Here is a 57671-nt window from a genome sequence, read left to right as displayed (position 1 = left end):
TAGGGATTAGAATTTTTCCTAAAGTTAACAATGCTTAGTAAGACCTTTTTATGACGCTGATATAGATGTAATTTGTGTAGAGATTATTTAAACTTCTATTATTGAAGGAATTTTGTAATGTTAAGTCTGTTTTTGATTGGTGTTTATAAGGTCAATTAATTTCTCTATTTTTTTATCATCATTAATGTAAGAAACGTAAGAACTGGCAGGTTTTTTGAGGTGAAAGGCTCTATCTTAATACTATGTCTGATAAAATTGATGAGGAACATATTGAGCCGATAGAACTACGTTCTGCTTTGCAAGAACGTTACTTGGCTTATGCATTATCTACCATTACACATCGTGCTTTACCTGATGTACGGGATGGGTTAAAGCCCGTGCATCGGCGTATTATCCATGCCATGCGCTTATTAAAACTTAACCCTGCACAATCTTATGCTAAGTGTGCACGGATTGTAGGTGATGTTATGGGGAAATTTCATCCTCATGGTGATGCCTCTATTTATGATGCATTAGTTCGTTTGGCACAGGACTTTGCTGTCCGTTATCCATTAATTGATGGACAAGGAAATTTCGGTAATATCGACGGTGATAATGCTGCAGCTATGCGTTATACAGAAGCACGCATGACTGAAGTAGCAGAATTGTTACTTGAGGGTATCAACGAAAATGCTATTGATTTTCGTTTAACTTATAATGAAGAAGATGAAGAGCCTATTGTTTTACCAGGAGCTTTTCCTAATCTTTTAGCCAATGGTTCTTCAGGGATTGCTGTTGGTATGGCAACATCTATTCCGCCGCATAATGTTGCTGAATTATGCGATGCAGCGCTGCATTTGATTGCTCATTCTGATGCGAGCCATGAGGACTTAAATCAGTTTGTACTTGGTCCTGATTTTCCAACAGGTGGCATTTTGGTTGAGCCCAAAAAGAGCATTGAAGAAGCTTATCGTACAGGACGTGGTTCATTTCGATTACGTTCACGCTGGCATCAAGAAACAGGTAACCGTAACTCTTATGTGATTGTTATTACTGAGATACCCTATCAAATACAAAAGTCTCGCCTTGTTGAAAAAACAGCGGAATTGTTGCTTGCACGACGTCTGCCAATGCTTGAAGATATTCAGGATGAATCGGCAGAAGATGTCCGAATTGTTCTGACTCCTAAAAATCGCACTGTTGATCCTGAACTTTTAATGGAGTCACTCTTTAAGCTGACTGATTTTGAAGTGAGGTTTCCTCTCAATCTCAATGTGTTAACTTTAGGAAAAACTCCTAATGTTCTCTCTTTGCGTGAAAGTTTGCAGCAATGGCTAGAACATCGTCAAGAAGTTCTCATTCGTCGTTCAAATCATAGACTTGGGCAAATTAACAGCCGGTTAGAAATTCTTCATGGATACCTTATCGCTTACTTAAATCTTGATAAAGTTATTCAGATTATTCGGGAAGAAGATGAACCGAAAAAGGAACTGCTTACGCATTTTCAATTAACAGAAAATCAAGCTGAAGCTATTCTTAATATGCGGTTGCGTTCTTTACGTAAGCTTGAAGAATTTGAAATTCGTAAGGAATTTGAAAATCTTAAAGCTGAAGAAGAAAAATTGCAGGCATTATTGGGATCTAATGTAAAACAATGGCAAATGATTTCGGAAGAAATCAAAAAAGTTCGTAAAAAATTTGCTCCTGAAACTTCATTAGGAAAAAGACGTACAACATTTGAAGATTCACCAAAGCGTGATGTTGATGATATTTACCAGGCAATGATCGAAAAGGAACCGGTAACTATTGTTATTTCTGAAAAAGGTTGGATGCGCGCTTTAAAAGGTCACTTAAATGATTACAAAGCCCTTTCCTTTAAAGAGGGGGATTGCTTAAAATTAGCATTTCCAGCATTCACCACAGATAAAATTGTGGTGGTGAGCACTGGTGGAAAGTTTTTTACTATTGGTGCAAATACCTTGCCTGGAGGACGAGGACATGGTGAGCCAATTCGTATTTTAGTAGATATGGATAATGAGCATGATATTTTGACAGCTTTTGTACATAATGCGCAGGGAAAATTGCTTTTGGTTTCATCTTATGGAAATGGCTTCATTATTTCTGAAACGGAAGTCATTGCTAATACCCGAAAGGGAAAGCAAATTATGAATGTAAAATCTCCTGATAAGGTGAAACTTTGTATTCCGGTTAAGGGAGATCACATTGCAGTGATTGGAGAAAATCGTAAGATGCTCATTTTTCCTATTGAACAAATACCAGAAATAAGCCGTGGTAAAGGTGTTCGTTTACAGCGTTACAAAGATGGTGTTGTTGTTGATGCAAAAACCTTTAATTTGTCAGAAGGGTTAAGTTGGCAAGATACAGCTGAACGCAGCTTTAATCGTCAAGCTGATGAGCTTATTGAATGGATGGGGACGCGCGCTGGAGCAGGCCGCTTGCTTCCAAGAGGATTTCCAAAGTCCGGAAAATTTACTAACTAATATAGTAAGTATACCTATTTTAGCTGATAAAAAAACGCAAAAATGGATGTTTTTTAAAGTAAGGTATTAATACAATTAAAAGGCTATGAATTTTTGTTTATGGTATAGTTATGTTTCCTCAGATATTTCTTTCATACAAAAACGCTCTTTTTCAGTCCATAGAATAAGAAGAATAGCACTGAGACTAAGAAAGAAAAATCCTGCCGAATTGATGATTGTTGTTTCATTAAAACGTTGTGCAATCAAAAAACCAAGACTTGTACCAATGGATGTTTGAAAAAAACCAGTTACAGAAGATGCAGTTCCGGCAATTTCCCCCAAAGGTTCGAGAGCAAGCGTGTTGAAATTAGCTAAAATCCCACCACATGCAAACATCAGTGTGCAGTATAATATCATATAAAAAGGAAAAGGGACAACACCACCTGTTAGGATTGATGCAATAAACCAAATAAATGAAGTAACGCAAAATAGCACGAGCATACTATGGGCAATACGCCGCATTCCAAGATATTGAACAAGTTGAGAATTAAAAAAAGATGATACAGCTTGAAATGCAGCACCGACAGCAAAAGCAACAGGAAACCAAAATCCTAAATTATAGATTCCTTCATATATTTGTTGTGATGTATTTACGGATATAAAGACACAGCCTAAAATAATAGAAGTAGCAAGCGTATAACACAGCGTAGTGCGATTAGTAATGACATACCGTAAGTTATTTTTTACAGAGAAATAAGAAAGAGGGCTCCGTGTATGTAACGTTTCAGGCAAGCGCAGTTGAATCCAAATCATCATTCCAAAGCCGAAGATTCCCATAAATATAAAAATAAATTTCCAGTATCCAAATAACAAAATTATTTGTCCTATTGCAGGTCCAACCATTGCTGCAATAAGAAAAATCATCATGGTTATCGACATCACTTCTGCCATTTTTTTTCCGCTGTAGAGGTCGCGTATAATAGCAGTTGTAAGCACACGTATCATTGCTCCTCCAATACCTTGCAAGATACGCAGAATTAATAACATAGGTAAACTTGATACAAATACACAACCAATCGCTGTAAATGAATAAAAAGCAAGACCAATAAGGACGAGATTACGTCGACCGTAACGATCACTTATTGGTCCAAAGAGTATTTGGGTAGCACTATAGCTAATAAGGTAACACGAAATGATATAATGCTGATCATTTTCATTTGTAGCATGTAAGCTTTGTAAAATATCCGGCATAGCCGGCAGCATAATATCAATGGCTATGGAATTGATTGCCATAAGTGCTGCAATGACAATAATAAATTCTTTATATCCAATTTTTGATTTGATTGCATCTATATGCATGTGTTCGTCGACACAATGTGACATATTTATCCTTGATAAAAAATTGCGACCGAACAACTCTCTCTATAAGAATAAGAGGCTAACAAAATCAGAGAGATTATGACGCACTAAAGGGAATGTTTTTTTCTTTTAGCAAATTTTGTAATTCATTGCACTGAAACATTTCTTTAACAATATCACAGCCACCAATAAATTCACCTTTAATGTAGAGCTGTGGGATTGTTGGCCAATTTGAATAATTTTTTATTTCTTGACGTAATTCACAAGAGGCTAAAACATCAATTCCTTTGTAATCTAATCCCAAATAATCAAGAATCTGAACAACTTGCCCAGAAAATCCACACTGTGGAGAGCTCGGTGTTCCTTTCATGAACAAAATGACATCATTTGTTTTAATTTCATTGTCAATAAAATCGTGAGTAGGAATCATTTTTATTTTCTTAATATCTTGATTTTTGAGAATATAAACTTGTATCAACTATCATTCTAATCGTACTGATGGAATAAATGCAAGGAGAAAGTTTTAGATTACGAAGGAATATGTGTTTGCAGCGCTAAAGCATGTAACATACTGCCCATGTTCCCTTTAAGAGAATCATAGACCATTTTATGTTGTTGAACTCTATTTTTGCCTCGAAAGCTCTCTGAAATAACCTCTGCAGCATAATGTTCACCATCCCCAGCAAGATCATGAATTGTCACTTTGGCATCGGGAATTCCTTCACGAATGAGGGTTTCTATTTCATGGATACTCATTGCCATGGTTATTTTCCTCTATATTATTTATGATTTTTGTAAAAGTTGTATGCAGAAAATGGAAGTTAATCATTATGTACTATTTCCCATAAATTTTGGAAACCAGCTTTCATAAGCTTGTGTAAGTTGAGATACTGAAAGTGATAATGTATCTTTTATGTCAAGCGCGTCGCCTTCAACGGTGCCAAGTTCTGTTAAAGAAATCATGTTTGTTTGTGAAAGTTCTTTAAGGCTATTGAGTGCGTTCGGTTTAATAGCTATAAGGTAGCGTCCTTGATCTTCTCCAAAAAGCTCAGCATGACGCGGTGATATGTTGCTTAATTTAGCTCTAATTCCTTTACCAGATTTAATAACCATTTCTGCAAGAGCAATAGCTAACCCTCCATCAGAAATATCATGAGCAGCGTGAATAAAGCCACGATTAATCACATCTCGAACAAATTGACCATTCTTTTTTTCGAGTTGTAGATCTACATGAGGAGGAGTACCTGTATCAATATTCAAAATGTCACGTACATAGATTGATTGTCCCAAATGTGAACCGCAAGGGCCAACCAAAATAATGATATCCCCGTCTTGCATACCGCCGACTGTTACTACCTTTAACCAGTCATCAATAATGCCAACACCGGCTATTGTGGGTGTAGGAAGAATTGATTCTCCATTAGTCTCATTGTAAAGAGAGACATTTCCTGAAACAATTGGGAAGTCGAGTTCTTTACATGCTTCTCCTATGCCTTTAATGGCAAAAACTAATTGTCCCATGATTTCAGGCTTTTCAGGATTACCAAAATTGAGATTGTCTGTTGCCGCTAACGGTGTTGCACCTGTGGCGCTAATATTACGCCAGCATTCTGCAACGGCCTGTTTTCCTCCTTCATAAGGATCAGCTTCACAATAGCGAGGTGTTACATCAGAAGAAAAAGCAAGGGCATGTTTATCATTATTGTCTACGCGAATGACACCTGCATCGCCTCCTGGACGGACAAGACTGTTTCCTTGGATAAACGTATCATACTGTTCATAAACCCATCGCCGTGAGCTTTGATCAGCAGAGTTAAGTAATGTCAGGAGCGCATCACCAAAATTTTCAATTTCTTTGACTTCTTCCGCTTTAAGAATAGCCTTTGGAGAGGGAGCTATCCAAGGGCGATCATAAACTGGTGCTTCATCACCGAGTTCTTTAATTGGCAGGTTAACGACTTCTTTTCCCTGGTGCAAAACACGAAAACGCAAATCATCTGTTGTTTTGCCAATAATAGAAAAATCAAGTCCCCACTTATGAAAAATTGCAGCAGCTTGTTTTTCCATCTCTGGTTTAAGTACCATGAGCATTCGTTCTTGACTTTCAGAAAGCATAATTTCATAAGCTGTCATGTTTTCTTCACGAACAGGTATCTTATCAAGGTTAAGCTCTATTCCTAGGTTTCCTTTTGCACCCATTTCAACTGAAGAGGATGTTAGTCCTGCAGCACCCATATCTTGAATAGCAATAACAGCCTTTAGTGCCATTAATTCTAAACACGCTTCAAGAAGACATTTTTCAGTGAAGGGATCACCTACTTGAACAGTAGGGCGCTTTTCATCAATTGCATCATCAAATTCAGCAGAAGCCATTGTGGCGCCACCAACACCATCACGTCCTGTTTTAGCTCCAAGATAAACAACAGGAAGTCCTACTCCTTGTGCTTTTGAGTAAAAAATAGAATCTATTTTTGCAATACCAGCTGCAAAAGCATTAACGAGGATGTTGCCATTATAGCGTTTGTCAAAATTAACTTCTCCTCCAACAGTTGGAACACCAAAAGCATTGCTATAACCACCGATTCCAGAAACAACGCCCGAAACAAGATGGCGTGTTCGAGGGTGATCAGGAGATCCAAATCGTAATGCATTTATGGCCGCAACGGGGCGAGCACCCATTGTAAAAATATCTCGTAGAATGCCACCAATACCTGTTGCTGCACCCTGATAAGGCTCAATATAAGAGGGGTGATTATGGCTTTCCATTTTAAAAACCACGCACTGACCATTGCCAATATCAACAACACCAGCATTTTCACCAGGGCCTTGAATGACACATTTTCCTTTTGTTGGTAAAGTTTTGAGCCATTTTTTGGATGATTTATAAGAACAATGTTCATTCCACATTGCAGAAAAAATTCCAAGTTCAGTAAATGTTGGTTCTCTGCCGATTAATTCTAAAATGCGCTGATATTCATCGATTTTGAGACCATGATGTGCAATGAGTTCTGGTGTAATTGCACTATTATTGCGAACGCTCATGAGTATTTTATTCCGTCAAATTAATCAAAATTTTAAGCATTTATTTTGCTTGTCATTAGCAGTTTCTCTCATTGGAGATTTCATTAACAGAGATGATAAAGCCATTAAGGTTCTATAATTAAAACTTTAGTTGGTTACCTTATAGGATGCAAGGGTTAGAATTTTTTGTTATGGTTAAAAATTATTATAGAAAAAATCTACCAAGCTTCTCTTATAATAATCAGCTTACTAATTTTAAAGCACTTTCAAAGAGTAAACGGCCATCAATACAACCATGTGAAGGTTCAATGAAATTTTCAGGATGAGGCATCATACCAAGGACATTACCAGCCTCATTAACAATGCCAGCAATATTGTTAATTGAACCGTTAGGGTTTGTATTTTCTGCATAGCGAAAGACAATTTGTTTATTATCTTCCATTTTTTTTAAGGTATCACTATCAGCAAAATAATTTCCATCGTGATGAGCCACAGGGCAACGAATGATTTTTCCTTTAGAATAACCTCGAGAAAATATTGTATCTGCGTTTACTACTTCGAGTTTTACTTCACGGCAAACAAATTTTAAAGAAGTATTGCGCATTAAAGTGCCGGGTAGTAATTTAGCTTCCAGTAAAATTTGAAAACCATTGCAAATTCCTATAACCGTGACACCTTTTTGTGCTTTTTCACGAACAGCTTGCAAAACTGGCGTACGTGCGCCAATTGCGCCACATCTTAAATAGTCGCCATAGGAAAAACCTCCGGGAATAACAATCATATCTACATCTGGGATTGTTGCTTCCGTTTGCCAAATTTTCAGGGGTTCAACACCTGTTATGTGGTATAATGCAGCAATCATATCCCGATCGCGATTTAATCCAGGTAATTGAATGATAGCAGTTTTCATTTATTAATCCGCTTAAAGAAATTCTATAGCATAATCTTCGACGACAGTATTTGTGAGTAATTGCTCACACATTTCTTCAAGTTTTTGCTTTGCTATTTCAGAAGACATATCATCAAGAATAATATCAAAGACTTTCCCTTGGCGAACAGACTGGACATTCTCAAAATTTAAGCTGTTTAAAGCACTGGCAATCGCTTTTCCTTGAGGATCAAGGACACTGCTTTTTAAAGTAACGATGATACGTGCTTTCATTTTTACTTTCCATTATCAAAAAATATCTTTTAAGGATTTGTATTAAACAATACAAAACAATATTACTTTGTTTTTATTTTACTAAAACTGGACCATTTGGCCGTGGGGGATCATTTTCATTCATGATTCCAAGACGTCTTGCAACATCTTGATAGGCATTAATAAGCCCCCCCAGATCACGACGAAAACGGTCTTTGTCCATTTTTTCTTGTGTTTGCATATCCCATAAACGAGCCGAATCAGGAGAAATCTCATCAGCAAGAACAATACGCATTGTTTCATTTTCCCATAAACGACCAAATTCCATTTTAAAATCAATTAATTGAATACCAACACCTGCAAAAAGCCCAGAGAGAAAATCATTGATACGAATCGAAAGCTGCATAATGTCTTCTACTTCCTGTGGAGCAGCCCATCCAAAAGCAGTGATATGTTCTTCTGTTACCATTGGATCATCAAGAGAATCATTTTTATAATAAAACTCGATAATGGATTGTGGAAGAACAGTTCCTTCCTCTAATCCCAAGCGCTTAGAAAGGGAGCCTGCGGCAACATTACGAATGACAACTTCTAATGGAATAATTTCAACCGCTTTAATAAGCTGTTCACGCATATTTATGCGTTTAATAAAATGTGTTGGAATATTTAAACGACCAAGTTGGGTAAAGATATGTTCTGAGATACGATTATTTAAGACACCTTTACCATCAATGACTTCATGTTTTTTTGCATTAAACGCGGTTGCATCATCTTTAAAAAATTGAATATAGGTACCTGGTTCAGGCCCTTCATATAAAATTTTGGCCTTACCTTCATAAATGCGACGACGACGACTCATCATAATTATCTATTCGTTAGAGGTCTCAGTATTATTTATAAAAAAGATACTACCCTAATTAAGGGTAATTCTCAATGATTGCTGTAATACCTACACAATTTTTATTATTTAGAGAATAGAAAAAAGCTAACTTATGTATGACAACATAATAAATAATGCCTTTTTGAAAAGGATCTATATTTATATCAAAGTTTTGCTAGGAAATGAGCAAGAACCATAAGTCCTTCAGGCCAAGGTCCATGTCCGGATTCCGCATTAATATGGCCAGACTGTCCAGCGTCAACAAATAGTGCACCCCAGTCATTTGCAAGTTTCTGCGCTAATGAAAATTGGCAAAACTCATCATTTTGACTAGCGACGACTACAGAAGGAAAGGGAAGCTTCTTCTGAGGGTATGGGCCAAATGTCATTAAATGTTTTGGGCGTATTTTTTGGTTGGCTACATCTGGTGGAGCAACAAAGAAAGCACCGCAAACTTTTTTTGCATTATGCACAATTGCATGAATGGTTGTTGGAACTCCTAATGAATGTGCAATAATAACAACAGGTTTATTAGCTTGTGTGATAGCTGTTTCAACTCTATTAACCCATTCTCTACATACAGGTTTTGACCAATCCGTTTGTTGAACACGCCGAGCGGTAGATAATTTTTGTTCCCAGCGTGTTTGCCAATGGTTAGAACAAGATCCTTTATAACCAGGAACAATCAAAATATCGAGTTGATTTACTTTCATGAATTTCTTTTTAGTTGAAGTATATTCTGACTTTAGCCAAAAGGAGAAAAACAGTTTGTTTTTTTATATAAAACTTTGTTATGATCCAAAAACACGCTTAAAAATCGTATTAATATGTTTAGTATGGTATGCAAGATCAAATTTTTCGCGAAGTTTTTCTTCACTTAAGGCTTTTGCAACATCTTCATCTTTTAGCAATTCTTCTAAAAAGTCTTTTCCTTGTTCCCAAACCTTCATTGCGTTTCGTTGTACGATTCGATAGGAATCTTCGCGGCTAATACCGGCTTGTGTAAGTGCTAAAAGCACACGCTGTGAATGAACAAGGCCACGGAATTTGTTGAGATTTTTTTGCATATTCTCCGGATAGACAATTAAATTTTCAATCACGGATGTCAGTCGAGCAAGAGCAAAATCAAGTGTGATGGTGGCATCAGGGCCAATATAACGCTCAACAGATGAATGAGAAATATCCCGTTCGTGCCAAAGTGCAACATTTTCCATAGCAGGCATTACAAATGCACGTACTATACGCGCTAACCCGGTTAAATTTTCTGTTAAAACTGGATTCCGTTTGTGAGGCATAGCTGATGAACCTTTTTGCCCAGGTGAAAAATACTCTTCTGCTTCAAGGATTTCTGTTCGTTGCAGGTGGCGTATTTCTATAGCTAGCCTTTCAATGGATGATGCAATAACACCAAGTGTTGCAAAAAACATTGCATGGCGGTCGCGGGGTATAATTTGAGTAGAAACCGCCTCAGTACGCATACCCAATGCCTTTGCTACATGTTCTTCAACGCGTGGATCAATATTAGCAAAAGTACCAACAGCTCCTGAGATAGCACAAGTAGCAATTTCTTCGCGTGCTGCAAGCATACGTTGGCGACAGCGAGAAAATTCAGCATATGCAAGAGCAAATTTGACTCCAAATGTTATAGGCTCTGCATGAATACCGTGACTGCGTCCAATAGTAATTGTTTCTTTATGTTCGAGAGCACGTTTTTTTAATACTGCAAGAAGTTGATCTATATCTTTTAACAAAATGTCACTGGCTCGCATTAATTGAACATTTAATGTTGTATCTAAAACATCTGATGATGTCATACCTTGATGAATAAAACGCGATTCTGGCCCAATAAATTCGGCCAAATGGGTAAGAAATGCGATAACATCATGCTTAGTTGTTGCTTCAATTTCATTAATACGATTCACATCAAATTCAGCAGCTGAACCTTTTTCCCAAATGATTTTAGCGGCTTCTTTTGGAATCACACCAAGTTGAGCCATTGCATCACAAGCATGTGCTTCAATTTCAAACCAAATACGGTACTTCGTTTTTGGCGACCAGATTGCTACCATTTGGGGACGAGAATAGCGTGTAATCATAATTTTTCCTTATTATGGGAGAGGAGGGTTGCAGCTTGACGTAATTCACTAATGCGTGTTTTATAAAGATCTTTATTACCATTTTTATAAATAGCAGACCCTGCAACAAATACATTGGCACCAGCTTTTGCAGCTGTTCCGATTGTATCCACTGAAATACCGCCATCAACTTCAAGGTCAATAGACCGATTGGCAATCATATTTTTTATGCGTTTAATTTTATCTTTCATTTCTGGAATGAAATTTTGTCCACCAAAACCAGGATTAACTGTCATAATCAGGATGAGGTCTAATTGATCAAGTAAATACTCAAGCACATGCTCTGGAGTGCTTGGGTTGATTGCAATCCCTGCTTTTTTCCCCATTATTTTGATTATTTGTAGTGAACGATGAATATGAGGTCCTGCTTCTGCGTGAATGGTTATAATATCTGCGCCAGCTTTTGCAAAAGCTTCAAGATAAGGATCAACAGGCGAAATCATGAGATGAACATCAAATACTGCTTTGCTTAACGGGCGTAGAGCTTTTACAGTATCAGGTCCAAAGGTGATATTAGGAACAAAATGGCCATCCATGATATCAAGATGGAGCCAATCTGCACCTGCATCAACAACATCGGATATTTCTTGACCAAGTTTTGAAAAATCTGCAGATAAGAGTGAAGGTGCAATAATAGGGGAATGAACCATTAAGATCTCCTTAGTTGGCTCTTTTTAGCATGTAATATTGTATGATAAAATATGCATTTTATTGCTCATATATGGTATGACATAAAAAATGAGAATGTATAATTGAAATATCCCTTGAGAATTTAAAAACTGTATAAGTAAAAATATGTCAAATCATACAATAAATTTAATGCCTAAACTTCAACAGAATCTTACTGTTTCTCCGCAGGAATATCGGAATACTATGAGTTATTTTGCAGGAGCTGTACATATTGTAACGACAAATGGCATTAAGGGAAAGCGTGGAGTAACAGTTTCGGCTTGCTGTTCTTTATCAGATAATCCTCCAACACTTCTTGTGTGTTTAATGCGTCATAATCCTGAAAATAAACTATTTGTAGAAAATGGTAATTTCTGTATCAACAGTTTAGCAGGGAAACATCGTAAATTGGCTGATGCTTTTTCTGGACGCTCTAACTTTACACAAACTGAACGCTTTAGCATAGCTCAGTGGAATGTTTTAAAAACTGGTGCGCCTAGTTTATCAGATGCTTTGGCTTCACTTGATTGTAACTTAATTTGTTGGCACGAACATGCAACTCATTATATTTTAATTGGCGAAGTTGTAGCAATAAACAGCAATAAAGAAAAAGATGCTTTAATGTATTTTAATCGCAACTATCATAATTTGCCTTTATAAAATCCTTGTGTCTTTTAAATTAGTAAGATAAGCACTAATTCTTCTGGGTTTTGAGCTTAATTAATTTGTAGACAAGTTAGTATGAGACATCACACTGAAATAATTGTTTGTTGGATAAAAAAATAACCAATAAAGAACAATCACTATTAGATACACGAATGCCAGTAATTTTTTTGAATAGATTTTAAAAAATGAGTTAAACAAGAACTTTTATGTTTCTGTTAAAAAACATTTTATTCTGATCTAGCCAGTATCAGAGATGACATAATTTTTTTCTGATGGCTGTTTTATAAGCTGGTAATAAGAGGAAATAACACTAAAAAATTATTACCAGCGCTAAAAAACAACGAACTTACTCATGTTTTTCTTTAAAATATGCATATAACTCGTTTTTTGATATAAAGATTTTATTTTTTCTGGGTAGGAATGAATAAGGATGGCTCCTGTCGTCCTTCGATTGTAGCAGTAATTGCTGAATCATTTAAATTGTGATCGAATGAGGAGAAAGAGGCATTATTTTTAGCAGATCCCATTGCTTTTAGAGAAAAAGGGGCTTTTTCTGTAAAGGTGTGATGTTGATCGATTTCTGTTATTGTTGATAGTGTATCTTTTGGCGGCTTGTGGTGATTTTTGTGTTCAATGTGTAATGTGTTGATAATGCCAGATTCTATAACAATATCTGTTGTTCCACCAATAAGCATTAAATGCTCTACATCGTCACGGCGTATCAGAACAAGACGGCGCATACGATCAACAGCAACCGTATCACATATAGCTAACCGTTGTGAACGCGTTTTTCTGTCTTTATTTAAATAGCGTAAAAGCCCTATAACAATAGCAATTGCTATGATTATCATTATGAGGAATGCAAGACTCGTAATTATATTCGCTGCGTGTACCCCTATTTTATTTGATAACCAGATACTCATATGGCTTCCCCTATTTGGCAAGAGGCTATTTTATATAAATCCGTAAGCATCTTGCAAGATTGGACTAAACATAAATATGACTTGTCTAATTACTTAAGCCATTTCTATTACGTATATAAAGCATGTATATATTATATGTAATAGAAAATTACACTCAATATAAATTATATACATTACGAAAACAATTTATGGCATAAAAATCAGCCATAATCGAGGCAGATAAAAATGAATAAAAATTCTTATGATAGTACAAAATCATTGCTTTCTTTTATGCAATGGGGTGCTATGATTTGGGGGATTTTTTTTATAATAACTTTTTTAGTAATTATAGGATTTTTAGGTGTTTTTTATCCGCATTTCCATAAAGTTGCATTGGTATCTTTCTTAGTTTTAACTATTATAGCTATTATAGCGTTTTTTTTAATGGGAGCAGGCATTTTAAAATGTCATGCTATGTACTTGCAAAAAGATTTAGATTTTAGTCTTTTTGATGAGGTGAATGATGTAATTATAGTATCTGATTTTTCAGGTTTTATTCACTATGCTAATCAAAATTATCAAAGGCTTTTTACTTATAAACCTAAAGCTTCTTGTTACACTGTTCTTGCTGATCTTCCAGGTGCTGGTGCACTTGTGTATCGCTTGAAGGTAGCAGCGTCTAATAATCTTGCAGCTCAAGAAAATCTAAAAATAGATCGTTCAATTTTTATCCATTCTACACAGCAACAACCTATTTTGTACAATATTTCTATTCATCCGATTATAAAACGGAAACAAAAATTTTTATTGTGGCGTGTTGTTGATATTTCGCATTTTCAAGAACATCATGAATTTTCTTCCTTGAATCTTCAAGAAGCTACCAATCACTTAGATCATACTCCTGTTGGATTTTTATCTGTAAACGCACAAGGAATGGTTATCTATTTAAATTCAGTTTTTGCTAAGTGGTTTTCGATCGATTTAACTAATTTTATTGTTGGTCAATATAGCTTTGATCAATTATTTTATAATACTGGAAACAACAGTAAGTGGAGTGATATTTGTTTGCAAAATAACAAATATCAAAATTCAAATTGTGCTACGAGTTACGTTTTTTCTTTATCTTTAACTTTAGAGGATGGTAGCAAAAAACTGCTGAAATGTTTTATGTATGTTTCTTCTCTTTTAGGAGATGAAACTATCTATCGTATTGTTATGCTGCCACAGCAAATGCAAGAGAGTGAGAGGGATTGTGAAGAAAAATTACCGAGTACATTGATAGAATATTTTGACGCAAGTCCTTTTGCAATAGCAGTGATAGATCAGAAAAGACAATTTGTTCATGTAAATCATGCTTTTTTGTCATTACTAGGATGCACGGACAAGGCTATTAATCTTTATGACGTCATATCTCATAGTTATCATGCACAATTAGAGCACGCATTTCGGCAGGTGACGACGTATAAAAGTTATCTAGATCCGATAGATACGGTATTAGCAAATAATAAGGAACGCCATTTACGTCTTTATCTTACACCTTTGATGCAATATCGTGATGATTTATCACATAATTTTGTGGTTATATCTGCTTTGGAAATGATGAAGCAAAAAACACTTGACGATGACATGGTACAAAGCCAGAAAATGCAAGCTGTTGGGCAGTTGGCGGGTGGTATTGCTCATGATTTTAATAATGTTTTGACAGCAATTTTAATGTCGTGTGATCTTCTTTTAAATACGCACCGCGTTTCTGATCCAGCACATGCTGATCTTACTAATATTAAAAATAATGCTAACCGTGCGGCTGCACTTGTACAGCAATTATTAGCTTTTTCTAGAAAACAAACGCTTAGGCCTGAAAAAGTTGATTTTACAGAATTTTTATCGGACATTCGTAATCTCATTTTGCCTCTTTTAGGTAATCATATTCAGTTAAAAATTATTCATGGAAGAGATTTGTGGAGTGTGGAAGTCGATCAAGCGTCTTTCCAGTGTGTTGTTATGAATTTAGTTATCAATGCGCGTGATGCAATGCCTGATGGAGGTACGGTAACAATTGCAACAAACAATATTACAAAACAACAAAGTGCTGAATTAAATTATGCTGGTCTTGCAGCTGGCGAGTATGTGCAATTGACTGTTGCAGATACTGGATCAGGCATATCTTCTGCTGTGCAAGAAAAAATGTTTGAACCATTTTTTACAACAAAAGAAATTGGAAAAGGTACAGGACTTGGCTTATCAATGGTTTATGGCATTATCAAACAGACAGGTGGCTATATTCACTGTAATAGCCAGGAAGGAGAAGGAACGATATTTCATATCTTTCTACCTCGCTATGTCTCCAATATCAGAGATGAGATTGTTGAACAGATTGAAAAAGCAGAAAAACAGGAACACAATACAGATTTGACAGGCTCTGCAACCGTGTTATTGGTCGAAGATGAAGATGCAGTTAGAATGGGCGGGGTGAGAGCTCTTCAAATGAGGGGGTATACTGTTTTAGAAGCTGCGAGTGGGGTGGAAGCGCTTGCTGTTCTTAAGGAAAATAAAGGCGCTATTGATATTATTGTTTCTGATGTTGTGATGCCAGGGATGGATGGGCCAACTTTACTTAAAGAAGTTCGTAAAAGTTACCCCGATATCAAGTTTATTTTTGTTTCTGGTTATACAAAAGATGCATTTACTAAAAATCTTCCAGAAGGCGCTATTTTTGGATTCTTATCTAAGCCATTTACACTTAAACAGCTGATTTTAGCAGTCAAAGAAAGACTAGAAGAATAAAATAGCGTGATTAGAATTAGAAAAAATAAATAAAGCAAGAGATACTGGATATAGAACAATACCGATGTAGGTAAAAGGTGCGTTGGGGAGATAAGAGAACCATGACAGATGGATTTTATAGAGTTATCTATCGTTTGAGATTTATACAAATTTATTGACCAGCTAGATCATGTTGTATTAGCGTTAATAGCTGCATTAAAAATTTTATATCTTAAATGATTTTTGTTATTTAAAAAGTAAATTAATAACAGAAATAAATATAAAGCGTATTTTGATCTTCTAAAATTAATATGGTGAAAATAGGGAAAGCTCTGGCTGTCTATGTGGATGGAATGCTATTAATGAAATATAGGATAAAATTCTTCTATGACATTTTATAGTTCTCCATCATCGATAAAATTTGCGGTAGCCCCAATGTTGGATTGGACAGATCGGCATTGCCGATTTTTTTACCGTCTTTTAACAAAAAAAGCACTGCTTTATACTGAAATGGTTGTTGCGGATGCTATAATTCACGGTATCCGTGAATCACTCTTAGCTTTTAATGATCAAGAGCATCCTGTTGCGTTACAAATAGGGGGATCGGATCCTAAAAAATTAGCAGAGGCTGCGCAAATTGCAGAAGATTTTGGTTATGATGAGATAAATTTAAATGTAGGTTGTCCATCAAATCGTGTTCAGTCAGGCACATTTGGTGCTTGTTTAATGTTAAACCCTGATATTGTAGCGAATGCTGTAGAAGCGATGAAGAGGGTTGTTACTATACCTGTGACCGTTAAATGTCGAATTGGTGTGGATGAGCAAGATGAAGAATTGGCTTTAGATTTTTTAGCAGATCGAGTATGGAATGCTGGTTGTGATGCACTCTGGGTACATGCACGCAAGGCGTGGTTAAAAGGTTTAAGTCCCAAAGAAAATCGAGATATTCCGCAACTTAATTATAAAAGAGTTTATAAATTAAAAAATAAATTTTATAATAAATTTATAGGGATAAATGGAGGAATTAAATCAATTTATGAAATGAAAGAACATTTGAAATTATGTGATGCTGTTATGGTAGGACGGCAAGTTTATTATAATCCATCTTTATTGCAACTCATTGATTTTGAGATATACAGTGAGTCACAGAGCAATCTTAAGGATTGTGATGTAATTGATATCATGTGCGATTACGCTGCGAAACATATTGCATCAGGCGGGCATCTTTCTCATGTGACACGTCATATGATCAGCTTTTTTCATGGTCGCGATGGTGCACGTCGATGGCGACAAATATTGTCAAATGATGCAAGAGGAAAAGACGCAGATGTGCGTATTTTAAAAGAAGCTTTTTCTGCTCTTATTTAAAGTAAGTTTTGCGAGTATCTCATTTTTATATTTTAGAATAAATAATTCATTTTATATATTGTAATTTATAGATAATTTAAAATTATTGAGATATTAAAAGGAAAAATTTCAATTTTTATCATCTGTTATTTATCTAGACTATCTTTAGAAGACAAATATTATATTATTAGAGACATTTTAGAACTTTAAATCAGTAGCTAGAGAATAGATTGATTTTATAATTAGTCTCACAATGTATAGTCTATTTATTTTTTCCTAAAAACGACAATGAATTATTTATATTCTGTTTGTAGAATAAAATTCTATAAACATACACTCAAAAAGGTATTTTCATGACCGCTAGTCCATTTGATGATTTTCGTACATTGCTAACAAATTTACCCACTCCTGATGAGTTCATTATGACTTTAGCAAAAAAACGGCAAATGCAATTAACAAAGTTGCAAGGAGGATTAGGAAAATTAGGAGATATCGCAGTTTGGTATGCTGGGTGGAGAGCTGAAGAAAAGCCAATAATAAGGCGGCCTTTAGTAGCTATTTTTTCTGGAAATCATGGTGTAACTGACGAAAATATTACACCATTTCCGCGATCTATGACACAACAGATAGTCAATAACTTTGCAGCTGGTGGTGGTGCTATTAATCAAATTTGTGCAGCTTATGATCTTGGATTGAAGATATTTGATTTGGCTTTAGAGTATCCAACAATGAATATTACCAAGGATGCCGCAATGGATGAGCGTAGTGCAGCTGCAACGATGGCATTTGGGATGGAATCAATTGCTGGAGGAATAGATCTTTTGTGTGTAGGAGAAATGGGAATTGGCAATACAACAATAGCTTCAGCTTTATGTTTAGCTCTATTTGGTGGAGATGCTGAGGAGTGGATAGATCCTGGTACAGGAGATGTAGGGGAATTTTATCAACGCAAAGTGATGGCAGTAAAAACAGCAGTTTTTTTACATAAAGATTATTTAAATGATCCTTTTGAGGTTATGCGTTGTTTAGGAGGGCGTGAAATTGCTGCTATGGTAGGAGCTATTTTAGCTGCAAGAATGGAAAAAATTCCAGTTATTTTGGATAGCTTTGTAACAACAGCGGCAGCAGCAATTCTTTATAAAATGCATCCAAGAGCTCTTGATCATATTATTGTTGGGCATATTTCCACTAACTCAGCACATCGCAAACTTTTAGAAAAAATAGGAAAAGAGCCGCTTTTAGATTTAAAGGTGCATCTGGGTGAAGGAATAGGCGCTGCCATGGCAGCTGGTGTGGTTAAGGCTGCTGTTTTAACACATGCACAAATGGCAATATTTGAACAGGATGTCGCTATTTAGGGACTTAAATTGCTATAAATATCAAAAAAAACTCAAAATTTTATTATCCATTTGGATTTTGTAATTTTATATAGTCAAGAGGTAGCTCTGTTGTGTATTTAATCTGCTCCATTGCGAAAGAGGATGATACGTCACAAATATCAACTTTAGAAATTAATTTTTTATAAAAAAGGTCATAAGCTTCAATATTGGGAACCACGACACGTAATAAATAATCTATATCTCCACTCATTCTATAAAATTCAATAACTTCACGAAACTCCCGCAAAATTCTTGAAAAACGCTTTAGCCATTCATGGTTATGTAAATGGACACGAATAGAAACAAAAACAGTAACGTGTGCATTCACTTTTTGAGGAGAAAGAACAGCAACACGACGCTGAATAACACCGTCGTCATCGAGTTTTTGAATTCTACGCCAACAAGGGGTTGTAGAGAGTCCAACTTTTTTAGCAATATCAGCGACAGAGAGTGTGGCATCTTCTTGCAACAAATGGAGGATTTTTCGATCAAGGCCATCCATATTTTCTTTTCCAATTTAATTTACAAAAACTTATGAACTAAATGGCGAAGATACACAATAAGTTCATCCTGAAACCAGGGGTGTTTTTGTAACCAAAAAGTATTTCGCCATGATGGATGAGGCAATGGTATGACATTATATCCTCTAGGTTGACGTATAGAGAGAATGTTTTTCCAATCACTGACGGTTTCTGAAACAGTTTTGTGTTTTAAGCCTGTGATGTGCCATTTCTGTGCATAACTTCCAATAGCAAGGACGAGCTTTATTTGTGGCATAGCTTGAAACACTTCTTCATGCCACATTTCTTGGCATTCACGCCTTGGTGGTAAGTCGGATTTATTTTGGTCATAGCCCGGAAAACAAAATCCCATAGGAACAATGGCAAATAAAGATCTGTCATAAAACTGATTACGAGTTACACTGAGCCAATTACGTAATGTTTCGCCGGAGCGATCATTGAAGGGAATAGAACTTTCATGTACCCGTAATCCTGGTGCTTGTCCTGCAATTGCGATAGAAGCTGTGTCGGATAAATAGGCAACAGGTCGTGGCTCATGAGGTAAGGGAGGGTAATAACGTGGATTCGTTATACAAATACGACAAGAGTGAATTTTTTTATCAAGTTTGATAATTTTATCACATCGTTGTTTTTTCATAAGTGAAATAGGCAAGCAACATTTGCACTGTAAAAAAGAGAAAATTTTACTGTGTTCTGTTATTAATGTGAATTCTTCTCCATTCTCGTGGTTGTTGAAAACTTGATTGCCATATACCTTTCTTTTTCCTATGGGCTTCTTCTTCCTCTTTACGATAGCTATTATAGCTTACAGCCCAACCGTTTTGTACCATTGTTGCGTTAATATTTTTGACTTGTTTTGTTTGACACGTACCAAGGACACGCTGATATTTGTCTTTTATACTCCAATGACATGTAACAGTTTTTTTTGTTATAAGCCTTTCTAAATATTCTTTAGCTTTTTGTCCACATGGATAACGTTTTGTTTTCATACCACAAAACTGATGAAGCTCAGGAGAATCAATTCCTATAAGTCGGACCATGATATCAGCAACTTTGATTGAATCTCCATCAATAACTGATGCATAACCCTTAATAGATTTTATAGAAATTGGCTTTTGTGTTTGAGCATATTCCGTATAAACAATCATATTGGTGAAGATGATGGTTACTAAGACAATTAAGCCAAAAACTTTTTTTTTGAAGCTATCTAAATTGGAACGAAGAACTTTTTCTTTCATGAAATTAAGAAACTCATATTATACTGTTTTAGAGATAGCACTAACCAGGAAATTTTGATTTTGAAATGTCTAAATTTTTTCTTCATATTAAGCAGTAAGGTTAGCAACTTATTATAATTTTCGTAAAACGAGATTATTATTGTTTGCAACAATCTGTTCCCTATAAAGTAGATATTATATATATTAATAAACGGGATATAATATATTGATTACAGTATATCTCTTAGGAAATATTTTCTTTTTTACACGAGTGGGATATTTTTAATAAATGTCATTTGGATTGAGGATTAAAATCAAAATACATTCTTATTTTTGATAAAAAATGCCAAACATTCAATAAACTTTTTTCAGATAGAAAAATACGTACCCTCCATCCAATAAGACAAAGCTAACGTATCCAATTTTTCTAACAATTTAACTAAACTAAAAGTTGAAGCACTAAATCACGACAAATAACATATAAACGTACAGCACATTTATTTTTATTTATGGCCGTTCTTGGAAATTGTAAATTGAAAAGAACAAAAGTAGTTACTTGATTTTTGTTTCTTTAAACTCAACATGCTTTTTAACAATTGGATCATATTTACGTTTACTCATTTTGTCCGTCATCGTACGGCTATTTTTTTTCGTTACATAGAAAAAACCGGTATCTGCAGTTGACAAAAGCTTAATCTTAATCGTTGCTGCCTTAGCCATAATAATGATCCTATTTATGTTGAAATGACACTGCTTTGTCACCAAAATTCATTTTTGATGTAAACCAGATTTTTTATTAACCTACGGATGTTACAAAAAAAGTCAAGAGTTGATTAGCTTTTTCATTAAAGAAACACGCACTAAAATAAGTATACAAGCCGAAAAAAAACAGGCCATTACAGAAGAAAAATCACATGGTTTAAAAAGATCTATGTTTAAAAAGATCTATTATTTGGCCGATGATAGTAGCTTCAATAAGCATCCCAATGCTATAGTAAAGATGAAAGAAAAATTAGCAGAAGCGCTCATGTCCTTTAAGGTATGCACATAACTGTGAGGGCCCAATTATATAAAGACCTATGAATACACTACCAAAAAGAAAAATATCAAGAATTACAGTCCATTGATGTTCGGCTATCCATAGTACCACAAGGGGTCCTGCGAATCCTAAAGTGGCGCATCCCATAGAGAGTAGCGCTTATTTTTTGTGTAATCGCTTAAAGCCAATAACGAATTAAAAGCAAAAGGTTATCAAGCGCGAATATCGCCATAAAGTGTGAGGCTTAATTCTTATTGTATCCGATTGATAAACTAAAAGATATTATAAATGTTAACGCTCTCATTTTGATAGCACCATAATCAATACTGCCATAGTTGAAGTAGGTGTATGAAAAATATAAGAAAAAAATGCTGTATATTTACTATTTTTAAATTTGAGGTTTAATTTTGAAGCGGTGAGAGTTAGTATAACAGCAATTCCAAAAAGGTACCGCTAACACAAAAAGGCATACATCCTGTGATCCTATTCTTGCTAGCAGCGTTAGATCGATAGCAAATTTTACTCCCAAAGTAATGGCATAAATAGAAAGTATTAAACTGCGTCTCTGGGGAGGAGCAGAACTGTTGATCCAAATTCTGATAGGAGTGAATGTAATTGTCATAGCGAAGTGCAGCGTAAATCGCAGAATGAGCCAAATTAATACTGAGTCGAAAAAATAAAAAACTTAACTTTCCAATCTATCATTGATAATATCGATTAACTAGCAGCAATATGAGAAGCTATTCAAGCAACAAAAATGGCTGCGATAATTGTGGTGATTTCACTAACCGTTCCACTGTAACCAATAGCACTGTTTGAAAATTCTTTTTCAGTCATCAATAAAGAGATAAATTGTATTCCTATTCCTAATTTTACACTAACAGCACCAATGATCGCAGCAAAATTGAATACAAAGAGTTTTGAGATATCAAAAATTTTGTTCATCATAAGAAGAGTATAATTATAATCTTGTATCCTTGTTTATGCAGCCAATGCACAATTAGCCTTGAGATAAGAGGAAGATTTTTTAGCAAACTAGTATTTATGATATCGAGCAAGATTTTTTCAGTAATTATAGGAAGGTAAATTCATCTATAATTCATTTAATATATGTTATTTTGAGAATTTTTCATATAATTTCAATTAATCAAAAAATATATTAAATTACCGCATATTAGAGTCATGAATGCGTAAGGTTAATGACAATAGATTCAGAAAAAACTTTTAGACTTTTCTTTTGTAGGAATTACATTTCCGTCTTTTCATTGTAGATTTTGTTTTATGGTAAGAAAGAGATGAGGAAGTTAATAGCTGAGGTTCTGTTAATATTTCAAAACATAAAGCACCAGCAAAAGGTTGTACTTCTACAAGTTTGATTTCTACTGCATCGCCAAGTTGATAGTATTTATAGCTATGTTTTCCTATCAGGGCGTGCTGTTCTTCATCAAAGTGATAATAATCATTTTTAAGAGTAGAAATAGGTACAAAACCATCTGCATTGAGTTTATCAAGAGAAATAAAAAGACCTGCTTTTGTAACCCCGGAAATGCGACCTTTAAATAAATGACCAATTTTATCAGCTAAATAGTGCGCAACGAGTCGATCAATTGTTTCTCTCTCAGCCATCATAGCACGACGCTCATATGAAGAAATTTGCGTGGCGATTTCTACGAGATTTTGTTCTTGTTCATCTGTTAGTCCATCATCGCCTAATTGCAAAGCTTTAATAAGTGCTCGATGAACAATCAGATCAGCATAGCGACGGATCGGTGATGTAAAATGTGCATAATTTTGCAAATTTAAACCAAAATGACCTATATTTTTAGGATTATACTCAGCTTGCGATTGTGAGCGTAAAATAATTTGATTTATTAATTCCTGTTGCTGTGTATTTGTGACTGTTGTGAGAATATTATTCAGTTGTTTTGACGTAAGTTTTACTTTTGAGGAGAGAGGTATTTTAAAATTATGAAGAGAATTTCGCAGTGTTTCTTGTTTTGTGAGTGAAGGTTCATCATGAATACGATAAATGAAGGACTGACGATGTTTTTTCAATGTTTCAGCAGCAGAAACATTAGCTTGTATCATAAATTCTTCAATGAGACGATGAGCTTCTAAATGAGGTGGACGTACAACATCTTTGATGCATCCATTTTGATCAAGAATAACTTTTTTTTCGGATATTTCTAATTCTAATGGTTGCCGGAGGTCGCGTGCAATTTTAAGGCTAGTATAAGCTGACCACAATGGTTGTAAAATATTTTCTATAAGAGGAGCTGTTTTTTCATTTGTGTTTCCTTCAATTGCGCATTGTACCTCTTGATAAGATAATTTAGCAGCTGTTCGCATTACAATACGGTGAAAGCTATGTTTGCGTTTATTACCATTAGCATCAAAAACCATGCGAACAGCTAAAGAAAACCTATCTTCTCCTTCACGTAAAGAGCATAAATGATTGGAAATAGTTTCCGGTAACATTGGCACAACTCGATCAGGAAAATAAACAGAATTCCCCCGCTGTAATGCCTCTTTATCTAAAGCGCTTCCTGTTTTTATATAATAGGAAACATCTGCAATGGCGACGATGATGATCCAACCACCGCTATTTGTAGGGTCTTCATCCTTTATTGCATAAACTGCATCATCATGGTCTTTTGCATCTGGTGGATCAATTGTGATAAACGGTAAGTGTCGCCAATCTTCTCGATTGATTGTGTTAGCAGGTTTTATATTTTTTGCTTGTTCAAGAACGTCTTCAGGAAAAATATAAGGAATTCCCTTGGAAATGAGAGAAATCATTGCAAGTGTTTTTTCACTATCAATATATCCTAAAACATTTGTTATTTTTGCACTTTTAAATCTACAATTCGTATTTTTAATTTCAATTTCAACAAGATTACCAGATTTGATGTTAATATCTGAGGGTTCATCAATAATAAATTCTCTGATTTTACGCTCTATAGGGGAAAATTGCCATTTGCCATTTTCTAATTTTCTTATGATACCAAGAGTTTTTGTTTCTTTCTCATCAATTTTACGGACAATTCGTCCTGTATAAGGCGTGATTTGAAAATTTTTATTTCGGAAAATTTTTATAAGAATGTGATCTCCAACACGAAAACTTATATTTCTCATATGGCGAGGAGGAAATATTTCAATATTGGGTTTTGTATCACTTTCCCACTTAAGGGGGTGTGCAATAAAACCACCATCTTTATTACGTGTATTAATTTTTGCTACAGTGACTGATGGTAATTTTTTTTTGGTCATTAAGCTCTTACATTATTTTGATATTGAGGTGTCATTTTAAAAATCACGCTTATATCTTTAACCAGTTATAAAAAATTATTTTCAAGTTAAAAATTTTCGTGATTTTACGTTTACTTATCGTTCAGGATTGTCAGTAATAAAAGAATAATTTCTGTGTCTAATATTATGTAAGTGAAAGTATTTTATTTTGCTTTTTTTATTGTAGAAGAAGCTTTCTTTACTGTTGTATTTTTCTTTGGAGCTGTTTTTTTAGCCGCTACCTTTCTTGTTTTTGAAGGGGCAGATGTTTTAGCGGATAAGAGCTCTAATGCTTCTGAAAGTGTTATGTTAGCTGGATCTTTATCTTTTGGTAATGTTGCATTAATTTTCCCCCAATTAACATATGAACCATAACGCCCATCACGTACAGTAATCGATCCCCCATCTGGGTGATCACCTAATGCCGCTAATACGGAAGATACTGTTTTACCTCGATTAGCTTTATTTTCTTTTTGTTCAGCTAGCACTGTGACAGCACGATTAATGCCAATATCAAAGACGTCATCTACATTTGAAAGGGCTGCATATTTCCTATCATGAGTAAGATAAGGACCATATCGTCCAATTGTAGCTGTGATCATTTGACCTGTTTCAGGATGAATTCCGACTTCACGTGGCAGAGACAATAAAGATAGGGCTTTATCAAGATTAACATTTTCTGTTTTCCATCCTTTTGGTAATCCCGAGCGCTTAGCTTCTTTTCCTTCACCAAGCTGAATATATGGACCAAAGCGGCCATTGCGAAGAAAAATATCTTTTCCTGTTTCAGGATCAACACCGAGTATAACAGGTTCATCATTGTGTGCTGCTTCACGTTCTTCTCCTGCGTCTGTACCAAGTTGTTTTGTATATTTACATTCAGGATAATTAGAACAACCAACAAATGCACCATAACGACCTAATTTTAACGATAATTGACCATGTTTACAAAGGGAGCAAGAACGAGGATCACTGCTATCTTCACGTGTAGGAAAAGCAAGAGGTGCTAATGTTGTGTTTAAAACGTCAAGGACATTCGTTATACGCAATTCTTGGATATTGGTAACGGATGCATTAAATTCATCCCAAAAATCGCGTAAAACGTCTTTCCAAAAGAGTTTTCCGTCTGATATGAGGTCCAATTTTTCTTCAAGATTTGCTGTGAAGCCATATTCCACATAGCGATTGAAAAAATTTTCAAGAAAAGCTGTGACAATACGTCCTTTAGCATCAGGAGTAAGTTGTCTTTTGTCAATGATGATATAGCCACGATCACAAAGTGTTGCTAATGTGGATGCATAAGTTGAAGGTCGACCAATCCCTAATTCTTCAAGCTTTTTAATTAATGAAGCTTCAGAATAACGAGGAGGGGGGTCTGTGGTGTGTTGTGCCGTTTCGATTTTTTCTTTTGTAAGAATTTCATTAACATTTATTGGGGGCAAGCGTGCTAGGTCATCTTCATCACCGTTTGTTTCATCGCGTTGATCGGTATAGACGGCAATAAAACCATCAAAACGTGTAACAGAGCCTGTTGCTCGTAAATTTGCGTAATTTTCTTCTTGAACCGCTTTAATTTCAACGGTTGTACGTTCAATTTCAGCAGAACGCATTTGGCTAGCAATAGCGCGTTTCCATATCAATTCATACAGTTTTGCTTGATCATTATCGAGGAAATTGCGAACTTGATCGGGATGACGTTTAAAATCTGTTGGGCGAATGGCTTCATGTGCTTCTTGTGCGTTTTTTGCTTTTGTTGAATAAAAACGTGGTTTTTCAGGAAGATAGTTATTTCCAAAGGAATTACTGATTGCTCTTCGTGCTGAATCAATAGCCTCTGGGGCTATTTGCACGCCATCAGTACGCATATAGGTAATAAGTCCTGCTGTCTCACCATTCATTTCAACACCTTCATATAGTTTTTGAGCAATTTGCATGGTACGAGAAGCTGAAAAACCTAATTTTGAAGAGGAAGCTTGCTGTAAAGTGGATGTTGTAAATGGTGGAGAAGGATTTCTTTTTGTTGGTTTTGCCTCAACACTTAGTGTACAATATTCAGCTTCTTCCAACATAAGACGGATCTGATTTGCTTGTTCTTGAGATTGGATATCAAGTTTGCTTAGTTTTTTTTGATTAAATTCTATCAACCGTGCTTGAAAGACGTCATTTCTGGGGGTTTTTAAGTATGTTGTGATTGACCAATAATCTTCTTTAACAAAATGTTCTCTTTCTGATTCGCGATCACAAATAATACGTAAAGCAACTGATTGCACACGTCCAGCTGAACGTGCACCAGGTAATTTACGCCATAAAACAGGGGAAAGTGTAAAACCAACCAGATAATCAAGAGCACGGCGTGCGAGGTAAGCATCGACAAGGGATACATCAATATCCCGTGGATTATTCATAGCGTCAAGTACAGATTGTTTTGTAATTGCATTAAAAACGACCCGTTTAACAGGCTTATCATTTAAAATTTTTTTTTGGTTAAGAACATCAAGGATATGCCATGAAATAGCTTCCCCTTCACGATCAGGGTCAGTTGCCAAAATAAGGCTATTCGCTTCTTTAACGGCTTTTGCTATTTCATTTAAACGTTTTGCAGAAGCGGTATCAACATCCCATTTCATCGAAAAATCTTTATCAGGAAGAACAGAGCCATCTTTGGCAGATAAGTCACGGACATGTCCAAATGATGCTATGACCTTATATTGAGACCCAAGATATTTATTAATTGTTTTTGCTTTGGCTGGAGATTCGACGATAACGATATCCATAATTTTATCCGAATGTTGAAATAAAAATTCTCCTTATAACTCTCTTTCAACTGAATAGCCAATGGCAATTGATCAAGAGTACATAAAAAAAATCATACTATACAACTTTTGATTGTTATTATTTTAAATACACTTTATAAGAAATTTTAACAACTTATTTTCCACGGTTAATAAAAAGACATGCAGAAAAATACTAAAATAACATCTATTGAGAGATAGGGATAATGCTCAAGGATAGAAAATTATGTTAATAGATCATTTAAAAGTTATCCGCTATATTACAGATATGTCAAAGCAAATGAGCCATATGGCATATCAAGCTCATAGTCCGCTTTTGGCGTTGCTTTTGGATATGGTAGCCAAAGAAGGGCAAAATATTATTAATAATAATGAAGCTCTTGGGGAGGATTCTCAGTCGACAGTGACACATAACCGCCGGAGTGCCGAGTAAGTTTTCCAGCTAAGTCTAATTCAATCAATAAGAGATATAAGTTTTGTAAAGGAACACCTGAATGACTGCTTAATGTGTCTAAATCAATTGGAGTTGTTGAGAGAGCAGAAAGAATAGCTGCGCGTTCTGTATCATCTGCAAAGGGGGCTTTTGTACTAGGTTTAGGTAAGCTATGATTTTCTTGTTGTAATTGAATTGGATATGATTCCTCAAAAAAACTCAGCTGACAATCAGTATTGTTTGGAATTAAGGGGGTAAGCGCCTCTATGATATCAGAAGGATGTGTAATCAATAAGGCTCCTTCTTTGATAAGGTTGTTTGTACCCATTGATCTCGGATCAAGTGGAGAGCCAGGAATAGCAAAAATTAGTCGTCCGATTTCAACAGCTTGACGAGCTGTAATTAAAGATCCTGATCGCATAGCTGCTTCTACCACTAAAAGACCCAGTGATAACCCTGCAATAATGCGGTTTCTTCTTGGAAAATCGATAGCACGTGGTTTCCAACTAATTGGCATTTCACTGATAATGGCGCCACCATTATCGATAATATCATTATAAAGTTTTTTATTTTCTGAAGGATAAATGTGATCGATTCCGCCAGCCATAACTGCAACTGTGCCTGTTAATAAGCTTGTTTGATGAGCAATGCTATCAATACCACGTGCTAAGCCAGAAATAATTGCAAAACCAGTCTTTCCAAGAAAATGAGAAAATTGAGTTGTTAGTTTTTGACCAGCAGCTGAAGCATTTCGAGAACCAACAACCCCAACAGAGGGTTTAGAAAAAACTGCAACATTGCCTTTTATGGTAATAAGTGGCGGTGATGCCTCCATGGCTCTGAGGAATGGTGGATAATCTGGTTCGCCCAAACCGATAAACCGAATGCCTAATTTTTCGGCTTTATTCATTTCTTTTTCAGCATCTTCTAGTGTTGCTACGCGGATAGCCGTACCAAGGCCACCCTTTTTGCTAAGTTCAGGAAGTGCAGCTAAAGCATTTTCTGCTGTTTTATAATGATCAATTAAATTGCGAAAAGTAACAGCCCCAATATTCTCACTGCGTAATAACCGCAACCAGTTTAAGCGTTGATAATCAGTAAGTTGAGTCCCCTTATCCATTCCTTTTTTTAATGGTAACCTTTCTCTCTTTCCCAATTAATAATCTGCGAATATTTGCATGATGTTTGATAATTACGAGTACGCTCATTATTGCTATTGTGCAATTAGTATAGAAGCAAGGAGAAAAAAGATAGACAAAAATTGGAACAGCAGTGACAGCAACAAGTGCTGATAATGAGGACAAACGCTTAAATAAAAAGGATATTATCCAGATAATGGTAAAGACAATTACTGCTGGCCAAAAAAGCCCTAAGCATACACCTAGATAAGTTGCAACGCCTTTACCACCTTTGAATTTGAGCCATATGGGAAAAAGATGACCCCAAAAAGCAAAAAATCCCGCTAAAACAGAAATAATATTGTTGTCTATTGGATAGATTAAAAATTTTGCAATCCAAATAACGATAGTTCCCTTTAAAGTGTCGCAAAGAAGAGTTAGAGCAGCAATTTTTTTATTTCCTGTCCGTAAAACATTTGTAGTTCCAATATTTCCAGACCCAATTGTTCTTACATCACCAAGTTTAGCAAATCGTGTGAAAAGCAATCCAAATGGAATAGATCCTATAAAATAGGATATCAAAAGAAGGAAATATGCATAAAACTGAAAGAATATTTCAATCTGATTCATTGAGAATTTAATCCTATTTAGTGGTTAAGATTAAACACTGATTTACCCTTAACAAAGGTTTGAATTACACGTCCTTGAAAGCGTGTATTTTCAAAGGGTGTATTTTTTGAGCGTGAGTGCAATATATCTGGAGATAATACCCATGGTTCATCAAGATCAACCAAAATAAGATCTGCAGGAGCACCTTTCATAAGTGTTCCAGCATTTAAACCAAAAAGTTTTGCAGGTGCTGTTGATAAGAGTTCGATTAAACGTAAAAGAGATACGGATTTATTGTGATACAAACGTAAAGCCGCACTTAATAAAGTTTCCATTCCAATAGCGCCTGCTGCAGCGTCTTGAAAGGGTAAACGCTTTGTATCAACATCTTGAGGATCATGTGAAGAAACAATAACATCTATTGTTCCATCGTTTATTGCTTCAATCATTGCAATACGATCTTCTTCTGAACGCAATGGAGGTATTAAACGAAAAAAGGTACGATATTCACCAATATCATTTTCATTAAGAGATAAATGATTAATTGATACACCCGCTGAAATTTTTGTATTATGTTGTTTTGCTAAACGAATAGCATCAGCAGACATAGCTGTTGATATTTGAGCAGCATGATAGTTTACTTTTGTTAATGCAGCCAGTCGCAAATCTCTTTCTAAAGGGATGACTTCTGCTTCACGAGGCACTCCAGAAAGACCAAGCCAACTCGCTAATAAGCCTTCATTCATAACACCTTGGCCAGTTAGGTCTTTGTCTTGCGTTTCATGAATTAAAGCGACATCAAAGTCGCGAGCATAAGTCATTGCACGACGCATAATAGATGAATTCTGAAGAGTTTTTTTCCCCTCGCTGAAGGCAATTACACCTGCATTTTTTAATAAGCCAAATTCAGCTATTTTTTGTCCATTTAACCCTTGAGTGATAGCTGCCACAGGGTAAATATTGACCAATGACATTTCTTGTGCTGTCCGTGTAATAAATTTGACAAGAGCTACATTATCAATGACCGGTTGTGTGTCCGGCATCATCAAAAAAGAGGTAATTCCTCCTGCTGCTGCTGCTTGGCTTGCCGAAGCAATTGTTTCACGATGTTCAGCTCCTGGTTCACCAATAAAAACTCGGGAATCAACAAGTCCAGGTAAAATTGCTTTATTGCTTGCATCAATGATTTCTGCGCTTTCAGGTGTTCCCTGGTTGAGGGATTCTTTTCCAGCAACCGTAATGAGTCCATTTTCAATAATGACTGTGCCAATTTCATCGATCGCGCGTGAAGGATCAACAATACGGGCATTTTGAAAAACTATTGGCCTTGTCATTTCTTTTCTCCATTGTAATCATGGCGCGGATCCAGCAACGCTTCCATGATAGCCATGCGTACAGCTATTCCCATTTCTACTTGTGTATGGATCATACTGCGTGTTCCATCAGCTATATCAGAAGCGATTTCTACACCACGATTTATTGGGCCAGGATGCATGATAATACAATCATTTTTAGCATAGATTAGATTTTCTTTATGTAAGCCGAAATGATAAAAATATTCACGGATAGAAGGAATAAAAGCACCTGTCATACGCTCAAGCTGTAAACGTAACATCATAACAACATCAGCACCTTTAAGACCTTCTTGCATCGTATGAAAAACCTCAACGCCCATATCTTCAATTCCGGTAGGCAACAATGTTGAGGGTGCAACAACACGGACACGTGCTCCTAAAGTATTAAGACTGATGATATTGGAACGTGCAACACGTGAATGCAAGATGTCGCCACAAATTGCAACAGTTAATCCTTCAATACGACCTTTTGTTCTTCTAATAGTAAGAGCATCTAATAAAGCTTGTGTTGGATGTTCATGTGCTCCATCACCTGCATTAATTACACAACAGTCAATCTTTTGAGCTAAAAGTGAGGCGGCTCCAGCGCAATTATGGCGAATAACGAGTATATCAGGATTCATTGCGTTAAGGGTTGTTGCTGTATCAATTAATGTTTCCCCTTTTTTTACAGATGAATTGCTGATGATCATGTTCATCACATCTGCTCCTAACCGCTTACCGGCTAGTTCAAATGAGGATTGTGTTCGTGTAGAAGATTCAAAGAAGAGATTAATTTGAGTACGCCCATGCAATATAGATTTCTTTTTATCATTTTTTTGGTAAAGGGTAACGTTCGCATCTGCACGATCAAGTAATGTAGTAAGGTCTTGTAAAGTTAAACCCTTAATACCCAAGAGATGTCGATGGGGAAAAATTGGAAATGGAGTATTTTGAGTCATCGTATCCTTTTCTATAACTCTCTTAAGAGCGTTAATAAACATTTCTTTGAATGTAACAAATGTTTTTAATTGCGAAAAGATAAATAGTTTATGATGCAAGTGATTCGAATAAGGAATAACACATATGAATGATCCATTTATGCAAAGTGGTCGCCGAAAAAATGCATTTTTTAGTGATACACTTATGCTTCGTGTTGCATCTACTCTTCCTGAATCTTTATTAGAAAATTTTCAAGAAGTCGGGGCTTTTGTAGCGAGCCGTGAAGCATGGGATCTTTCTCGTTTGGCAAATCGCCATCGGCCAGTGTTGCACCATAATAACGAATGGGGTCAACGAATAGAACAATTGGAGATGCACCCATCTTACTATACTCTGCAACGATATTCGAGGCAGATGGGGTTGGTTTCTTCACTTTGGGAAAATATAACTGTAGAGAATGGAGTGCGTTACCAAGCACGTGCTATTCGCTTAATTTTATCTGCTGGTTTAGAGACCGGACACTTAAATGAGGTTGTTATAACAAGTGCAGCTATTGCCGTATTAGTTGGTAACTCTGAATTATTTAAAAGGTGGCAAAATGTTCTTTTATCACGTCAGTATGATTTTTCTTCTAAGCCTATTCATCATAAAAAGGGAGCTTCGCTTAGCTGTGCTTTTGATGATATTGAAGAAAGCAGAAAACATTTTTCCAGTTTTTCAATGGCCCAAAAAATTTCTTTTGATGAAAAGATTGGTTGTGATTTATACAATTTAAATATTACAAAAACCAATGTTGTTAATCCAATAGCTGACGGCTATCTTGTTAGTGCAGAAATAGATGGTCGTTTAAATTGCTTTTTTGTTCCTCGCTTACAAGAAAATGGTGAATTAAATGGTATCATATCAGTCCGTCATTTAATACAGCGCTCTGGAGAGCATTCAGTACCAGAAGGAAGTGTTGATTTTCAAAATTCTTATGGCTGGCTCTTAGGCAATATTGGAGAAGGCACAAAAATAATCAAAGATGTCGAAACCATGGTGCGTTTCGATCAGTCTGTGATATCAGCAGGTGTTTTGCGGGCAGCACTTCAATTTGGTATAGATTTTTTTCGACAAAAAATGCCAAATCAACCTTTACCACCATTAACAGAGCGTATTTTTTCTGACATCGCACTTGATATTGCTGCCTCACAAGCCTTGGTTTTTCGTTTAGCATGGGCGTTTGATAATGCTGTTAATGATCGCTCTGAAGCAGCTTTTGCACATATTATGACACCTATTGTTGCGTATCATGTAAACCAATTGGTTATTCCGATTATTGGTGAAATTATTGCACAGCTCGGTTTGGAAAGCTTTATAGAAGGCAATCCATTATCACAAATGTTGCGTGATGGATCTGCAAGGATTCTAAGGAATAATGCTAATCAATTAGTGAAGGATGCAATTCTCATAGTTAATAAAGCACCTGGATTATTTCAAAAATTGTTAGAAAAAATTGCAACGGATATTGGTCCAGCAGGTCCAAGGGCTATTGAAATTATCAAATCTGCTGCACAGATGGCTTCAACAAATGAAGGGGCAGGTAGATTTTTTGTTGAGCAAGTGGCATATGCAGGAGCTGCTGCATCATTACGTTGCAAAAAAATGGATTATGTTGTTAATGCTTATATGGAAAGCCGCCTTGGAGGACAATGGAGATCATCTTATGGTATGATGATTGCACGATATAATCCACTAGAATTACTAAATATCCTTTATCCTTCTGTATGATTCTGACGGAGTATTTGAATTCTGTCGAGAGCACCTTGTAGTATAAAAGCAGCTGCAGCTGAATCAATACGGTTTTCTCGTTTAATACGTGATACATCTATTTCTAAAAGATGACGTTGTGCTGCAATTGTTGATAATCGTTCGTCCCAAAAAATAAATGGAATTTTTGTGTACATTGCTATATTGCTGACGAAAGTTCGAGTAGCTTGAACACGAGGACCATTGCTTCCATCCATGTTGATAGGTAAACCAATGATAGCAACACCTACATTTTCATGATCAAAAATTTTTATAAGTTTTAAGGCATCTAACGTAAATTTTTTTCGTTGAATAACAGGACGCGGATTTGAAAAGGTTAAACTGATATCAGAAATAGCGATTCCAATAGTTTTAGTTCCCAAATCCAAACCTGCTATTGTTTGCTTAGATAAGAGATGTGAAATAACTCTGTCTATGGTGATAATAGCCATGTGATTTGATTTTATGTTCGTGGTTTCTTAGTATTTTAGATTCGTATTTATAATGAAATTTTGATACAGATATCAATATTCTTATGCTTATAGATGCGAGCTTGATATAATTAAGTGAATATAAATAGATTAATATCAGAATGAGATTCAAATAAAGATGCATAATATGTCTGTAAATGATAAAACGATCAAGCGGATAGCGCATTTAGCGCGTATTGCTATCCATGACAATGAGACGGAGCGTATAACAAAAAAGTTCAATGCTATTTTAGATTTCGCAAAACAACTTGATGAAATCGATGTTACAGGAGTTGATCCATTAATATCAGTGATTCCAATGACTTTACGAACGCGTGAGGATAGTATCACAGATGGTAATAAGGCCGCGGATATTGTGGCAAATGCACCTGTAACAGAAGAAAATTTCTTTCTTGTTTCAAAAATTGTCGAATAGTTTTTTATACCTTAAAAACTGAGAATCAATATGACCGATTTAACAATGTTAACAATTGCACAAGCTCGTGATTCCCTAAAAAAAGGCGATTTCAAGGCAACTGAATTAACAGAAGCTTATTTGCAAGCGATTGAGTTGGCTAATCCAATTTTGAATGCTTATGTAGCAGTAACAGCAGAACAAGCAATGAGAATGGCTGCTGAATCAGATAATCGTCTTGCTAAAGGAGAAGCTGGTATTTTAGAAGGAATTCCACTAGGAATTAAAGATCTTTTTGCGACATATGATGTACATACTCAGGGGTGTTCATATATCCTTGATGGTTTTAAACCAAAGTATGAATCAACAGTAACTGCTAATTTATGGAAAGATGGAGCAGTTATGTTGGGCAAACTTAATATGGATGAGTTTGCTATGGGATCATCCAATGAAACATCATATTATGGGCCAGTTATCAATCCATGGCGTAAAAAAGGATCGGATGAAAAGCTTGTTCCTGGTGGCTCTTCAGGTGGTTCTTCAGCTGCTGTTGCAGCACGACTTTGTGTAGGTGCAACAGCTACTGATACTGGTGGGTCAATACGTCAACCAGCAGCTTTTACTGGTACGGTAGGAATTAAACCAACTTATGGGCGTTGTTCACGGTGGGGAACTATAGCTTATGCTTCATCATTAGATCAAGCAGGGCCTATTGGGCGGGATGTTCGAGATTGCGCAATTATGCTCAGATCAATGGCTTCCTTTGATAGGAAAGATTCAACTTCTGTTGACTTACCAATACCTGATTATGAAAAATGCATTGGCCAATCAATCAAAGGAATGAAAATTGGTATCCCAAAAGAATATCGTCTTGAATGGATGTCTACCGAAGTTATTGAACTTTGGCAAAAAGGAATGGATTTCTTAAAAGAAGCAGGAGCAGAGATTGTTGATATTTCGTTGCCTCATGTAAAGTACGCCTTACCTTCCTATTACATTGTGGCTTCTGCAGAAGCGTCTTCTAATTTAGCTCGCTATGATGGTGTTCGCTTTGGACTTCGTATGCCAGGGAAAGACATTGTTGAAATGTATGAGAAGACACGCTCAGCTGGTTTTGGTGATGAAGTTAAGCAGCGTATTTTGATTGGAACCTATGTTCTTTCATCGGGGTATTACGATGCTTATTATATTAAAGCTCAAAAAGTAAGAACATTGATTAAGAATGATTTTGATCAATGTTTTGCTATCGGTGTTGATGCAATTCTTACGCCTGTAACACCGACACCAGCTTTCGGCCTTGCTGATGAAAAAATAAAAAATGATTCCATAGCGATGTATCTCAATGACATTTTTACCGTACCAGTTAATATGGTAGGTTTGCCAGGAGTTTCTGTGCCTGCAGGTTTATCATCAAGTGGTTTGCCGCTAGGATTGCAATTAATTGGAAAGCCTTTTGCTGAAGAAGTCATTCTTCAGATAGCGTATATTATAGAACAGGCTGCAGGAACATTTAGTGCTAAAAAGTGGTGGCCATAAAGATAAGACCCTATAAAAAAGAAATTTTCTAAATTTAGAGGGGAGTTTTTTAGTAAGTTATAGCTTGATCTCGATTTTATATCTTAGTATCCTGAAATTTTTCTTATGTGCTAACTGCACACCTTTAAGTTCAAAGCTACCTTAATGCATTCAACTAATTAACAAGAGATAAATGTCAATTAATAGGATTGTTTGCTGAAGAATTTGATTTGTTATAAGTAAATTATCATAGCTGTTGTGATAAAATTATTCTCAATTTCAGAGCTGAAATCTTCAGTACCTTGTCTTGAACTTCATTACTATGCGAGTTAAATACTATAAAAATCAGTTACTGTATGAAGGTTCTTTTTATGTCTTCTTTGAGTTAAACAAAGCATATAAATTAAGCATTATGGATGAGCATTGGTAAATTATAGAATCGATATTATCAAGTGGGATGACAATATGGGGGCATCTTATCTTGGGCCTTACTTGTTAATATGAGGGCAATGTTCACTTAACATGAGAGAAGCAATTTGTAGGATTTAAACCCGCGGGGTTACGTTTGGTTATGATAATTAAGGATACATTGAAGGGTCATTCCCCGTTGGAAGAAGATCTCGGGGGGTATCGTGAGATTGTTGAAATTACTGGTATCATTAAATGGTTTGATAGTAGTAAGGGATATGGGTTTGTTACACCTGATTTTCCTAAACTTCCTGATATATTATTACATATTAGTGTGATGCAGCGAGACGGTTTTCAAACAGCCTTGGAGGGTGCTAAGGTTGTTTGTTCTGTAAAAAAAACTAAACGAGGATTAAAATGTATCCAAGTGAAGTCTATTGATTTATCATCGGCTGTTCATCCGTCAGAAATTCCGGTGCGTACACATATTACGGTTTCTCCTGAAAGTGGTTTGGAGCGTGCAATCGTTAAGTGGTTTAATCGTGATAAAGGATTTGGCTTCCTTAGTCGAGGACAAGGAACAGAGGATATTTTTATTCATATGGAAACATTGCGTCGTTTTGGTTTAACAGAACTGCGTGCTGGTCAGGTTGTTATTGTGCGTTTTGGCAAAGGGGAAAAGGGGTTGATGACAGCAGAAATTTATCCTGATATAGCACTTCCATTTGCTACGCATTAATAAACTATAGGATAGCCTTCTATTTTATCATTATTTTTTTTAATTTTTATTTCTTTTGTTGTTTCACAAAAAATTTTAAATCCTAAATGATCAAGAGTAAAATGTTAAATTTTTTTAAAAAGATAGTTTTTTTAATTTTTTCTGTCTTTTTTTGTGTAGAAATAAATACAGCTTTAGCACAAAATCCTATACAGATTCCTATTGATTTAATTCCTTTAAAAATAAAGACGGAGCAGGGGATTATCTCTTATGAAGTAGAGCTTGCCTTTTCTCCAGTTCAATCAAAGGCGGGTTTGATGTATCGCACTGATTTTCCTCGCAACCGTGCAATGTTATTTAAAAATTTGATGAATAATGAGCAGATTTTTATGTGGATGGCTAATACGCCTTTATCTTTGGATATGATTTTTTTAAATTCTGAAGGGGACATTGTTTCCATTTTTGAAAAGCTTTCTCCATTTTCAACAGAAATAATTTCATCAAAAATGCCTGCAACTTTTGCTATTGAAGTTAATGCTGGTGAAGTTTTTGAAAAAAAAATACAAAAAGGACAGCGTGTTATTCATCCTGCTATTTGTGGAAAATGTGAGAGTAATTAAAGAATGACAGTAGAAAATATTCGTTTTTTTGAACATGATGGTTTGCGGTTTGCTTACTATGAAGAAGGGCGAGGAGAGCCTATTTTATTGATTCACGGTTTTGGATCTTCTGCACGTATCAATTGGTATGAAACAGGCTGGTTTTCTTGTCTTATTGAAGCAGGTTATCGTGTTATTGCTCTTGATAATCGTGGACATGGTGATTCAGACAAAAGTTATAATCCTTCATTTTATACGCCGCAATTGATGGCGAGTGATGCTGCTAAATTACTTCAGCATTTAGAATTACCTAAAGCTCATGTTATGGGATACTCCATGGGTGCGCGCATTAGTGCGTTTATGACTCTTTTATATCCAACATATGTGCATAGTGTTGTTTTTGGTGGATTAGGTATAGGTATGGTAACAGGAGCAGGGAGTTGGGAACCTGTTGCAGAAGCTCTTTTAGCAGAAGATGTTTCAACTATTACAAATTCACGTGGTTTAATGTTTCGTAGATTTGCGGACAAAAATAAAAGTGATAAACGTGCTTTGGCAGCATGTATCATGACATCAAAACAAGAATTAACAGAATATGAGATTTCTCAGATCAAACAACCCTCTCTCGTTGCAGTTGGTTCACTGGATGAAATTAGTGGTGAAGCAAAACCATTAGCGGCTTTATTACCAAATGGCGAGGCATTACAAATTCCTAATCGAAATCATATGCTTGCTGTAGGAGATAAGATTTATAAAAAAGGCGTTATCGATTTTCTTGCTCGTTTTCCTATTATTTGACCTATGATTTATAAAGCTTTTTTCCAATTCTAATATATTTTCTTATTTTTATGAAAAAAACAAAAAGATAGTGATTAAAAATTTTTTACAATCTTTACAGAATCATAGGAGTAGCTTATCTGCCAACAAGGAATTAGTTGTTAATCTTTAAATTCAGGAGAGCACGGTGAATGCTGATGAAATAAAAAAACTTGATAATTATTTTAAAACAATCTTCCAAAATTCAGCATTGCAGGTAAAAGCGCGGCCGAAAAAAGATGATTCTTGTGAAGTTTATATCCGAGATGAGTTTTTAGGTATTATTTATCGAGATGAGGATGAAGATGAACTATCCTACAATTTTTCGATGGCTATATTGGATGTAGATTTAGAAAATTAATGTATGATTATAATTAGATAAAGATTTTTTCTTTATTCAATTGGATTTTATATAAGTTTCAATGCTTTAAAGCTTATATAATCGTTACGTGCGATGATGAGATGGTCATGGAGAGTGATATCTAATGCATTTGCTACATCCTTCAATCTATACGTCATTGATATATCTTCTTGAGAAGGGGAAGCATCGCCTGAAGGATGATTGTGAACTAAGATAATTCCTGATGCGGATAATTCTAGAGCTCGAGATACGACCTCACGGGGATAAACAGGGGTGCGGTCAATGGTTCCAGTTTGTTGCACTTCATCGGAAAGAAGACCATGCTTTTTATCAAGAAATAAAATACGAAATTGTTCGCGTGTTTCATGAGCCATAACAGCTTTGCAATAAGCTAACACTTTATCCCATGATGAAAAAATATCACGTTTAGACAATTGTGCACGAGCAAAACGTCCTGCAACTGCTGAAATGATTTTTAAATCTATTGCAGACGCTGGACCACATCCTTCAATTTCTTGAAGTCTATGAATATCAGCTCCTAAAACATCAGCTAACGAACCAAAACGCTCTATTAATTTTTTAGCAATTGGTTTGGTGTCTGCACGAGGAATAGTACGAAAAAGCAATAATTCAAGATACTCATAATCTTCGATTGCATTGCCTTTCGTATCTAAAAATCGTTTACGAAGACGTTCACGATGTCCTTGATAATGATTATTTGTTAGTGAAGTTTTTTTCTTAAGTTTTTCGTTTTTTGTATTTGTTGTTGGGTCATGCAGAACATTTGGTATGTGTTCAAAATGATCGCTTTGAGCAAATTCATTTTTATTTATTTTTTTGGCCATGATATTTCTACATTTACTTAGGCACATGAATTAGGAATATAAAAAATATTTTTGGGAGATTGAGTAAATATTTCGCATCCTTGATCTGTTACACCAATTGTATGTTCATATTGCGCACTAAGAGAGCGATCACGTGTAACAGCAGTCCAACCATCAGATAAAATTTTAACTTGTGGTTTACCTAAGTTAATCATGGGTTCAATTGTGAATATCATGCCTTGTTTAAGCTCTTCGCCTTCTCCTGGATTTCCGTAATGAAGAATATTAGGTGCATCATGAAAAAGTTGACCAATTCCATGACCACAAAAATCTCTTACAACTGAACACCGTTCAGATTCTGCATAACGCTGAATGGCTGCACCAATATCACCTGTGGTTGCTCCAGGTTTTACGGCTTCAATTCCTCTCATAAGGCATTCATGAGTTATTTCTAGTAATCGTTCTGCAGCGCGCTTAACTTTTCCAACAGGATACATGCGGCTTGAATCTCCATGCCAACCATTCAGAATGAATGTTACATCGACATTGACGATATCACCTTCCTGCAAAGATTTTTTATTTGGTATACCATGGCAGACAACATGATTGATAGATGTGCAGCATGAGTGGCTATATCCGCGATAATTTAGGTCTGCTGGTAGGGCACCTCGCTCCGCTCCAAAAATGAAAATAAAATCATCAATTTCTTGTGTTGTAATACCAGGTTTTATAATATCTGTGAGTGCATCAAGACATTCCGCGGCAATCTGACCCACTTTACGCATTTCAGCAAAAGCATAATCATCAAAAATACGAATTTTCCCATTAAATTTTAGAGGTGTTTCATTGTACTCAATATAATCAACCATTTTTTTGCTATTTTTTACTTTCACTTGATGAATCAGAAAAATACCCTTTCACATTTACCTGACATTTTATAGCATAAAATTCCACTCTTGATTTTAAGGTTTTATCAGATTTACATTTATAAATAGGATCAAAATTATAGCAAATGATAAGAGCTGAGTGATTTTTTCGCTAAATTATGTTTGTTTTGATTTCAGGAAATTTTGCTCGTCCTTTTTGGTAAATGAGATGAATATTTTTTACTTCCAGATAACATTAGGGAAGGATATCATTGCGTAGAAGAAAATCAATGCGTGATTGAGTTTAAAAAAATAACGGTAGAAATTATTCTGTACAAAAATTGGTGAAATGATGGCTGGAACAAATAGAAATTGTAAAAATGTGATGGATGGTCCAGTCATTGTCTTAGTTGAACCGCAATTACCTGAAAACATTGGCATGGTAGCAAGAGCAATGGCAAATTTTGGGCTATCTGATTTGCGTTTAATCAACCCTCGAGAAACATTTCCAAATGACAAAGCTAAAGCTGCGGCTAGCAAAGCGGATCACGTAATAGATAATGCTTTAGTTTTTAATACACTACATGATGCAATTGCAGATTTACATTATATTTTTGGCACAACAGCGCGTAAAAGATATGGCTTTAAAATTATCAAAAGTGCTGTAGAAGCAGCAAGTATTTTACGTCAGCATGAAAATCTCGGACATAAAACAGGTATTTTATTTGGAAGAGAAAGATGGGGCTTGAAAAATGATGAAATCAGCCTTGTAAATGAAATTGTTACTTTTCCAGTTAATCCTGCTTTTGCATCACTCAATATTGCACAAGCTGTCCTATTAATGTCTTATGAGTGGATGAAATCAGGTTTAGAGAATGTGAGCGATACAGCTTTTCGTGCAGAAGAGATGAAGCTGGCTGATAGAGAAACACTTCATGGTCTTTTATTTCAGTTAGAGGATGCTTTGGATGTTCGTGGATATTTTAGGCCGCAAGAGCGTAAAGAGATAATGGTTTCAAATATGCGTTCTGTTTTTACACGCGCTAATTTTAGTGAATCTGAGGTTAGATTGTTACGTGGAATTGTATCTTCATTAAATCATTTTTCGCCTAAATTTCCACGGGGCAGTGGTGCACCTGCAGAGCGCGATCGTAAAAAAATAAGAAAATGTGAATACTGATGAGTGAGAAACCAGTTATTTTTTTTGACAGTGGTATTGGTGGATTAACGGTATTGAAGGAAGCACGTATCCTTATTCCTGAATTGCAATTTGTTTATGTTGCTGATGATGCGGGATTCCCTTATGGTGCATGGGAAGAAGATGTCTTAAAAGGCCGTATTTTAAAAGTTTTTACAAATCTTCTAAAATTATATACTCCTGCTTTATGTGTGATTGCTTGTAATACAGCTTCTACACTCATGATATCAGATTTACGACAAGAATTTCCTCATATTCCTTTCGTAGGAACTGTTCCTGCGATTAAATCCGCAGCTGCACAAACAAAATCTGGTTTAATTTCAGTTTTGGCAACTCCTGGAACAGTTAAGCGAGCATATACACATGAATTAATTAGTTCTTTTGCAAATCAATGCCATGTAGAATTGGTTGGAAGCAAAAAACTTGCTACATTTGCTGAAAATTATTTACGTGGTTATCCTATTGATTACGAAGAATTACGTCACGAAATTTTGCCGTGCTTTGTTGAGAAAAATGGCAAATATACTGACGTTATTGTTTTAGCTTGCACGCATTATCCTTTTTTGATCAGCTTATTTCATAAGCAGGCTTTATGGTCAGTCAATTGGATTGATCCAGCAAAAGCTATAGCTAGACATACAAGATCATTGTTGCTAGAAACAATGAAAAATAAAAGTTCAAAGAAGAATATTAAAAATTATGCTTTGTTTACATCGCAAAATATAGATTTTGTAACTGAGCGTTTGCTGCAAAGATTTAACCTCAATATAATGAAGGGAGTTGACTTTGGAGTATGAGATGAATAGAAGAAAGTCACTATTTTTCTTTTGAAAAAAGTAACATTCACTAACGTGTCCCGTGGATAGCTTTTGAATTATGAGAAAGCTATTCTGTCAGTCTTCATTTTTGAAGGCAGAGGAGGGTGCGTTTCCTTAAGATTAAATTTTTAATCTTCTTTTTATTTAAAGGGAATGCGATGAGTAAGCGCGAATCAGCAAAATATAAAATTGACCGCCGTATAGGAGAAAATATCTGGGGTCGTCCGAAGTCTCCAGTTAATCGCCGTGAATATGGTCCTGGTCAGCATGGTCAACGTCGTAAAGGAAAGCTTTCTGATTATGGTGTGCAGTTATGTGCTAAGCAGAAGTTAAAAGGTTTTTATGGCGATATCTCAGAAAAACAATTTCGTAAAATTTATCAAGAAGCCGTTCGTCGCCGTGGAGATACTGGTGAAAATCTCATCGGTCTTTTAGAATCACGTTTAGATGCGATTGTTTATCGTTCAAAATTTGTACCTACTATTTTCGCTTCTCGTCAATTTATTAATCACGGTCATGTGAATGTGAATGGTCGACGCACAAATATTCAATCGTATCGTTGTAAACCAGGTGATGTTATCGAAATACGAGAAAGGTCAAAGCAGCTTCTTTTGGTTTTGGAAGCTACGCAACTAAATGAGCGTGATGTTCCTGATTATATTGAGGCTGATCATAGCAAGATGAAGGCAACTTTTGTCCGTATTCCTGCTTTCTCAGATGTTCCTTATGCAGTTCAGATGGAACCTAATTTGGTTGTTGAGTTTTATTCTCGTTAAATTACCTTACATGAGACGTTATTTTTTATTTATGCCAGAGGCATTTTTTCTTTGCTTTGTAAGAAGATAAGCAAGTGTCTTTGGCAGAGTGGTTTTGTACAAAGAGAGTCTTTGTATGTAGCGTTGTCTCTTATTGCTTTAATTCAATTTCAGACTGTAATTTAACGTAGATTGAAATAATCTACTTTTTACTGATTTATACATTGCTATAAAGTGATGGAGATGTGTTCTTTATAAATAAAGCTCCAACTTGAATACCAGGCAATGGAAAAAAACATAAATATAGATGATTTTTTAAAAGAAGGATTTGATGATTGCCATCCGATGTTTCGGAATGCCCCTTCAACTGTAGAATTTAATAAATTGCGTAAACGGCTTTTACGCAACATGCGGCAAGCAATCGATGATTTTTCTATGTTATCCTCAGGAGAAAAATGGCTTGTTGCTTTATCCGGGGGAAAAGATTCTTATGGCTTACTAGCACTTCTCCTTGATTTAAAGTGGCGTGGTTTGTTACCTGTTGAAATTTTAGCTTGTAACCTTGATCAAGGACAACCAGGTTTTCCAAAGCATATTCTTCCTGATTTTTTGAAATCTTATAAAATTCCACACCGTATTGAATATCAGGATACTTATTCAATTGTTACAGGTAAGTTAGCACAAACGCAAACATATTGTTCACTTTGTTCTCGGTTACGACGTGGGCATCTATACCGTATTGCTCGTGAAGAAGGATGTTCTGCTTTAGTTCTTGGACACCATCGTGATGATGTTTTAGAAACATTTTTTATGAATCTATTCCATGGTGGCCGATTAGCAGCTATGCCTGGAAAGCTTATCAATGATGAAGGTGATCTTTTTGTTTTGCGTCCTCTTGTTTACGCTGCTGAAGAAGATATGGAAAAATTTTCTCAAGCAATGCAGTTTCCTATTATTCCTTGTAATCTCTGTGGCAGTCAAGACGGCCTACAACGCAATGCAATGAAGGTAATGCTCAATGATATCGAAAAAAGAATGCCAGGACGAAAAGATACTATGATACGTGCTTTAACAAATGTGCGTCCAAGCCATTTACTTGATAAAAAACTCTTTTCTTTTTAAATTCCATTGTATTTATTAACAATAATCAGATCAATGCTTTGATATTTAGTGTTATTTTATAATTTTTAGAGCAAATTTTAATGTATAATCTTCATTTCACAAAAAAAGGAGAGAGCACAAGTTTTTGATATGATTATGAATGAGTAAAAATAGATCCGTATACTTAATCAAAAAAGAAAATAGAAAAAGAAAAAAAATATTTACTTTGTTTTTTAATTCAGAAAGTAAAAATTAATTTATTTTTATACAAAGCGTATTTTCAATATTTAGATTATAACTCTTCATGATAAATATATTGAAGAAGAATAAAAAGTATTGACCAAATGAAAAGTCAACCTTATGTTCCACTTACTTCCTGCACACAAAGTGTTTTTGTTTGGGAGCGCGTAGCTCAGCTGGTAGAGCAACTGACTTTTAATCAGTAGGTCCAGGGTTCGAATCCCTGCGCGCTCACCATCTACTATTCCATAAAAATTGATCAAAAATTAATAAGATGATTCGCTGAAATGTATCTTTTTTATTTCATGAATAAACAATGTGTAGTTGTTGTTCACAGGGAATAATTTTTTGCTTATTTATATTAGATTGTTATGTTCTATTAGTAATTTTATATCTTAATACATTGTTTTTGTTAATTTTATTTTTGAAAATATATTAAAATGATATCTAAATTTTTACAGTGCTTAATAAATATTTTTTTATATTATATTAACGTATTACATTACCCCCTTGATAAAAAATACTTTTGAGAATAATCCCAAATTCTATTGAGCATATAAGTATTTCTTCTACTAGAATGAATTTTTCTTAATTATATGCAGTGAACGCAATCAGAAAAGCTAATAGAGAATAAATAGGCGGGTTAAAAATGTTTTTAAAGAGTAAAAAGAAATTGACCTCGATTATTAAGCTGGCATTTCAATTTTCCTTTATAATAGCTACTGCTGGATTATTGACGGCCTGCGCAAGCAAAACAACACAACTTGCAGTGAAAGACTCTAAAGACAACAAGACATCTGGTGTAATGAAAATAAAAAAATCTTCTATGTCTCCAAAACCTGCAAATCAACAAAATAAATCAAAAAACAAAAATAAACAGGTCTCTGTTGGCAAACCTTATAAAATAAAAGGAAAATGGTATTATCCAGAAGCTGATCCAAATTATAAACGCGTTGGGCAAGCATCGTGGTATGGTGAATATTTCCATGGACGCTTAACTGCAAATGGTGAAATTTACGATATGAATCTTTTAACAGCAGCCCATACTACACTGCCTTTACCTAGCTATGTTCGTGTTACTAATTTAAAAAACGCTTCTTCTATCATTGTTAGAGTTAATGATCGTGGTCCTTATATGAAAAATAGAATTATTGATTTATCAAAACAGGCTGCAATAATGCTTGGCTTCAAAGATGATGGAATAGTAGACGTTAAAGTGGAATATGTCAGTGAAGCACCGATTAATAAGTATGACGGTGATTATTTAATGGCCTCTTATAAGCCTGGAAATTATACTTCGCTTATGATGTTAGCGTTAGCAGATATTGAAGAAAAGAAGAAAGATACTGTGTCTTTAGCATTGAACGGAGAGAGTCAAAAGAAATTAACGAAGGTTGTTATTAACCAAAAGAAATCTTCTTGGATAAAATTGCCAGAAATTGGTCCAATTTTAGCTGATAAACCTATATCATCATACACTGGGGTTTTTCTGTAAATAAATCAGATATAATTTTTCTTATTTCAGAAGAAATGGCTAATTGTTAAGTTTTTGATTTTAAATAATTTTTGAAAAGAAAAATATAATTGGTCACGCGTTTATTTGCAGTAGATTACAGAATTCTGTTTCCCTTAATTGCAGTTTTTTGAAAGATTTTTTACAAAAAACAAAGATGCATTTTATAAAATAATAGCTGATCTATATAATTACGGGCATAAATCTACACTAATTTATAATCTACACTAAATAAGGAATTAAGGTTTATACGTGTTGGGTTATTTTATTACATTTGAGGGAGGGGAAGGCGTAGGTAAAACAACTCAAATTTCTTTGCTTGCTCATTACTTCCGTAGTAAAGGATATGAAGTTGTTATAACAAGAGAACCTGGAGGCACCGCAGGCGCAGAGATTATACGCTATATTTTACTATCAGGTAGTGCAATCCAATATGGATCATTTATTGAAGCAGTTTTATTTACAGCAGCGCGGGCTGATCACGTTGCTGAAGTTATTAAGCCTGCTTTGCAAGCAGGTAAGATTGTTTTATGTGATCGATTTATTGATTCTACACGCGTTTATCAAGGATTAAATAATAAAGTAGATTCCTATCTTCTCTCTATTTTAGAATGTATTGGTATAAATGGGGTGATGCCCAATTTAACATTTTTATTAGATGTACCTGCAATATCTAGTATGGAGCGTGTAAAATTGCGAAGAAAAGAATCTGGAATAATTGATCATTTTGAAAAAGATGAATTGAAGATTCAAGAACAAAGACGACAAGCTTTCCTTCAATTAGCAAAAAATGAACCTAATAGGATTCAGGTCATTGATGCAACAGGTACAGTAGAAGAAATTGCTTGCCAAATAAAAGATATTTGTCATCAGGTAATACTGGATCATTCTTCATGAACGATATTAACTTTTTGCGCCAACATGATGATATTGAAGGAATTTTATCGCCATTACAAAATAATATTATCATTGGTCATGAAGAGGTTCGTCATTTTTTAGCTCAGCTTCGTAAGGAAAAACGTTTACACCACGCATTATTATTTGAAGGAGAGCGAGGAATTGGCAAAGCGACGTTGGCGTTTCACTTTGCTTGGAATATTTTAAGCAATCAAGAGAATGGATTTTTACAACCAGAGTATGATTCAGTTATATGGCGCCAAATTGCGCAGGGGAGTCATCCTAATCTTGTCTATGTTGCACGTCGTTTTGATTCAAAAACAAAAAAATTCAAAACAGGTATATCAATTGATGACATTCGCAATATGATGTATTTCTTGAAGCAAACATCGCGAAATGGTGAGTGGCGTGTTGTTATCATTGATCCTGCAGATGATATGAATAGAAATGCCGCTAATGCAATTCTTAAAACACTTGAAGAACCTCCAGAAAAAACTTTATTCATTATTATTACGCATTCTTCAAGAAAATTGCTTTCAACGATTCGTTCACGATGCCAACAAGTTTTGTTGCGATCATTGCATGATGACGAAATGAAACAAGTAATTTCGCATATTATACCTAAGCAAGCGCTAAGCGATGAAGAAACTGTTAAAATGATTATTCAGAAATCTGAAGGTAGGCCTCGGAAAGCAGCATTACTTATTAGCTATGGTGGATTTGAAATTGCTAAAACCCTTGATAATCTTTTCAAGCAATCTACCTGTAACCTAGCTATTGTCCATAACCTTGCTCAAGCACTTTCATCATTTGATTTGGATATCCAATTTCAACAATTTTGTGATGAAATTCTTGATAGGATTCAAAAAAAAGCTATCCTCTTCGCTGAGCAAGGAGCTCTTGCTTTATCAAAAAAATATGCGCAAATATGGCAGAATATTCATCAAGAAATATTAGAAATGCAGTTATTTAATCTTGATAAAAAACAATTTATTATCAATCTTCTTTTTAAAATTCATAAGATTATTCAACAAACGTAAGCTTTTTCCATGACAATATGACAAGCGTTATGCCATTATATTTCTTTTCTTACGTTTTAAAGTGGATAATAACATGTCTGATACGTATTATATAACAACTCCAATTTTTTATCCTAATGGCGCTCCGCATATTGGGCATGCTTATAATGCTATTGCAAGTGATGCATTAGCCCGTTTTCAGAGATTAGATAGAAAAAATGTATTTTTTCTATCTGGTACAGATGAACACGGTCTCAAGATGCAAAAAACAGCAGAAGCGTTAAATATAACACCTCAACAACTTGCCGATCGTAATAGTGCTCTTTTTCAAAAAATGCTAACGGCATTAAATTGCTCTAACGATGATTTTATTCGCACAACGGAAGAGCGGCATCATCAAACCTGTCAAGTGATGTGGAAAAAAATGGAAGCCAATGGCGATATTTATCTTGATCGCTATGCTGGTTGGTATTCAGTTCGCCAAGAATCTTATTATGAGCAAAAGGATACTGAAATTAGAGAAAACGGAATCCGTTGTGAGAAAGAGCTAGGATCTCCAGTTGAATGGAATGAAGAAGAAAGTTATTTTTTTAGACTTTCTCGTTATGGAGACGCTCTGCTTGAACATTATGAAAAATATCCTGATTTTATTGGTCCTAATGAACGACGTAACGAGATTATAAGTTTTGTTAAATCAGGCTTGAAAGATATTTCTATTTCACGGATTAATTTCAATTGGGGAGTCTCTGTTCCTAATAATCCAGAGCATGTGATGTATGTCTGGGTTGATGCACTGACAAATTATCTTACAGCCATTGGCTTTTTTGATAATACTGCGCAAAAACGTGATTACTGGCCTGCTAATGTTCATGTCGTTGGTAAAGACATTATTCGTTTTCACGCAATTTATTGGCCAGCATTTTTACTATCAGCGGGAATTGAATTGCCTAAGCGTATTTTTGCACATGGTTTTTTGTTCAACCGCGGTGAAAAGATGTCAAAGTCTATCGGAAATGTCGTTGATCCTTTTAAAATGATTGATCATTATGGTGTTGATCAAGTGCGTTATTTTTTCCTTCGTGAAGTACCATTCGGGCAGGACGGTAGTTATAGCCATGATAGTTTGGTTAACCGTGTCAATGCAGATCTTGCTAATGATCTTGGGAATTTGGCACAACGCTCTTTGTCTATGCTGCAAAAGAATTGCGATGCAAAAGTTCCTGTTCCAGATACATTTTTAACTCAGGATCAACAGCTTTTGGAACAATCTCTTCAAGCGCTTGAAGTAGCACGCCAAACCATGTCATGTCAGGCACCACATTTAGCACTTTCAGCTATTTTTTCAGTTATAGCAAATGCTAATCGCTATTTTGCTAGTGAAGAACCTTGGAGTTTACGTAAAAATAATCCAAAAAGATTTTGTACAGTTCTTTATGTAACTGTGGAAAGTTTGCGACGGATAGGTATTATGCTTTTGCCTTTCATTCCGCAATCAGCTGCTAAGCTTCTTGACAGTCTTGCCATTCCTGAAGACAATCGATTGTTGCACCATATAAGCAGTTTAAGGATTGAGGAAGGGACTGATCTTCCACCACCAGAAGCAATTTTTCCTCGATATATCCTTGAAAAGGGTGATATTCATGATGCTAATTGATACACACTGCCATCTTGATTTTGAAGATTTTGCACAAGATTTAGATGGTGTTATTCAACGAGCTCTAACTTCTGATATTGGACGTATGATAACGATTTCAACATATGTTCATAAATTGGATAAGCTTTTAATGATTGCACAAAATTATGATCAAATTTTTTGTTCTGTTGGAACACACCCCAATAATGCGCATGAAGAACAAAATATTAAAGCTGAAGACCTTATTCACTTATCAAAGCATTCTAAAATTGTTGCATTAGGTGAAGCTGGACTTGATTATCATTATGATTATTCTTCACCGCAAGAGCAAAAAAAAAGCTTTCTAGAACATATTATTGCTTCTCGAGAGACACAGCTACCTCTTGTTATTCATTCACGCAATGCTGATACAGATATGGAGCAAATATTATATGAACAAATGAAGGAGGGGGAGTTTCCCTTTATTCTTCATTGCTATTCATCTGGAACGCGGCTTGCTCGTGCTGGTATTGAACTTGGTGGGTATGTATCTTTTTCAGGTATTCTCACATTTAAAAATGCACTTAAAATTCGTGAAATAGCAAAGAGTGTACCTCATGAACGTTTATTAGTTGAAACAGATGCGCCATTTTTAGCACCAATGCCTCATCGTGGCAAAATAAATGAGCCATCTTTTGTATGTTATACTGCAGCTGTGCTAGCTGAAATTCTTGGTTTGAGCATTGAAGAAACGGCTCAGATCACAACACAAAATGCCTTTCGTTTGTTTAGTAAAATGAAATAAGATAAAAAGAATGTCTGATTGCTACCGATTTACGATATTGGGTTGTGGTTCATCACCAGGAGTTCCGCGTCCTAATGGTTTTTGGGGAGCGTGTGATCCGAATAATCCTAAAAATAAGCGTTATAGAACTTCTTTATTAGTTGAGAGAATTCAAAAATCAGGCTTAAAAACAACTGTTATTATTGATACTGGTCCAGATTTTCGATCACAAATGTTAGATATGCGTGTTAGCCATCTTAATGCTGCTATTTACACGCATCCTCATGCAGATCACACCCATGGTATTAACGATTTACGTAGCTATGCACTTGCACAAAAGTGTTTAATAGATATTTATGCAAACGCATTCACGCTAGAGCACCTTAATAAGGCTTTTGGTTATTGCTTCCAAACGCCAAAGGGATCATGTTATTCTCCCATTTTAAAAGCGCATCTTATAGATGAAGAGAGTAAATTCACAATTAGCGGGCAGGGTGGAGAGATTACTTTTAACACACATTTACAGATTCATGGTACTATTCATTCTTTGGGTTTTCGTATTTGCAATGTTGCTTATTGCACAGATGTGAACCAATTTCCTGAAAAAATACTTCCAGGTCTTATGAATTTGGATGTTTTAATTATTGATGCTCTTCAATTTAAACCTCATCCTAGTCATTTTTCGGTTGATCAAGCATTATATTGGATAAATTATCTTAAGCCCAAACGAGCGATATTAACACATATGGATAATTCGCTAGATTATGACGATATTATAAAATACGTTCCATCGCATGTTGAACCAGCATATCAAGGACTTAGCTTTGAAATTGAAGCTGAAAATTAGAGTAAAAGAAACAAGCTGCTACCGTACAGTGTTTATCTTGTAATTGCATAATATATATTATGGAACTTTTTAATAAACACACAAAAAATATGCTCTGAAATATTTATCTAATTATTCTTTTGTGCACCTAATTTGGGGAATAACTGCATGATAGCCCCAATACAGTAAATATAGATGCCAGTAATTGAAATTCCAACCTTAACCCAATATGGGGTATTAAACTGATAATAAAGTGCAGCAGCGCCGAAAACACACCATATAAGAAAAATTGGAAGATTAAACATGCGTAAACGAATAACTCTTACTGGATGAATAAAATAAATCGGTAAAAAAGAAAGAATTGCTGAAAGCAAAACAGTGATAAAAACAATCCATTCTCCTGGCTTTACCACAAAAAGCATGAAAAGCATCATATTCCAAACTACAGGAAATCCTTTAAAAAAATTCTCTTTTGTTTTCATTTCAGTATCTGCGTAGTAGATAGCTGAAGAAATAACAACAATAGCACTTAATAAAAACGATAATCCTGGTTCCATAAAACCGCTTTGATAAAGCGCAAAAGCTGGGATTAAAACATAAGTTACATAATCAATAATGTTATCTAATAATTCACCAGACCACGTTGGCAGTACAGATTTAACATCAAGTTTGCGTGCAATTGGCCCATCGATTCCATCAATAAGAAGAGCAAGTCCAAGCCAACAAAACATAGTAATCCACTCTTTTTCAGATGCAGATATTAAAGAAAGAAATGCTAAAAATGAACCTGAAGCTGTTAGCAAGTGGACAGAAAAAGCTCTCGCTTGTGGTGCTATTATTGTTTTTTTGCACAAACAGTTTGATTTAAGTTTCAATTTTTTTATTCTCATTTCTCAACTCTTTATCTACCCCCATACCCTATGACTATATTATTTTTTTTGTATGATTGATCTATAAAAAAATACAAAATTTATTACTTTTTTGTATCGTAATATTTATTAGGTTATGCAATAAGAAAAAAATACTTTTTTTGTCTTTAAAATAATTGATAAATTAAAAAGAATTAAATTATTGTGATATCTAAAAAAAACGGACATAGCGATATAGCTGTTATTGGTACAGGTCCAGTTGGTATGCTAACAGCGCTTAATCTTGCACACGAAGGTTATTCTGTTTCTCTTATTGGTTTGCCTCTCCATACGAATGAACTAAGGACATCTGCTCTTATGATGCCAGCAATTCGTATGCTTCAAAAGCTTAACATTTGGGATACTATCAAATGTCATGCTGCAGCTTTATCCTCAATAAGAATTACTGATGCAACATCTAGGATTATACGCTCTCCTACTATAAGTTTTTATTCTTCTGAGATTAATGAAGAATTTTTTGGTTATAATATACCTAATTCCACACTAAACAATGCTTTAATGCATGCCATCACGCATAAACCAGATATTGTAAAGTTTTCTTCTTTAGCAAAATCCTTTCATCATCAACAAGATCATGTATGTGTTACTCTTTCAGATGGTCAGTTAGTTCAAGCATCACTTATTATTGCAGCTGATGGACGGAACTCTTTAGCACGGCAAGCAGCTGGAATTAATGTGAAACAATGGAACTATCCACAAACAGCTCTTATCTTAAATTTTTTACATACTTTGCCTCATAATAATATATCGAATGAATTTCATACAAAAGATGGTCCTTTTACACAAGTTCCTTTACCAGGAAATAGATCTAGTCTTGTATGGGTTTCTAATCTCATTCATGCTAAAGAATTATTGAATATGAAGCCTGAAGTGATTGCTAAAATGATTGAAGATAAAATGCAATCAATGCTCGGTAAGATAACAGTAGACACAGCAGTTCAAGCCTACCCTCTCTTAGGTCTTATTGCGAGTTGTTTTGCTGCTAATCGAACAATTTTAGTAGGAGAAGCCGCTCATGTTTTTCCTCCTATTGGAGCACAAGGATTAAATTTGGGATTTCGCGATGTTCAAACTTTAATTGATATTTTATCTAATAAAGCCTCTGATTTTAATCCTAAGACGATTATTTCCTATTATAATCGATATCGTAAACCTGATATATTTATTCATGCAGCATCTGTTCATGCACTAAATTGTACTCTGCTTTCTAATATGTTTCTTATTCATATTATGCGAAGCATTGGATTTGAGTTATTACGTAATTTTTCGCCGTTACGTAATTTTTTTATGCGAGAAGGAATACATCCCGGTTATGGATTAAAGGAAGTGATGCGACTATTTACAAGAAAAATCACTTAAAAACGGATGTGTTATTGATAATTAAAAGAACACACTTTTAGGTTGTATTAAAATATCTTACAAATTAAAAATAAATATTGATCAAAGGACAAAAATAATTACATTAAAAATGTTCAGAATTGTATTTGGGTGGTTGACCTTTGGCAAGAACCCTGTAAAAGCGTGTATCTTGAAAATGTTTTGGAGGGGTGGCCGAGCGGTTTAAGGCACCGGTCTTGAAAACCGGCGTGCAGGAGACTGTACCGTGGGTTCGAATCCCACCCCCTCCGCCACACTAATATGACCTCCCCCTTTCTAAAAAAATTTTGGCTTACCATTTTTCTAAAAATTGTCATTTTAAACGATCAGTTCTTTCTTTATAGATATTTTGATTGATAGCATTTCTCAATGATCTGCTCGTTAAATCTCGAGCATAAAACCCTCTTTATTTGCAGACGCAACTTAAGTAAAATCTATAAGCTAAAAGCTGACAATGTGAAGATACCTTTTGGTGAGATTCACATTGAAGAAAAGTGCTTTATGCTTTTTATTTAGAAAAATTTTAGTATAATCCGGTAGAGACTTGCGCCTCTTCTGACATAAAATCGGGTGTCCATGGTGGGTCAAATGTCATGACCACTTCAACTCCTAAAACACCCTCAACTGCACTCACAGCATTTTCTACCCAGCCTGGCATTTCACCTGCAACAGGACAACCAGGTGCTGTGAGTGTCATTTCAATTTTTACTGAACGATCATCTTCAATATCAATACGATAAATCAACCCTAGTTCATAAATATCAGCAGGAATTTCCGGATCATAAATAGTTTTAAGAGCAGCAATGATATCATTCGTCATACGATCAATTTCAGCTGCTGGGATTGTTGATATATAAGCTTTTTCTTTTCCGCCTTCTATATCAACTGATTGAGCAGAATCACATGCTTCAATTGGTTTATCCATTAAAAAATGTCCTTGCTTTTTCTAATGCTTTAACTAGTTGATCAACATCTTCGTGATTATTATACATGGCTAATGATGCACGGCAAGTTGATGTTGAGCCAAAATGTTGTAATAGAGGCTGTGCGCAATGTGTTCCTGCACGTATAGCAATACCTTCTCGATCAATAAACATTGCGATATCATGTGGATGAATGCCTTCAATTGTAAAAGATACGATAGGTCCCTTATTAGGAGCACGACCATAAATACGCAATGATTTAACTGTTTCAAGCCTTTCATGCACATAAGCCAAAAGTTCCATTTCATGTGCATGAATAGAATTTTTATTTTTTTCATCTATGTAATTAATAGCAGTAGCCAATCCAACAGCCTCTACTATAGGAGGAGTTCCAGCTTCAAAACGATATGGAAGAGAGTTGTAGGAAACTTGATCAACTGTTATCTCCTCGATCATCTCCCCTCCTCCTTGAAAAGGATGCATCTCTTCTAAGCGAGATTTTTTCCCATAAAGAACACCGATACCTGTAGGACCATAAATCTTATGACCGGTAAAAACATACCAATCACAATCAAGATCTTGCATATCAACTGTTAAATGCACAACTCCCTGAGAACCATCGATAAGGACGGGAACAGCATTTTGGTGCGCTAGCTTTACTATCTCTTTAACAGGGGGGACAGTTCCCAATACATTCGACATATGAGTAATAGCAACAAGCCGAGTTTTATTACTGAAAGCTTTTTGAATATCTTCAATGTGTAAAATACCATCTTCATCAACGGGCACAAAAACAAGCTTAACACCTTTGCGTTCACGGATAAAATGCCAGGGAATGATATTTGAATGATGTTCCATGATCGTGAGGATGATTTCATCACCTTCACTCAATCTAGACATTCCCCAGCCATAAGCCACGGTATTGATAGCTTCTGTTGCATTTTTAGTAAAAATAACTTCTTCAACTGTTTGTGCATTTAAAAAAGCACGAACCGTTTCACGAGAATTTTCATAAAATTGTGTTGCTGAATTTGATAAAAAATGTATTCCTCGATGTACATTAGCATAACTGCTTCGATGAATATTATTCATTGCATCGAGAACTGGTTGTGGCTTTTGAGAAGAAGCCCCGTTGTCAAGATAAGCTAATCGCTTACCATAAATAGTATGATGCAAAATAGGAAAATCACGTCGAATTTCTTCTACATTATAATTTAATGTTTGTGTGTAATTTTCCATTTTTTTGCCTTAGACATTTTTGTTTAACCAGTTACTAAGAATATTATTCAAAATAGTTTGGACGTCATCTTGATTGATGTCATCAATTAATTCTGAAACAAACCCCTTAATTAGAAGTGCGCGAGCTGTTTTAAAGGAAATACCACGTGCCATTAGATAAAAAAGATGGTCACGGTTAATTTTAGTAACCGTTGCACCATGACCACAAGAAACATCATCAGCGAAAATCTCTAGCTCAGGTTTTGCATAAAATTCTGCATCATCTGAAAGGATAAGACTATTACAAGCCATACGTGCATCTGTTTTTTGAGCTTTTTTTGCAACACGTATCATTCCTTGAAAAACACCATGAGCCTTATCCGTGATAACATTGCGTATGATTTCCGTTGAGGTTGTCCCCTCTTCAACGTGGAGAACATTCATTGTAATATCACTATGCGTTTGCCCAGATAATAAATTGATTACACGCAATTGAAAATCAGCTTCTTTTTCCTGTAATTCTATATCAATTTCCTGACGATTAAGCTGGCTACCTATATTAATTATATAAAGTGATAATTTAGCATTTTCACCAAGCACAGCACGAAATCGACCAAATTGTGTAGAATTCATTCCTCGATCTCGGATAAGGATCCATGTAACATCACTATGCGCTGCAACATTCAGTGAACATATAGAACTGACAAGGCTATTTTGGTCGTTACCAATTTGGCGTTCAATCATTGTAATTTGACTGTTTTTTTCAACCTTAATTTCTGAAAAAATATGCGATTGCCCACTCATTTGAATATTTTGTAACTCGATTGGGATATCTAATTTTGTATTTTCAGGAATTTGAAAAATCCAACCATCTGTAACAAAAGCTGTATTTAATTGCCCGATAAAATCGTCATCAGCAATCACTTGATCTATTATTTTTGTATCATTTTCTTCTAATAGATCTGCAATTTTTTTTACTGTAATATTCGCTATTTTTGATTGTGTGAGTGCTTTACCATTTTGGATAGAAAAAATAATATTTTCTGAAAGTAATGGATTGACCAATTTTTTATTATTTATTTCTGAAAAGTCACTAACAGATTTCAATAAAGTACGTAGATTAGTATAATGCCAATTTTCAATTTTGCGTGAAGGCAACTTTGTTTTTTGAAATAACTCAATAGCCCTTCTGCGTACCGCCTGCACTTCTTTATTGCCTGGTAAGTTGCTCACACGTTGATTGAAATTATTGATGATATCGGTTTCAACTTTTATTAATTCTTGCTGCGAGTTCATACTCATATTTAATGACCTCAAGCTGCTTCACCGATGATATCAGCATATCCATTTTTTTCTAAATAAAGTGCTAATGATTTGTCTCCACTTTTTATGATACGACCTTTATGGAGAATATGCACCGTATCTGGCACAATATAATCAAGCAACCGCTGATAGTGAGTAATAATTAAAAATGAGCGTTTCAGGCTACGAAGTCTGTTAACACCATCAGCAACAATTTTTAATGCATCAATATCTAAACCAGAATCTGTCTCATCTAAAATACAAAGCGTAGGTTCAAGTAGAGCCATTTGAAGAATTTCAGCTCGTTTTTTTTCTCCACCTGAAAAGCCAACATTTAATGGGCGCTTAAGCATGCCCATATCGAT

Annotated in this window: 54 protein-coding genes, 2 tRNA genes and 2 pseudogenes (2 of these 58 running past the window's edge); 27 read left to right on the top strand and 31 right to left on the bottom strand. The window is 35.3% G+C overall.

The genetic code is table 11. The annotated features are described in order from the left end of the window. Both aspS and parC read left to right on the top strand, forming a co-directional pair. Positions 1 to 38, top strand: partial view of an aspartate--tRNA ligase gene (gene aspS, locus BARBAKC583_RS04255; protein WP_005767274.1) — the 3' end only. The gene continues 1753 nt to the left of window position 1, outside the view; 38 of the gene's 1791 nt are visible here — the last part of the coding sequence; its start codon lies beyond the left edge, outside the window; its stop codon occupies positions 36 to 38. Between the two features lie 204 nt (positions 39 to 242). After that, on the top strand, positions 243 to 2480 hold the full coding sequence (parC, locus tag BARBAKC583_RS04250; RefSeq protein WP_005767273.1) for a DNA topoisomerase IV subunit A: 2238 nt from the start codon (positions 243 to 245) through the stop codon (positions 2478 to 2480). Between the two features lie 108 nt (positions 2481 to 2588). Here parC and BARBAKC583_RS04245 read toward each other — a convergent pair whose 3' ends face one another. The 10 genes from BARBAKC583_RS04245 to rpe all read right to left on the bottom strand — a co-directional run bounded on the left by BARBAKC583_RS04245 (position 2589) and on the right by rpe (position 11645). After that, positions 2589 to 3842 (bottom strand): multidrug effflux MFS transporter, encoded by a 1254-nt coding sequence (locus tag BARBAKC583_RS04245; protein ID WP_005767272.1) that lies wholly within the window; start codon positions 3840 to 3842, stop codon positions 2589 to 2591. 73 nt (positions 3843 to 3915) lie between these two features. Continuing rightward, positions 3916 to 4248: a Grx4 family monothiol glutaredoxin gene (gene grxD / locus BARBAKC583_RS04235; RefSeq protein ID WP_005767270.1), complete on the bottom strand. Its 333-nt coding sequence runs from the start codon at positions 4246 to 4248 to the stop codon at positions 3916 to 3918. Positions 4249 to 4346: 98 nt separating this feature from the next. Continuing rightward, on the bottom strand, positions 4347 to 4580 hold the full coding sequence (locus BARBAKC583_RS04230) for a BolA/IbaG family iron-sulfur metabolism protein (protein WP_005767268.1): 234 nt from the start codon (positions 4578 to 4580) through the stop codon (positions 4347 to 4349). A 66-nt stretch (positions 4581 to 4646) separates the two neighbouring features. Further along, complete coding sequence (purL, locus tag BARBAKC583_RS04225) at positions 4647 to 6860, bottom strand: phosphoribosylformylglycinamidine synthase subunit PurL (RefSeq protein WP_005767266.1); 2214 nt, start codon at positions 6858 to 6860, stop codon at positions 4647 to 4649. 220 nt (positions 6861 to 7080) lie between these two features. Continuing rightward, a complete protein-coding gene (purQ, locus tag BARBAKC583_RS04220; RefSeq protein ID WP_005767264.1) occupies positions 7081 to 7749 on the bottom strand; it encodes a phosphoribosylformylglycinamidine synthase subunit PurQ in 669 nt (222 codons plus the stop codon). A 12-nt stretch (positions 7750 to 7761) separates the two neighbouring features. Next, a complete protein-coding gene (purS, locus tag BARBAKC583_RS04215; RefSeq protein ID WP_005767262.1) occupies positions 7762 to 8001 on the bottom strand; it encodes a phosphoribosylformylglycinamidine synthase subunit PurS in 240 nt (79 codons plus the stop codon). Positions 8002 to 8074: 73 nt separating this feature from the next. Then, positions 8075 to 8839 (bottom strand): phosphoribosylaminoimidazolesuccinocarboxamide synthase, encoded by a 765-nt coding sequence (gene purC, locus BARBAKC583_RS04210; protein ID WP_005767260.1) that lies wholly within the window; start codon positions 8837 to 8839, stop codon positions 8075 to 8077. 185 nt (positions 8840 to 9024) lie between these two features. Beyond that, positions 9025 to 9573 (bottom strand): RBBP9/YdeN family alpha/beta hydrolase, encoded by a 549-nt coding sequence (locus BARBAKC583_RS04205; RefSeq protein ID WP_005767258.1) that lies wholly within the window; start codon positions 9571 to 9573, stop codon positions 9025 to 9027. A 78-nt stretch (positions 9574 to 9651) separates the two neighbouring features. Further along, positions 9652 to 10956, bottom strand: coding sequence for an adenylosuccinate lyase (purB, locus tag BARBAKC583_RS04200; RefSeq protein WP_005767256.1), 1305 nt, complete (start codon positions 10954 to 10956; stop codon positions 9652 to 9654). Then, complete coding sequence (gene rpe, locus BARBAKC583_RS04195; protein ID WP_005767254.1) at positions 10953 to 11645, bottom strand: ribulose-phosphate 3-epimerase; 693 nt, start codon at positions 11643 to 11645, stop codon at positions 10953 to 10955. Before rpe ends, purB begins: the two co-directional genes overlap by 4 nt. A gap of 145 nt (positions 11646 to 11790) precedes the next feature. Between rpe and BARBAKC583_RS04190 the strand changes: the two genes are divergently transcribed. After that, complete coding sequence (locus BARBAKC583_RS04190; protein WP_035453092.1) at positions 11791 to 12324, top strand: flavin reductase family protein; 534 nt, start codon at positions 11791 to 11793, stop codon at positions 12322 to 12324. 407 nt (positions 12325 to 12731) lie between these two features. Here BARBAKC583_RS04190 and BARBAKC583_RS04185 read toward each other — a convergent pair whose 3' ends face one another. Next, positions 12732 to 13253: a flagellar biosynthetic protein FliO gene (locus BARBAKC583_RS04185; protein ID WP_005767250.1), complete on the bottom strand. Its 522-nt coding sequence runs from the start codon at positions 13251 to 13253 to the stop codon at positions 12732 to 12734. Positions 13254 to 13478: 225 nt separating this feature from the next. Between BARBAKC583_RS04185 and BARBAKC583_RS04180 the strand changes: the two genes are divergently transcribed. The 3 genes from BARBAKC583_RS04180 (at position 13479) to BARBAKC583_RS04170 (ending at position 18700) form a co-directional block, all read left to right on the top strand. Further along, positions 13479 to 16016 carry a response regulator gene (locus BARBAKC583_RS04180; protein ID WP_005767248.1) on the top strand — a complete coding sequence of 846 codons (2538 nt, stop codon included), beginning with the start codon at positions 13479 to 13481 and terminating at the stop codon, positions 16014 to 16016. Positions 16017 to 16382: 366 nt separating this feature from the next. Then, the gene (gene dusA, locus BARBAKC583_RS04175; RefSeq protein ID WP_005767246.1) at positions 16383 to 17363 is read left to right on the top strand and encodes a tRNA dihydrouridine(20/20a) synthase DusA; all 981 of its coding nucleotides are present in this window, start codon (positions 16383 to 16385) and stop codon (positions 17361 to 17363) included. Between the two features lie 332 nt (positions 17364 to 17695). Continuing rightward, the gene (locus BARBAKC583_RS04170; RefSeq protein WP_005767224.1) at positions 17696 to 18700 is read left to right on the top strand and encodes a nicotinate-nucleotide--dimethylbenzimidazole phosphoribosyltransferase; all 1005 of its coding nucleotides are present in this window, start codon (positions 17696 to 17698) and stop codon (positions 18698 to 18700) included. A gap of 43 nt (positions 18701 to 18743) precedes the next feature. On the opposite strand, the gene BARBAKC583_RS04165 is transcribed toward BARBAKC583_RS04170, so the two are convergent. The 7 genes and pseudogenes from BARBAKC583_RS04165 to topA form a co-directional block, all read right to left on the bottom strand. Further along, positions 18744 to 19223 (bottom strand): Lrp/AsnC family transcriptional regulator, encoded by a 480-nt coding sequence (locus tag BARBAKC583_RS04165; protein ID WP_005767222.1) that lies wholly within the window; start codon positions 19221 to 19223, stop codon positions 18744 to 18746. 20 nt (positions 19224 to 19243) lie between these two features. Next, positions 19244 to 19879, bottom strand: coding sequence for a uracil-DNA glycosylase family protein (locus BARBAKC583_RS04160; RefSeq protein ID WP_011807367.1), 636 nt, complete (start codon positions 19877 to 19879; stop codon positions 19244 to 19246). A 46-nt stretch (positions 19880 to 19925) separates the two neighbouring features. Beyond that, entirely contained in the window at positions 19926 to 20480 is a 555-nt protein-coding gene (locus BARBAKC583_RS04155; protein ID WP_005767217.1) for a thermonuclease family protein, read from the bottom strand. 531 nt (positions 20481 to 21011) lie between these two features. Beyond that, positions 21012 to 21179 (bottom strand): 50S ribosomal protein L33, encoded by a 168-nt coding sequence (gene rpmG, locus BARBAKC583_RS04150; protein ID WP_005767215.1) that lies wholly within the window; start codon positions 21177 to 21179, stop codon positions 21012 to 21014. Positions 21180 to 22242: 1063 nt separating this feature from the next. Beyond that, complete coding sequence (locus BARBAKC583_RS04140) at positions 22243 to 22446, bottom strand: hypothetical protein (protein WP_225866720.1); 204 nt, start codon at positions 22444 to 22446, stop codon at positions 22243 to 22245. A 276-nt stretch (positions 22447 to 22722) separates the two neighbouring features. Further along, positions 22723 to 24954, bottom strand: a pseudogene (rnr, locus tag BARBAKC583_RS04135) (ribonuclease R). Then, positions 24951 to 27560, bottom strand: a complete 2610-nt coding sequence (gene topA / locus BARBAKC583_RS04130; RefSeq protein ID WP_005767202.1) for a type I DNA topoisomerase — start codon at positions 27558 to 27560, stop codon at positions 24951 to 24953. Before topA ends, rnr begins: the two are co-directional and overlap by 4 nt. 244 nt (positions 27561 to 27804) lie before the next feature. On the opposite strand from topA, the gene BARBAKC583_RS07190 reads away from it, so the two are divergent. After that, positions 27805 to 28011, top strand: coding sequence for a hypothetical protein (locus BARBAKC583_RS07190; protein WP_005767200.1), 207 nt, complete (start codon positions 27805 to 27807; stop codon positions 28009 to 28011). Here the strand turns inward: BARBAKC583_RS07190 and dprA are convergent. The 4 genes from dprA to BARBAKC583_RS04100 are packed head-to-tail and all read right to left on the bottom strand — an operon-like array spanning position 27941 to position 32034. Next, positions 27941 to 29131, bottom strand: a complete 1191-nt coding sequence (gene dprA / locus BARBAKC583_RS04125) for a DNA-processing protein DprA (protein WP_005767198.1) — start codon at positions 29129 to 29131, stop codon at positions 27941 to 27943. The two genes, BARBAKC583_RS07190 and dprA, sit on opposite strands and share 71 nt — an antisense overlap. Continuing rightward, positions 29124 to 29759, bottom strand: a complete 636-nt coding sequence (gene plsY, locus BARBAKC583_RS04110; protein WP_005767196.1) for a glycerol-3-phosphate 1-O-acyltransferase PlsY — start codon at positions 29757 to 29759, stop codon at positions 29124 to 29126. The genes dprA and plsY overlap by 8 nt, the downstream gene beginning before the upstream one ends. Positions 29760 to 29776: 17 nt before the next feature. Next, positions 29777 to 31072 (bottom strand): dihydroorotase, encoded by a 1296-nt coding sequence (locus tag BARBAKC583_RS04105; RefSeq protein WP_005767194.1) that lies wholly within the window; start codon positions 31070 to 31072, stop codon positions 29777 to 29779. Next, positions 31069 to 32034, bottom strand: a complete 966-nt coding sequence (locus BARBAKC583_RS04100; RefSeq protein ID WP_005767192.1) for an aspartate carbamoyltransferase catalytic subunit — start codon at positions 32032 to 32034, stop codon at positions 31069 to 31071. Before BARBAKC583_RS04100 ends, BARBAKC583_RS04105 begins: the two co-directional genes overlap by 4 nt. A 124-nt stretch (positions 32035 to 32158) precedes the next feature. Between BARBAKC583_RS04100 and BARBAKC583_RS04095 the strand changes: the two genes are divergently transcribed. Further along, the gene (locus BARBAKC583_RS04095) at positions 32159 to 33784 is read left to right on the top strand and encodes an acyl-CoA dehydrogenase family protein (RefSeq protein WP_005767190.1); all 1626 of its coding nucleotides are present in this window, start codon (positions 32159 to 32161) and stop codon (positions 33782 to 33784) included. Here the strand turns inward: BARBAKC583_RS04095 and ruvX are convergent. Continuing rightward, complete coding sequence (ruvX, locus tag BARBAKC583_RS04090; RefSeq protein WP_005767188.1) at positions 33769 to 34254, bottom strand: Holliday junction resolvase RuvX; 486 nt, start codon at positions 34252 to 34254, stop codon at positions 33769 to 33771. The two genes, BARBAKC583_RS04095 and ruvX, sit on opposite strands and share 16 nt — an antisense overlap. A gap of 166 nt (positions 34255 to 34420) precedes the next feature. Between ruvX and gatC the strand changes: the two genes are divergently transcribed. The 6 genes from gatC to BARBAKC583_RS04060 all read left to right on the top strand — a co-directional run bounded on the left by gatC (position 34421) and on the right by BARBAKC583_RS04060 (position 39104). Continuing rightward, positions 34421 to 34708, top strand: coding sequence for an Asp-tRNA(Asn)/Glu-tRNA(Gln) amidotransferase subunit GatC (gene gatC / locus BARBAKC583_RS04085; protein WP_005767186.1), 288 nt, complete (start codon positions 34421 to 34423; stop codon positions 34706 to 34708). 30 nt (positions 34709 to 34738) lie between these two features. Then, positions 34739 to 36223: an Asp-tRNA(Asn)/Glu-tRNA(Gln) amidotransferase subunit GatA gene (gatA, locus tag BARBAKC583_RS04080; protein WP_005767184.1), complete on the top strand. Its 1485-nt coding sequence runs from the start codon at positions 34739 to 34741 to the stop codon at positions 36221 to 36223. Positions 36224 to 36773: 550 nt separating this feature from the next. Next, positions 36774 to 37349: a cold-shock protein gene (locus tag BARBAKC583_RS04075; RefSeq protein WP_035453098.1), complete on the top strand. Its 576-nt coding sequence runs from the start codon at positions 36774 to 36776 to the stop codon at positions 37347 to 37349. A 101-nt stretch (positions 37350 to 37450) separates the two neighbouring features. Then, entirely contained in the window at positions 37451 to 37948 is a 498-nt protein-coding gene (locus BARBAKC583_RS04070) for a DUF192 domain-containing protein (protein ID WP_005767181.1), read from the top strand. Positions 37949 to 37951: 3 nt separating this feature from the next. Next, a complete protein-coding gene (locus tag BARBAKC583_RS04065; RefSeq protein ID WP_005767179.1) occupies positions 37952 to 38725 on the top strand; it encodes an alpha/beta fold hydrolase in 774 nt (257 codons plus the stop codon). Positions 38726 to 38891: 166 nt separating this feature from the next. After that, positions 38892 to 39104: a DUF3126 family protein gene (locus BARBAKC583_RS04060; RefSeq protein WP_005767176.1), complete on the top strand. Its 213-nt coding sequence runs from the start codon at positions 38892 to 38894 to the stop codon at positions 39102 to 39104. 47 nt (positions 39105 to 39151) lie between these two features. Here BARBAKC583_RS04060 and radC read toward each other — a convergent pair whose 3' ends face one another. From radC to BARBAKC583_RS07220, 3 genes and pseudogenes are all read right to left on the bottom strand, one after another. Then, the gene (gene radC / locus BARBAKC583_RS04055) at positions 39152 to 39949 is read right to left on the bottom strand and encodes a RadC family protein (protein ID WP_005767175.1); all 798 of its coding nucleotides are present in this window, start codon (positions 39947 to 39949) and stop codon (positions 39152 to 39154) included. Between the two features lie 17 nt (positions 39950 to 39966). Then, entirely contained in the window at positions 39967 to 40797 is an 831-nt protein-coding gene (gene map, locus BARBAKC583_RS04050) for a type I methionyl aminopeptidase (protein ID WP_005767173.1), read from the bottom strand. Between the two features lie 3 nt (positions 40798 to 40800). Further along, positions 40801 to 41098: pseudogene (locus BARBAKC583_RS07220) on the bottom strand (DNA/RNA nuclease SfsA); the annotation flags it as partial. A gap of 48 nt (positions 41099 to 41146) precedes the next feature. On the opposite strand from BARBAKC583_RS07220, the gene BARBAKC583_RS04045 reads away from it, so the two are divergent. From BARBAKC583_RS04045 to BARBAKC583_RS03995, 11 genes are all read left to right on the top strand, one after another. Further along, the gene (locus BARBAKC583_RS04045) at positions 41147 to 41974 is read left to right on the top strand and encodes an RNA methyltransferase (protein ID WP_011807366.1); all 828 of its coding nucleotides are present in this window, start codon (positions 41147 to 41149) and stop codon (positions 41972 to 41974) included. Further along, the gene (gene murI, locus BARBAKC583_RS04040) at positions 41974 to 42789 is read left to right on the top strand and encodes a glutamate racemase (RefSeq protein ID WP_005767169.1); all 816 of its coding nucleotides are present in this window, start codon (positions 41974 to 41976) and stop codon (positions 42787 to 42789) included. The genes BARBAKC583_RS04045 and murI overlap by 1 nt, the downstream gene beginning before the upstream one ends. Positions 42790 to 42968: 179 nt before the next feature. Then, complete coding sequence (rpsD, locus tag BARBAKC583_RS04035; protein WP_005767167.1) at positions 42969 to 43586, top strand: 30S ribosomal protein S4; 618 nt, start codon at positions 42969 to 42971, stop codon at positions 43584 to 43586. 264 nt (positions 43587 to 43850) lie between these two features. Next, complete coding sequence (gene ttcA, locus BARBAKC583_RS04030) at positions 43851 to 44687, top strand: tRNA 2-thiocytidine(32) synthetase TtcA (protein WP_005767165.1); 837 nt, start codon at positions 43851 to 43853, stop codon at positions 44685 to 44687. 380 nt (positions 44688 to 45067) lie between these two features. Continuing rightward, positions 45068 to 45143 (top strand) — tRNA-Lys (locus BARBAKC583_RS04025). A gap of 412 nt (positions 45144 to 45555) precedes the next feature. After that, positions 45556 to 46401, top strand: coding sequence for a septal ring lytic transglycosylase RlpA family protein (locus tag BARBAKC583_RS04020; RefSeq protein WP_005767158.1), 846 nt, complete (start codon positions 45556 to 45558; stop codon positions 46399 to 46401). Positions 46402 to 46671: 270 nt separating this feature from the next. Beyond that, positions 46672 to 47316 (top strand): dTMP kinase, encoded by a 645-nt coding sequence (gene tmk / locus BARBAKC583_RS04015; protein ID WP_005767151.1) that lies wholly within the window; start codon positions 46672 to 46674, stop codon positions 47314 to 47316. Continuing rightward, the gene (locus BARBAKC583_RS04010) at positions 47313 to 48356 is read left to right on the top strand and encodes a DNA polymerase III subunit delta' (protein WP_005767149.1); all 1044 of its coding nucleotides are present in this window, start codon (positions 47313 to 47315) and stop codon (positions 48354 to 48356) included. Before tmk ends, BARBAKC583_RS04010 begins: the two co-directional genes overlap by 4 nt. Before the next feature lie 73 nt (positions 48357 to 48429). Further along, entirely contained in the window at positions 48430 to 49989 is a 1560-nt protein-coding gene (gene metG / locus BARBAKC583_RS04005; RefSeq protein ID WP_005767147.1) for a methionine--tRNA ligase, read from the top strand. Beyond that, positions 49979 to 50752, top strand: a complete 774-nt coding sequence (locus BARBAKC583_RS04000; RefSeq protein ID WP_005767146.1) for a TatD family hydrolase — start codon at positions 49979 to 49981, stop codon at positions 50750 to 50752. Before metG ends, BARBAKC583_RS04000 begins: the two co-directional genes overlap by 11 nt. Before the next feature lie 10 nt (positions 50753 to 50762). Further along, entirely contained in the window at positions 50763 to 51578 is an 816-nt protein-coding gene (locus tag BARBAKC583_RS03995; RefSeq protein WP_005767144.1) for an MBL fold metallo-hydrolase, read from the top strand. A 107-nt stretch (positions 51579 to 51685) separates the two neighbouring features. Here the strand turns inward: BARBAKC583_RS03995 and pcsA are convergent, their stop codons facing one another. Further along, positions 51686 to 52447, bottom strand: a complete 762-nt coding sequence (gene pcsA / locus BARBAKC583_RS03990; protein WP_011807364.1) for a phosphatidylcholine synthase — start codon at positions 52445 to 52447, stop codon at positions 51686 to 51688. 183 nt (positions 52448 to 52630) lie between these two features. Here pcsA and BARBAKC583_RS03985 point away from each other — a divergent pair, with 183 nt between their 5' ends. Beyond that, positions 52631 to 53845 carry a UbiH/UbiF family hydroxylase gene (locus BARBAKC583_RS03985; RefSeq protein WP_005767132.1) on the top strand — a complete coding sequence of 405 codons (1215 nt, stop codon included), beginning with the start codon at positions 52631 to 52633 and terminating at the stop codon, positions 53843 to 53845. 182 nt (positions 53846 to 54027) lie between these two features. Beyond that, a tRNA-Ser gene (locus BARBAKC583_RS03980) sits at positions 54028 to 54117 on the top strand. A 269-nt stretch (positions 54118 to 54386) separates the two neighbouring features. Here BARBAKC583_RS03980 and BARBAKC583_RS03975 read toward each other — a convergent pair. The 4 genes in view from BARBAKC583_RS03975 to sufC are tightly spaced (at most 11 nt apart) and all read right to left on the bottom strand, a layout consistent with a single transcriptional unit that may run on beyond the window. Then, positions 54387 to 54788 carry an SUF system Fe-S cluster assembly protein gene (locus BARBAKC583_RS03975; protein WP_005767130.1) on the bottom strand — a complete coding sequence of 134 codons (402 nt, stop codon included), beginning with the start codon at positions 54786 to 54788 and terminating at the stop codon, positions 54387 to 54389. After that, positions 54781 to 56025 carry a cysteine desulfurase gene (locus BARBAKC583_RS03970; RefSeq protein ID WP_005767128.1) on the bottom strand — a complete coding sequence of 415 codons (1245 nt, stop codon included), beginning with the start codon at positions 56023 to 56025 and terminating at the stop codon, positions 54781 to 54783. The genes BARBAKC583_RS03975 and BARBAKC583_RS03970 overlap by 8 nt, the downstream gene beginning before the upstream one ends. Before the next feature lie 9 nt (positions 56026 to 56034). After that, a complete protein-coding gene (sufD, locus tag BARBAKC583_RS03965) occupies positions 56035 to 57306 on the bottom strand; it encodes a Fe-S cluster assembly protein SufD (RefSeq protein ID WP_005767126.1) in 1272 nt (423 codons plus the stop codon). 11 nt (positions 57307 to 57317) lie between these two features. Further along, positions 57318 to 57671, bottom strand: the 3' portion of a protein-coding gene (gene sufC, locus BARBAKC583_RS03960; RefSeq protein WP_005767124.1) for a Fe-S cluster assembly ATPase SufC. The gene runs 402 nt beyond the window's last position; 354 of the gene's 756 nt are visible here — the last part of the coding sequence; the start codon falls outside the window, past its right edge; it ends in the stop codon at positions 57318 to 57320.

It is taken from the genome of Bartonella bacilliformis KC583, from assembly GCF_000015445.1.
Classification (GTDB): Bacteria; Pseudomonadota; Alphaproteobacteria; order Rhizobiales; family Rhizobiaceae; genus Bartonella; species Bartonella bacilliformis.
The sequence above is the reverse complement of the archived record's forward strand: the minus strand, read 5'-3'. Positions and strand labels throughout refer to the sequence as shown.

Coding starts and splice junctions, on each gene's coding strand:
- parC (WP_005767273.1), top strand. CDS start 243: ATGTCTGATAAAATTGATGAGGAACATATTGAGCCGATAGAACTACGT.
- BARBAKC583_RS04245 (WP_005767272.1), bottom strand. CDS start 3,842: ATGTCACATTGTGTCGACGAACACATGCATATAGATGCAATCAAATCA.
- grxD (WP_005767270.1), bottom strand. CDS start 4,248: ATGATTCCTACTCACGATTTTATTGACAATGAAATTAAAACAAATGAT.
- BARBAKC583_RS04230 (WP_005767268.1), bottom strand. CDS start 4,580: ATGGCAATGAGTATCCATGAAATAGAAACCCTCATTCGTGAAGGAATT.
- purL (WP_005767266.1), bottom strand. CDS start 6,860: ATGAGCGTTCGCAATAATAGTGCAATTACACCAGAACTCATTGCACAT.
- purQ (WP_005767264.1), bottom strand. CDS start 7,749: ATGAAAACTGCTATCATTCAATTACCTGGATTAAATCGCGATCGGGAT.
- purS (WP_005767262.1), bottom strand. CDS start 8,001: ATGAAAGCACGTATCATCGTTACTTTAAAAAGCAGTGTCCTTGATCCT.
- purC (WP_005767260.1), bottom strand. CDS start 8,839: ATGAGTCGTCGTCGTCGCATTTATGAAGGTAAGGCCAAAATTTTATAT.
- BARBAKC583_RS04205 (WP_005767258.1), bottom strand. CDS start 9,573: ATGAAAGTAAATCAACTCGATATTTTGATTGTTCCTGGTTATAAAGGA.
- purB (WP_005767256.1), bottom strand. CDS start 10,956: ATGATTACACGCTATTCTCGTCCCCAAATGGTAGCAATCTGGTCGCCA.
- rpe (WP_005767254.1), bottom strand. CDS start 11,645: ATGGTTCATTCCCCTATTATTGCACCTTCACTCTTATCTGCAGATTTT.
- BARBAKC583_RS04190 (WP_035453092.1), top strand. CDS start 11,791: ATGTCAAATCATACAATAAATTTAATGCCTAAACTTCAACAGAATCTT.
- BARBAKC583_RS04185 (WP_005767250.1), bottom strand. CDS start 13,253: ATGAGTATCTGGTTATCAAATAAAATAGGGGTACACGCAGCGAATATA.
- BARBAKC583_RS04180 (WP_005767248.1), top strand. CDS start 13,479: ATGAATAAAAATTCTTATGATAGTACAAAATCATTGCTTTCTTTTATG.
- dusA (WP_005767246.1), top strand. CDS start 16,383: ATGACATTTTATAGTTCTCCATCATCGATAAAATTTGCGGTAGCCCCA.
- BARBAKC583_RS04170 (WP_005767224.1), top strand. CDS start 17,696: ATGACCGCTAGTCCATTTGATGATTTTCGTACATTGCTAACAAATTTA.
- BARBAKC583_RS04165 (WP_005767222.1), bottom strand. CDS start 19,223: ATGGATGGCCTTGATCGAAAAATCCTCCATTTGTTGCAAGAAGATGCC.
- BARBAKC583_RS04160 (WP_011807367.1), bottom strand. CDS start 19,879: ATGAAAAAACAACGATGTGATAAAATTATCAAACTTGATAAAAAAATT.
- BARBAKC583_RS04155 (WP_005767217.1), bottom strand. CDS start 20,480: ATGAAAGAAAAAGTTCTTCGTTCCAATTTAGATAGCTTCAAAAAAAAA.
- rpmG (WP_005767215.1), bottom strand. CDS start 21,179: ATGGCTAAGGCAGCAACGATTAAGATTAAGCTTTTGTCAACTGCAGAT.
- BARBAKC583_RS04140 (WP_225866720.1), bottom strand. CDS start 22,446: ATGATGAACAAAATTTTTGATATCTCAAAACTCTTTGTATTCAATTTT.
- topA (WP_005767202.1), bottom strand. CDS start 27,560: ATGGATATCGTTATCGTCGAATCTCCAGCCAAAGCAAAAACAATTAAT.
- BARBAKC583_RS07190 (WP_005767200.1), top strand. CDS start 27,805: ATGTTAATAGATCATTTAAAAGTTATCCGCTATATTACAGATATGTCA.
- dprA (WP_005767198.1), bottom strand. CDS start 29,131: ATGGATAAGGGGACTCAACTTACTGATTATCAACGCTTAAACTGGTTG.
- plsY (WP_005767196.1), bottom strand. CDS start 29,759: ATGAATCAGATTGAAATATTCTTTCAGTTTTATGCATATTTCCTTCTT.
- BARBAKC583_RS04105 (WP_005767194.1), bottom strand. CDS start 31,072: ATGACAAGGCCAATAGTTTTTCAAAATGCCCGTATTGTTGATCCTTCA.
- BARBAKC583_RS04100 (WP_005767192.1), bottom strand. CDS start 32,034: ATGACTCAAAATACTCCATTTCCAATTTTTCCCCATCGACATCTCTTG.
- BARBAKC583_RS04095 (WP_005767190.1), top strand. CDS start 32,159: ATGAATGATCCATTTATGCAAAGTGGTCGCCGAAAAAATGCATTTTTT.
- ruvX (WP_005767188.1), bottom strand. CDS start 34,254: ATGGCTATTATCACCATAGACAGAGTTATTTCACATCTCTTATCTAAG.
- gatC (WP_005767186.1), top strand. CDS start 34,421: ATGTCTGTAAATGATAAAACGATCAAGCGGATAGCGCATTTAGCGCGT.
- gatA (WP_005767184.1), top strand. CDS start 34,739: ATGACCGATTTAACAATGTTAACAATTGCACAAGCTCGTGATTCCCTA.
- BARBAKC583_RS04075 (WP_035453098.1), top strand. CDS start 36,774: ATGATAATTAAGGATACATTGAAGGGTCATTCCCCGTTGGAAGAAGAT.
- BARBAKC583_RS04070 (WP_005767181.1), top strand. CDS start 37,451: ATGTTAAATTTTTTTAAAAAGATAGTTTTTTTAATTTTTTCTGTCTTT.
- BARBAKC583_RS04065 (WP_005767179.1), top strand. CDS start 37,952: ATGACAGTAGAAAATATTCGTTTTTTTGAACATGATGGTTTGCGGTTT.
- radC (WP_005767175.1), bottom strand. CDS start 39,949: ATGGCCAAAAAAATAAATAAAAATGAATTTGCTCAAAGCGATCATTTT.
- map (WP_005767173.1), bottom strand. CDS start 40,797: ATGGTTGATTATATTGAGTACAATGAAACACCTCTAAAATTTAATGGG.
- BARBAKC583_RS04045 (WP_011807366.1), top strand. CDS start 41,147: ATGGCTGGAACAAATAGAAATTGTAAAAATGTGATGGATGGTCCAGTC.
- murI (WP_005767169.1), top strand. CDS start 41,974: ATGAGTGAGAAACCAGTTATTTTTTTTGACAGTGGTATTGGTGGATTA.
- rpsD (WP_005767167.1), top strand. CDS start 42,969: ATGAGTAAGCGCGAATCAGCAAAATATAAAATTGACCGCCGTATAGGA.
- ttcA (WP_005767165.1), top strand. CDS start 43,851: ATGGAAAAAAACATAAATATAGATGATTTTTTAAAAGAAGGATTTGAT.
- BARBAKC583_RS04020 (WP_005767158.1), top strand. CDS start 45,556: ATGTTTTTAAAGAGTAAAAAGAAATTGACCTCGATTATTAAGCTGGCA.
- BARBAKC583_RS04010 (WP_005767149.1), top strand. CDS start 47,313: ATGAACGATATTAACTTTTTGCGCCAACATGATGATATTGAAGGAATT.
- metG (WP_005767147.1), top strand. CDS start 48,430: ATGTCTGATACGTATTATATAACAACTCCAATTTTTTATCCTAATGGC.
- BARBAKC583_RS04000 (WP_005767146.1), top strand. CDS start 49,979: ATGCTAATTGATACACACTGCCATCTTGATTTTGAAGATTTTGCACAA.
- BARBAKC583_RS03995 (WP_005767144.1), top strand. CDS start 50,763: ATGTCTGATTGCTACCGATTTACGATATTGGGTTGTGGTTCATCACCA.
- pcsA (WP_011807364.1), bottom strand. CDS start 52,447: ATGAGAATAAAAAAATTGAAACTTAAATCAAACTGTTTGTGCAAAAAA.
- BARBAKC583_RS03975 (WP_005767130.1), bottom strand. CDS start 54,788: ATGGATAAACCAATTGAAGCATGTGATTCTGCTCAATCAGTTGATATA.
- BARBAKC583_RS03970 (WP_005767128.1), bottom strand. CDS start 56,025: ATGGAAAATTACACACAAACATTAAATTATAATGTAGAAGAAATTCGA.
- sufD (WP_005767126.1), bottom strand. CDS start 57,306: ATGAGTATGAACTCGCAGCAAGAATTAATAAAAGTTGAAACCGATATC.